The organism is Kibdelosporangium banguiense, assembly GCF_017876405.1.
GTDB classification, from domain to species: domain Bacteria; phylum Actinomycetota; class Actinomycetes; order Mycobacteriales; family Pseudonocardiaceae; genus Kibdelosporangium; species Kibdelosporangium banguiense.
The window spans coordinates 4353706-4411376 of the sequence record NZ_JAGINW010000001.1 but is presented as its reverse complement, the minus strand read 5'-3'; the positions used below and the strand labels follow the sequence as shown (position 1 = coordinate 4411376).

Annotated in this window: 56 protein-coding genes and 1 pseudogene (2 of these 57 only partly in view); 14 read left to right on the top strand and 43 right to left on the bottom strand. The window is 66.0% G+C overall.

All coding sequences use genetic code 11. The annotated features are described in order from the left end of the window. Positions 1-199 carry the 5' end (the start) of a DNA-processing protein DprA gene (gene dprA / locus JOF56_RS20875; protein WP_307855794.1) on the bottom strand. The gene continues 839 nt to the left of window position 1, outside the view, so the window shows 199 of its 1038 coding nt (coding positions 1-199); the start codon lies at positions 197-199; its stop codon lies off the left edge, out of view. Between the two features lie 123 nt (positions 200-322). After that, positions 323-424: pseudogene (locus tag JOF56_RS20870) on the bottom strand (magnesium chelatase subunit ChlI family protein); the annotation flags it as partial. Positions 425-481: 57 nt separating this feature from the next. Here JOF56_RS20870 and JOF56_RS20865 point away from each other — a divergent pair. From JOF56_RS20865 to JOF56_RS20830, 8 genes are all read left to right on the top strand, one after another. After that, positions 482-994 carry a hypothetical protein gene (locus JOF56_RS20865; RefSeq protein WP_209640738.1) on the top strand — a complete coding sequence of 171 codons (513 nt, stop codon included), beginning with the start codon at positions 482-484 and terminating at the stop codon, positions 992-994. A gap of 59 nt (positions 995-1053) precedes the next feature. Then, positions 1054-1284, top strand: coding sequence for a hypothetical protein (locus JOF56_RS20860; RefSeq protein ID WP_209640736.1), 231 nt, complete (start codon positions 1054-1056; stop codon positions 1282-1284). Further along, positions 1281-1946 carry a helix-turn-helix domain-containing protein gene (locus JOF56_RS20855; RefSeq protein ID WP_209640733.1) on the top strand — a complete coding sequence of 222 codons (666 nt, stop codon included), beginning with the start codon at positions 1281-1283 and terminating at the stop codon, positions 1944-1946. The genes JOF56_RS20860 and JOF56_RS20855 overlap by 4 nt, the downstream gene beginning before the upstream one ends. Further along, entirely contained in the window at positions 1943-2824 is an 882-nt protein-coding gene (locus JOF56_RS20850) for a DUF2637 domain-containing protein (protein ID WP_209640730.1), read from the top strand. Before JOF56_RS20855 ends, JOF56_RS20850 begins: the two co-directional genes overlap by 4 nt. Before the next feature lie 193 nt (positions 2825-3017). Beyond that, on the top strand, positions 3018-3206 hold the full coding sequence (locus tag JOF56_RS20845; RefSeq protein ID WP_209640728.1) for a hypothetical protein: 189 nt from the start codon (positions 3018-3020) through the stop codon (positions 3204-3206). Positions 3207-3412: 206 nt separating this feature from the next. Continuing rightward, complete coding sequence (locus tag JOF56_RS20840) at positions 3413-5629, top strand: FtsK/SpoIIIE domain-containing protein (RefSeq protein ID WP_209640726.1); 2217 nt, start codon at positions 3413-3415, stop codon at positions 5627-5629. Between the two features lie 645 nt (positions 5630-6274). Next, positions 6275-7450, top strand: coding sequence for a hypothetical protein (locus tag JOF56_RS20835; protein WP_209640724.1), 1176 nt, complete (start codon positions 6275-6277; stop codon positions 7448-7450). Between the two features lie 165 nt (positions 7451-7615). Beyond that, positions 7616-8107: a hypothetical protein gene (locus JOF56_RS20830; RefSeq protein WP_209640723.1), complete on the top strand. Its 492-nt coding sequence runs from the start codon at positions 7616-7618 to the stop codon at positions 8105-8107. Between the two features lie 77 nt (positions 8108-8184). Here the strand turns inward: JOF56_RS20830 and JOF56_RS20825 are convergent, their stop codons facing one another. From JOF56_RS20825 to JOF56_RS20770, 13 genes are all read right to left on the bottom strand, one after another. Further along, on the bottom strand, positions 8185-9288 hold the full coding sequence (locus tag JOF56_RS20825; protein WP_209640721.1) for a hypothetical protein: 1104 nt from the start codon (positions 9286-9288) through the stop codon (positions 8185-8187). 294 nt (positions 9289-9582) lie between these two features. Further along, the gene (locus JOF56_RS20820) at positions 9583-10728 is read right to left on the bottom strand and encodes a hypothetical protein (protein WP_209640719.1); all 1146 of its coding nucleotides are present in this window, start codon (positions 10726-10728) and stop codon (positions 9583-9585) included. A 2-nt stretch (positions 10729-10730) separates the two neighbouring features. Further along, entirely contained in the window at positions 10731-11711 is a 981-nt protein-coding gene (locus JOF56_RS20815; RefSeq protein WP_209640717.1) for a thiopeptide-type bacteriocin biosynthesis protein, read from the bottom strand. After that, positions 11693-12907 (bottom strand): lanthionine synthetase C family protein, encoded by a 1215-nt coding sequence (locus JOF56_RS20810; RefSeq protein ID WP_209640715.1) that lies wholly within the window; start codon positions 12905-12907, stop codon positions 11693-11695. The genes JOF56_RS20815 and JOF56_RS20810 overlap by 19 nt, the downstream gene beginning before the upstream one ends. Next, positions 12907-16056 (bottom strand): lantibiotic dehydratase, encoded by a 3150-nt coding sequence (locus tag JOF56_RS20805; protein ID WP_209640713.1) that lies wholly within the window; start codon positions 16054-16056, stop codon positions 12907-12909. The genes JOF56_RS20810 and JOF56_RS20805 overlap by 1 nt, the downstream gene beginning before the upstream one ends. Before the next feature lie 94 nt (positions 16057-16150). Beyond that, a complete protein-coding gene (locus JOF56_RS20800) occupies positions 16151-16351 on the bottom strand; it encodes an FxLD family lanthipeptide (protein WP_209640711.1) in 201 nt (66 codons plus the stop codon). A 12-nt stretch (positions 16352-16363) separates the two neighbouring features. Continuing rightward, positions 16364-17641: a methyltransferase, FxLD system gene (gene fxlM, locus JOF56_RS20795; RefSeq protein WP_209640708.1), complete on the bottom strand. Its 1278-nt coding sequence runs from the start codon at positions 17639-17641 to the stop codon at positions 16364-16366. A 4-nt stretch (positions 17642-17645) separates the two neighbouring features. Continuing rightward, the gene (locus JOF56_RS20790) at positions 17646-17822 is read right to left on the bottom strand and encodes a hypothetical protein (protein ID WP_209640706.1); all 177 of its coding nucleotides are present in this window, start codon (positions 17820-17822) and stop codon (positions 17646-17648) included. A gap of 590 nt (positions 17823-18412) precedes the next feature. Continuing rightward, a complete protein-coding gene (locus tag JOF56_RS20785; RefSeq protein WP_307855178.1) occupies positions 18413-19351 on the bottom strand; it encodes a S1 family peptidase in 939 nt (312 codons plus the stop codon). Between the two features lie 78 nt (positions 19352-19429). Continuing rightward, positions 19430-19840 (bottom strand): hypothetical protein, encoded by a 411-nt coding sequence (locus JOF56_RS20780; RefSeq protein ID WP_209640704.1) that lies wholly within the window; start codon positions 19838-19840, stop codon positions 19430-19432. Next, positions 19837-20115, bottom strand: a complete 279-nt coding sequence (locus JOF56_RS20775) for a hypothetical protein (RefSeq protein WP_209640702.1) — start codon at positions 20113-20115, stop codon at positions 19837-19839. Before JOF56_RS20775 ends, JOF56_RS20780 begins: the two co-directional genes overlap by 4 nt. Then, on the bottom strand, positions 20112-20243 hold the full coding sequence (locus JOF56_RS59525) for a hypothetical protein (RefSeq protein ID WP_281065460.1): 132 nt from the start codon (positions 20241-20243) through the stop codon (positions 20112-20114). Before JOF56_RS59525 ends, JOF56_RS20775 begins: the two co-directional genes overlap by 4 nt. Then, positions 20240-20791 carry a serine integrase family protein gene (locus JOF56_RS20770; RefSeq protein WP_209640700.1) on the bottom strand — a complete coding sequence of 184 codons (552 nt, stop codon included), beginning with the start codon at positions 20789-20791 and terminating at the stop codon, positions 20240-20242. Before JOF56_RS20770 ends, JOF56_RS59525 begins: the two co-directional genes overlap by 4 nt. Before the next feature lie 210 nt (positions 20792-21001). Between JOF56_RS20770 and JOF56_RS20765 the strand changes: the two genes are divergently transcribed. Beyond that, entirely contained in the window at positions 21002-22456 is a 1455-nt protein-coding gene (locus tag JOF56_RS20765) for a helix-turn-helix domain-containing protein (protein ID WP_307855177.1), read from the top strand. A gap of 2 nt (positions 22457-22458) precedes the next feature. On the opposite strand, the gene JOF56_RS20760 is transcribed toward JOF56_RS20765, so the two are convergent. Beyond that, complete coding sequence (locus JOF56_RS20760; RefSeq protein WP_209640697.1) at positions 22459-23280, bottom strand: alpha/beta hydrolase; 822 nt, start codon at positions 23278-23280, stop codon at positions 22459-22461. Positions 23281-23626: 346 nt separating this feature from the next. Here JOF56_RS20760 and JOF56_RS20755 point away from each other — a divergent pair, with 346 nt between their 5' ends. The 3 genes from JOF56_RS20755 to JOF56_RS20745 all read left to right on the top strand — a co-directional run bounded on the left by JOF56_RS20755 (position 23627) and on the right by JOF56_RS20745 (position 26094). After that, positions 23627-24679 (top strand): ComEC/Rec2 family competence protein, encoded by a 1053-nt coding sequence (locus JOF56_RS20755; RefSeq protein ID WP_209640695.1) that lies wholly within the window; start codon positions 23627-23629, stop codon positions 24677-24679. Continuing rightward, positions 24672-25406, top strand: a complete 735-nt coding sequence (locus JOF56_RS20750; protein WP_209640693.1) for a hypothetical protein — start codon at positions 24672-24674, stop codon at positions 25404-25406. The genes JOF56_RS20755 and JOF56_RS20750 overlap by 8 nt, the downstream gene beginning before the upstream one ends. 73 nt (positions 25407-25479) lie before the next feature. Continuing rightward, on the top strand, positions 25480-26094 hold the full coding sequence (locus JOF56_RS20745) for a hypothetical protein (protein ID WP_209640690.1): 615 nt from the start codon (positions 25480-25482) through the stop codon (positions 26092-26094). Between the two features lie 86 nt (positions 26095-26180). Here the strand turns inward: JOF56_RS20745 and JOF56_RS20740 are convergent, their stop codons facing one another. The 13 genes from JOF56_RS20740 to JOF56_RS20680 all read right to left on the bottom strand — a co-directional run bounded on the left by JOF56_RS20740 (position 26181) and on the right by JOF56_RS20680 (position 44242). After that, on the bottom strand, positions 26181-26726 hold the full coding sequence (locus tag JOF56_RS20740) for a hypothetical protein (protein ID WP_209640688.1): 546 nt from the start codon (positions 26724-26726) through the stop codon (positions 26181-26183). Between the two features lie 17 nt (positions 26727-26743). Next, entirely contained in the window at positions 26744-26908 is a 165-nt protein-coding gene (locus tag JOF56_RS20735; RefSeq protein ID WP_209640686.1) for a hypothetical protein, read from the bottom strand. 938 nt (positions 26909-27846) lie between these two features. Further along, positions 27847-29445 carry a relaxase/mobilization nuclease domain-containing protein gene (locus JOF56_RS20730; protein WP_209640683.1) on the bottom strand — a complete coding sequence of 533 codons (1599 nt, stop codon included), beginning with the start codon at positions 29443-29445 and terminating at the stop codon, positions 27847-27849. Further along, positions 29442-29852, bottom strand: a complete 411-nt coding sequence (gene mobC, locus JOF56_RS20725) for a plasmid mobilization relaxosome protein MobC (RefSeq protein WP_209640681.1) — start codon at positions 29850-29852, stop codon at positions 29442-29444. The genes JOF56_RS20730 and mobC overlap by 4 nt, the downstream gene beginning before the upstream one ends. A gap of 147 nt (positions 29853-29999) precedes the next feature. Then, the gene (locus tag JOF56_RS20720; RefSeq protein WP_209640679.1) at positions 30000-31286 is read right to left on the bottom strand and encodes an AAA family ATPase; all 1287 of its coding nucleotides are present in this window, start codon (positions 31284-31286) and stop codon (positions 30000-30002) included. A gap of 271 nt (positions 31287-31557) precedes the next feature. Beyond that, entirely contained in the window at positions 31558-31770 is a 213-nt protein-coding gene (locus JOF56_RS20715) for a helix-turn-helix domain-containing protein (RefSeq protein ID WP_209640677.1), read from the bottom strand. A gap of 37 nt (positions 31771-31807) precedes the next feature. Further along, entirely contained in the window at positions 31808-32554 is a 747-nt protein-coding gene (locus JOF56_RS20710) for a hypothetical protein (protein WP_209640675.1), read from the bottom strand. A gap of 774 nt (positions 32555-33328) precedes the next feature. Beyond that, positions 33329-36466, bottom strand: coding sequence for a type I restriction endonuclease subunit R (locus tag JOF56_RS20705; RefSeq protein WP_209640673.1), 3138 nt, complete (start codon positions 36464-36466; stop codon positions 33329-33331). Further along, a complete protein-coding gene (locus JOF56_RS60175) occupies positions 36466-37740 on the bottom strand; it encodes a restriction endonuclease subunit S (protein WP_209640672.1) in 1275 nt (424 codons plus the stop codon). Before JOF56_RS60175 ends, JOF56_RS20705 begins: the two co-directional genes overlap by 1 nt. Beyond that, complete coding sequence (locus JOF56_RS20695; RefSeq protein ID WP_209640669.1) at positions 37737-39482, bottom strand: HsdM family class I SAM-dependent methyltransferase; 1746 nt, start codon at positions 39480-39482, stop codon at positions 37737-37739. The genes JOF56_RS60175 and JOF56_RS20695 overlap by 4 nt, the downstream gene beginning before the upstream one ends. A 1360-nt stretch (positions 39483-40842) precedes the next feature. Further along, positions 40843-42279 (bottom strand): recombinase family protein, encoded by a 1437-nt coding sequence (locus tag JOF56_RS20690; RefSeq protein ID WP_209640667.1) that lies wholly within the window; start codon positions 42277-42279, stop codon positions 40843-40845. 113 nt (positions 42280-42392) lie between these two features. Then, entirely contained in the window at positions 42393-43835 is a 1443-nt protein-coding gene (locus JOF56_RS20685; RefSeq protein ID WP_209640666.1) for a YifB family Mg chelatase-like AAA ATPase, read from the bottom strand. Beyond that, on the bottom strand, positions 43835-44242 hold the full coding sequence (locus JOF56_RS20680) for a YraN family protein (protein ID WP_209640664.1): 408 nt from the start codon (positions 44240-44242) through the stop codon (positions 43835-43837). Before JOF56_RS20680 ends, JOF56_RS20685 begins: the two co-directional genes overlap by 1 nt. A 208-nt stretch (positions 44243-44450) precedes the next feature. Between JOF56_RS20680 and pcaD the strand changes: the two genes are divergently transcribed. Continuing rightward, positions 44451-45209 (top strand): 3-oxoadipate enol-lactonase, encoded by a 759-nt coding sequence (gene pcaD / locus JOF56_RS20675; RefSeq protein ID WP_209640662.1) that lies wholly within the window; start codon positions 44451-44453, stop codon positions 45207-45209. Here pcaD and JOF56_RS20670 read toward each other — a convergent pair. The 12 genes from JOF56_RS20670 to ffh all read right to left on the bottom strand — a co-directional run bounded on the left by JOF56_RS20670 (position 45206) and on the right by ffh (position 54198). Continuing rightward, entirely contained in the window at positions 45206-45526 is a 321-nt protein-coding gene (locus JOF56_RS20670) for a DUF2469 domain-containing protein (protein ID WP_033391514.1), read from the bottom strand. The two genes, pcaD and JOF56_RS20670, sit on opposite strands and share 4 nt — an antisense overlap. After that, a complete protein-coding gene (locus JOF56_RS20665) occupies positions 45523-46293 on the bottom strand; it encodes a ribonuclease HII (RefSeq protein WP_209640660.1) in 771 nt (256 codons plus the stop codon). The genes JOF56_RS20670 and JOF56_RS20665 overlap by 4 nt, the downstream gene beginning before the upstream one ends. 17 nt (positions 46294-46310) lie before the next feature. Continuing rightward, positions 46311-47303 carry a signal peptidase I gene (lepB, locus tag JOF56_RS20660; RefSeq protein WP_209640658.1) on the bottom strand — a complete coding sequence of 331 codons (993 nt, stop codon included), beginning with the start codon at positions 47301-47303 and terminating at the stop codon, positions 46311-46313. 33 nt (positions 47304-47336) lie between these two features. Further along, complete coding sequence (gene rplS, locus JOF56_RS20655) at positions 47337-47696, bottom strand: 50S ribosomal protein L19 (RefSeq protein WP_209640656.1); 360 nt, start codon at positions 47694-47696, stop codon at positions 47337-47339. A 145-nt stretch (positions 47697-47841) separates the two neighbouring features. Then, positions 47842-48603, bottom strand: a complete 762-nt coding sequence (gene trmD / locus JOF56_RS20650; protein ID WP_209640654.1) for a tRNA (guanosine(37)-N1)-methyltransferase TrmD — start codon at positions 48601-48603, stop codon at positions 47842-47844. A gap of 2 nt (positions 48604-48605) precedes the next feature. Then, on the bottom strand, positions 48606-49118 hold the full coding sequence (rimM, locus tag JOF56_RS20645; RefSeq protein WP_209640651.1) for a ribosome maturation factor RimM: 513 nt from the start codon (positions 49116-49118) through the stop codon (positions 48606-48608). Positions 49119-49120: 2 nt separating this feature from the next. Then, on the bottom strand, positions 49121-49360 hold the full coding sequence (locus JOF56_RS20640; protein ID WP_033391510.1) for an RNA-binding protein: 240 nt from the start codon (positions 49358-49360) through the stop codon (positions 49121-49123). Beyond that, the gene (gene rpsP, locus JOF56_RS20635; RefSeq protein ID WP_209640650.1) at positions 49357-49803 is read right to left on the bottom strand and encodes a 30S ribosomal protein S16; all 447 of its coding nucleotides are present in this window, start codon (positions 49801-49803) and stop codon (positions 49357-49359) included. Before rpsP ends, JOF56_RS20640 begins: the two co-directional genes overlap by 4 nt. Positions 49804-49972: 169 nt before the next feature. Beyond that, positions 49973-50719, bottom strand: a complete 747-nt coding sequence (locus tag JOF56_RS20630; RefSeq protein ID WP_209640648.1) for a LamB/YcsF family protein — start codon at positions 50717-50719, stop codon at positions 49973-49975. Continuing rightward, complete coding sequence (locus tag JOF56_RS20625) at positions 50719-51456, bottom strand: type II CAAX endopeptidase family protein (protein WP_209640646.1); 738 nt, start codon at positions 51454-51456, stop codon at positions 50719-50721. The genes JOF56_RS20630 and JOF56_RS20625 overlap by 1 nt, the downstream gene beginning before the upstream one ends. Positions 51457-51586: 130 nt before the next feature. Further along, complete coding sequence (locus tag JOF56_RS20620; protein WP_209640644.1) at positions 51587-52660, bottom strand: amidohydrolase family protein; 1074 nt, start codon at positions 52658-52660, stop codon at positions 51587-51589. Then, positions 52657-54198, bottom strand: a complete 1542-nt coding sequence (ffh, locus tag JOF56_RS20615; protein ID WP_209640642.1) for a signal recognition particle protein — start codon at positions 54196-54198, stop codon at positions 52657-52659. The genes JOF56_RS20620 and ffh overlap by 4 nt, the downstream gene beginning before the upstream one ends. A 72-nt stretch (positions 54199-54270) precedes the next feature. Here ffh and JOF56_RS20610 point away from each other — a divergent pair, with 72 nt between their 5' ends. After that, entirely contained in the window at positions 54271-54840 is a 570-nt protein-coding gene (locus JOF56_RS20610) for a 3'-5' exonuclease (RefSeq protein WP_209640640.1), read from the top strand. Between the two features lie 243 nt (positions 54841-55083). On the opposite strand, the gene JOF56_RS20605 is transcribed toward JOF56_RS20610, so the two are convergent. Then, positions 55084-57447, bottom strand: a complete 2364-nt coding sequence (locus tag JOF56_RS20605; RefSeq protein WP_209640638.1) for a [protein-PII] uridylyltransferase — start codon at positions 57445-57447, stop codon at positions 55084-55086. Then, on the bottom strand, positions 57444-57671 hold the 3' portion of the coding sequence (locus JOF56_RS20600; RefSeq protein WP_033392613.1) for a P-II family nitrogen regulator. Its footprint extends 111 nt past the window's final position; only the last 228 of its 339 coding nucleotides appear in the window; the start codon falls outside the window, past its right edge; its stop codon occupies positions 57444-57446. Before JOF56_RS20600 ends, JOF56_RS20605 begins: the two co-directional genes overlap by 4 nt.

Sequence of the window (57671 nt, the reverse complement as noted above, 5' to 3'; positions counted from 1 at the left end):
CGCGCGCCCCCGCATTCGTCAGAGGCAACAACGACCACGCCGGCCACTGCTCATCTCCCGGAACCACAAGCCTCGCCCCCACTTCCGCCGCCACCGCCAAGTCCTGCTCAGCGCCATCAAAATGCTTCCTCGCCGAGGTCTCATCAGCAACCGCCGAAGGCACATCCCCGGCCTTCACCAACTTCGCAGCGTCAACCATTCCCACCTCCCCTGCAAACCCGACCAACGCCTTCGCCGGCGGCTCCGCCACCTTGAGCAAATAGGCACAGGCAACCCGCTCCTCATCCATCACCAGCTCAATCCCTCCACAATGGATTGCTCGTCACGCAGCCCGGCGATCACGGAACTCGAGCGCAGCGGCAACATGATCGGCTTCTGGACGTTCAGCGCCCGCCAGATCGGACAATGTCCATGCGACCCAAAGTAAAGTGAACTAGCTGAGCTGGGTCGCTGTCCACATAGGACAGCCCCGGCATCGGTGATGGCGTCACCGGCCGGGGCCTGGACGGGAAGAGGCCCCGCCATGAGCGAGAAGTTTGCCAGCCCTGATGGCGCGCAGGAGCGCGAGCCTTTCAGTTTCACCCACTTGGCCGGTGAGAAGATCCGCAGCCCGCACGGCATTCCGAACCAGTCGATGAGTTCGCTGGTAGAGCAGTGGTCGACGGCCCGCCTTCGGACCTTGCTGGCCCAACATTCCGCCACAGTGGAGCTGGATTGCGAGGACTTGTTCGTCGAACTGACCTATGGCGCGCGGATCGCGCAGGAGGCACTTGCAGGGCGGTGGTGCGTGGTGGCCGACTTGTTGCGGGCGGGCGCGGTGGAGTCGTGGATGCAGGTCGGTTTCGCGATGGGTCTGACGGAAACCGAGGCGCGCGACGGGTTCCACGCGTGGATCGCCGGGCAGGTTGATCTTCGACGATGCACCGGCACGATCGGATTCACCGATACCCAGGCCAGTGAGCTGTACGCGCTGGCCGAGGCGGTGGTCTGGTGAACAGCCAGCACCGCGCCCCGCTCCACCACGCACCATGCCGGGTTCGCCCGCCGTTCAATATGGCTGAAGACCCGCGCCCACGGGAGACCGTCCACCACGGCCGCGACGACTGGCGCGAGGATCGCGTCACAGCGTTGCTGGAAGCGTTGGACGGCATCGAGTTGGGCGCTCATGACCGGCGGATCATCGCCTGGCTAGCCGAGTGGGAAATCTCGACTGTGGGCACCGTGGTGTCGCTGCTCTACCGTGCCCGCGCGGCCGGGGCCGACGAATGCGGCGGCGGCCGGTGAGCATCGAAGCCATCCGGTGGGCGCTGAACGCCGCGCCCATCCCCCGCGATCGACGGGATGCGTCCAGCCTGGCGGTGGTACTGCTCGGGCTGGCCAACCACGCCGACCCGGACGGCCGTAACGCCTTCCCGTCGCTGGCGACGTTGGCGCGGTACACGCGACTGTCCGAGCGCTCCATCCGCTACGCCCTGCGCACACTGCAAGAGCTTGACCTGATCCAGGGATCGGACCCGGACATCGTGGCCGCATACGTGAAGCGGGCCGACCGGCGCCCCAACGGCTACGACCTCGCTGTGCACCGCACCGAAGCGACTGTGGACAACGCGGCTGATGCTGTGGATAACGCGCATCGCGAGGGGCACAGTGTGCCGCCCGTTGACCAGCACGAGGGGCAAACTCGACCGGCGCGGGGGGCAAACAACGACGCTACGGGGGGCAAAGCGTGCCCCCGAACCGTCCTTAACCGTCCAGGGAACCGTCCCGCGCGCGAGCGCGCGCCCCAGGCGCGCTCGCCGCTGTCGCCGCCGTGCGGCCAGTGCGATGCCCGGCTTGACGATCCGGTCTCGGCGCGGGTGCTGTGGCTCAACGCCGAACGCACGCAGTCGGCTAAATGCCCGCGCTGCCATCCGTCCATCGTCGACGCAGCGGGAGGCCGCCAGTGAGTATCCCGGACTTGGAGTTGACGGCCCAGGTGCGCCAGGCGATCGAGGATGCGCGGCGGGCGGGCCAGTCGGCGCCGGGGCGGCCGACGCTGGTGCGGTTGACCGGAGCCACCGATCACGCGGTACGCAAGGCGCTGGCGGAACTGGCGACGCAGACCACCAGCGCTGGTGAACCCGACGCCCAGCACGCCGACGACATCGGCCGGTGGCCCAGGGACCAGTCAGGCGCGACCGACTGGCAGTCGGCCGGTGACGCCCCGGTGAACGGGGCGGCCGCCAGGGCTGGTGGCCACAGCGACGTGACCCAGCCAGCAGCAGACCAGGCGACCGCCCCTGGTGACAGATCGGTCGCCAAGGCGCCAGCGCCGGTTCCGCCGGGTGGGCGGTTGGTCGCGTGGGTGGGGTTCGTGTTCGGCTCGGTGATGTCCATCGCGGCGAACGTGCTGCACGCTTGGCTGCCCGCCGGACACGAACCGGCTGGATGGTCGCCGGGGATCGCGCCGCAGGTCGGGGCGGCGGTGTGGCCGGTCGGGCTGATGCTTGCGGTGGAGGCTCTCTCGCGGATTCGCTGGCCCAAGGGCCTGGGCTGGGGACTGGCCCGCTTCGGCGGCGCGGGCGCGGTGGCAGTCGGGTCGGCGGTCATCTCCTACGGGCACCTGCGGGACGTGCTGCTGGCGTGGCACTACGGCCCGATGGCCGCCGCAGTCGGGCCGCTGGTGCTTGATGGGCTGATGGTGGTGTGCGGCTTCGCGCTGCTGGCGAACAGCCACACCAGCGCTGGCGAGCCTGGTGGCGATCGGCGCCACCATCACCGCCGACTCACTGCCTTGGCGCATGGACAGAGACCGGCAGCGCCGCCAGGTCCGTCACCCCGGTGACCTGTGCCCAGCGGGTGTTCGCCGGGCCAGGCGGGGTGTGCGGCACCTGACACCGCGTGCCCGCACGTCGATCTGCGGGGCCAGTGCGCGGCGACCATCAACCCCGTTACCTGTGCTGGTCACCCGGCCAGCAATCCCTATCCGATGCTGTTGGCCTCCCGGTCACGGCTGATGACCAGAAGGGGGCACCGTCATGGGTTCGCCCACCTCGCGCCGTTGGGATGGCGCACCGGAAACCGAGTTCGACAGGAAGTTCTTCGCCCTGCGCGAGTCCGGGTATCGCGGCCCCATCGACCAGAACGGCAACGCCGTCACCACCGGCCCGGCTGCCGACATCTTGCGCCATCTGGCCGAACAGCGTGGCGACACCATCGATTGGTGAGTTCGCCCCGAACCGGCGGCACAGCCTGCAAGCAACGACCGCCGGTTCGGGTCTGCCACTACCCACTCCACTCAGTGAGCACTGGAGACATTCATCATGCCTGAGCAGGTCACCGACCTCCTCATCACCCCGCTCCCGACCACACGATGCCGCTCAATAGCCGTGGGGAGCATCCGCCCATGCGCCGATCGCACCGAGGTGTCGTCATGAACGCCTCTCCGCGCGACGACCGAACTGGTGACGACATGGGTGAACTGGTGCCCTTCCCGTGCCCGAGCACCGCGCCGGCATCTTCGACCGGGACAACCTTGATCGCCAGTGCCAACGAGTTCGACACGAGCGGGCCTGTGGTCGGTGCTGAACTGCTCACCGATGTCGAGCAGCATCAGCGCGTCAACGCACATCGGTGGACCGAGCTGGTGGCGGCCATCGTGCCCGCTCGTTGGCAGAACCGCGACCACCACAACCATGTGCGCGCCGAGCTGGTCCTGCGCGCAGTGCGGGTGCCGTTGCGGTATCCAGTCGCCGTCGCCAGGGGCTCGGTGACCGCTGCGCGGGCGTGGTGGGCGTGGGTGTCCGTGCGGGACTTCTATGACGCGGCCAAGCAGGCCCAGCAGCTGGCCCAGCGTTTCCAGGACATCCAGCGTTACCGGGTTCGTCGCCGCTGGTCGACCCTGGGCGTGCTCGTGGTGGGCGGCGCCGGGCTGCTGGTCACCGGCATGGTCGTCGGTCCGATCGTGTGGTGGGCCACTGCCGCCCCGGTCTCGGTGGCGCTGGCGGTTGCCGGGCGACGCAAGGACGGATCACCCGGCCGTAAGAACGTCTTCCCCGGCACCCGCACCTTGGCGTGGACCATCAACGGTGACGTGCTCGTGGAGGCGTTCCAGGCAGCGAAGGTCATCGGCCCGAAGGACGGGCTGGCGTTCTTCCTGCGGCCACGCCGTGACGGCGACGGGTGGGCAGTCATCATCGACCTTCCCGCCGGGCGCAAGGCGTCCTCGGCGATCGCGGCCCGCGAATCGCTAGCCAGTGCGCTGGGTGTCGACGAGACGCAACTGATCCTGGAACGCGTTCGGGGCACGGGCGGACATGCGGGGCGGGTGGCGGTCTGGGTCGCCGACACCGACCCGCTGGCACAGCCGCCGTTGCGGTCCTATCTGGAAGACCTCCCCGGACTGTCCATCTGGGACGGAGTGACCATCGGCGCCACCGCACGCGGCAAGGTGGTGACTGTCGCGTTCTGCTGGACGGCGTGGCTGATCGCCGGGCTGCCCCGCTACGGCAAGTCCAACCTGCTGCGGTTGTTCCTGGTCGCCGCGTGCCTGGACCCTCACACCCGCATCTACGCGGTGGACCTCAAGGACGGCGCGGACTTCAACCCGCTGCGCCCGGTCGCGCACCGGCTGCTGATCGCCTCCGCCGAGGGCGCGGAGACCGAAGAGACCTTGCTGCGGCTGCTGGCGCTGCTGATCGAGCTGGAATCCGAGGTACTCGACCGGTACAAGCGGTTCAAGGACATGCCGGAAGCCGACGTGCCCGAAGGCAAAATCACCCGCGACCTGGTGGCGGCCGGCATGCCGTGGCTGGTGCTGGCCATCGACGAATGCCAGCTCGCGTTCGAGGAGTTGGGCAGCGACACCAAACAGGTCAAGGACCTGCGGCGGGTGATCGTGGACAAGGTGTCCTGGCTGGTGCGTAAAGGCCCCGCGGCCGGGGCGACGGTGCTGCTGGCCACACAGAAGCCCGACCGTGGGGCGATCCCGACCCGGTTGCGAGACAACATCTCCAGCCGCGCGGCGCTGCGGTTGCCGACCCAGCAGTCCAACGACATGGCGCTGGGCACCGGCAAAGGAGCAGCCGGGGTTGACGCGACCAAGTTCACCGAGCGGCACCGTGGCGCGGCCTGGCTATTGGCCGATGACCTGTCCGGCGTCGGTGCGTCCGAGGGCGTGATCATCCGGGCGGCGAAGCTGGATCTCGCCCCGACCCGCGCCGCTGCGGAAGCCGGACGGGAGCGCCGTGTCGCGCTCGGACTGCTCACCGGCGACGCCGCCGGGCATCACCCGCCGGCCCCGGTCGAGGGCGCCACACTGACCGAATTGGTCGCCGCCAGCGGCGCGGGCGCCGAACCGGTCGACGCCGAGAGCGTCGAGAGCGTCGAGAGCGAGGCGGCCAGGCCGATGCCGGAAGTGCTGGAACTGCTGGCAGATGTGCTCGGCGAGGACGAGACCGGCATCGTGGCTACCGCCGACCTGGCACAACGTATCGGATGGGATCCGAAGGCGCTCGGCGAAGCCTTGCGACGCCTGGACATTCCCGCGCCCCGACCACCCCGGCAACGCATCGGCGGTAGCAAACATCCAGTCTCGGCGCAAAGCATCGACGCGATCATCGCCGCCATCGTCGAGCACGACGGCAAGTAGGTCCGCACAAGGTGTGTCGACCCGCCATGCGGGTCGACACATCCGGCCGAAGGCTCGTGAGCAGCCGGAATACCAGCGGTGCGGACCTGGATCGTGTGCAGGCGCGTCCGCACACGATCAGCACAGCCCAACCACGAAGAGCCGGTGCTTAACAGGCGTACGCCAACTCGACGCACTCCAGCAAGCGCGTGAACTCACGATTGATGATTGCGCGCTGCAACCGCGAGCGCACCGGGAACCACCAAGGTGGCTCATTCACTAGCGATTCCAACAGTTCCAGCGCCGTCTTGCGCTGTTCGGCACCGCCGGAGCGGATCAACCTGAAGATGCTTTCAGCACCCAGTTGAACTCGCGCATGTGACGTTTCTCCTCGGCGGAGGCTCCGAGCCGGATAAACCAACTGGCCGCGAGCACTACCCGCAGACTTTTAATCCGCTGCTCTGCCAATTGAGCTAGAGGCCCTGCTGGTACAGCGTACCGGGCTGGCGCGAGCATTTTCACGAGCGGTGAGCAGATCGCACGCTGTACGTCTTTCCGGCGACGCACGCGTGGTGCCACGAGATGTACTCGATCGAGCGATCCCGTGGACACTCCGGGACCGGGCACGCTCTACACGCCGACACACCCCGAACCAGGAGACGCGTTGTGGCGATATCAACCGGTGGCCCGGCCGTGGCCAGCGGCGGTGACCGGCCGCTAGAACACGGTGGCTTGCTGTGGAAGCCCCGACCGGGTGCGACAGCGACAGCTGAGGAATTCATCGCGGCGCGTAATCTGGTTATCGAGCTGCACGACAGCGTGTTCTGGAATCCGTGGGTCAAGGAAGATCGCGCACGCGAATACGACGATGCCGTGGCCGTCATGGGCCAGTGGACCCGAGCCGAACCAGGGTTCCGTCAGATCACCGAAGCCGAGCTGGACGCACAGATCCTCCGGATGGAGGAAGACTCCGTCGCCAGGGCCGAGGAGAAGGAACGACAACGGCAGGCACGGGTCTCCGAGTTCGACGAAGCTCGGTACGAGGCGCGGCTTGAGCTGTTGGAATGTGACGCGCAGGTACGGCACATGCACGACGAACGAGCTGGTTTGGCCAGCGGCGAGCGGTTTCCCTTGATGCCCGAGTCACGACGCGCGGAGCAGATAGTGGACCTGGACCGGTCGATCGCATCGGTCCGCGCCACACAGGACCGGCTGCGCCTGCAGGTGGGTGACCCTGACACCGTGGTTGACCGGTGCGGAAACCTGCCCAGCGATCGTCGGGAGATCAGCCTTCTCCGTTTTCGGATCTGGCGAGAGGGCGAGGTGCGGAAGCTCAGGGCCCATGTCGACGACACCGACGCCAAGCTCGCCGTGAAAGGACTCGAAAGAATCGAACGCGGGCGCCTGCGCACAGAACTGGACCGAGCCCGTTACCGGCTCAACGAACTACTCGCGTTGCCTCGCCAAAGCCCAGACGACATGTGCTCCGAATGCGTGACACCCATGATCTGGCATGGATACACGTCACGCGGATGGCTGGTCGAGGTCGGCCCGTGTCCCGCGTGGCCGGACTGGGCGCGCCGCGTCAAGAACGCCCGAGAGATCCTCCTCGCGTCCGCCACGTCACGACCAGCCGGGCCCGCATCGCCGGCACCGCAGCCCATCGCAGTCATCCCCTCCGGTCTTCCCATCACCGATGTCATGAAACGCCTCGCGGAGATTCAAGCCGAGCACCCCAACGCTGAAGTCCGGCGCGGCTCACGGAACAAATGGGAGATCTGGCCCGCACGCTCAACCAGCGACACGACCACCACCGCACCACGACACCGGCCCACCACATGAACCGGGCTGGAGCCAGCGAGAACCGTCGGCGCGTCGCCAAGATTTCACTACGATTGGACCGATTCAGCCATTGAACGTGAAGGCGTGGACGTAGGAACTTCACACATTTGGCCGCGCCCAGTTGGTGGATGGCATCACCAGACATAGCCGAGGCACGATGGTCTTATGGCCCGCGACGATGTGCAGGCGGCTCGGTTGCTCGCTCGTCAGACTCACCAGGTGGGCCGCGTGTCCGGTCGGAAACCTTGGCGCGCAGCCCTGCAGTGGATCAGTCGGGGCAAACTCGGCCAACTGCAGGGTTGGCCGATGGTCCCCCAGTTGAACACTCCTTGGCAGGATACGATCTCCGCTGAACGCTTCAGCTGGCGCCAGCGCGCCGCCAACCTCGACGGCGAGATCGTGTTCGCCGTCGACTACCAGACCTGTCGCCAGTGCCGACTGGGTTGGGTCGAACAACCCCACACCGACCCGCAATACCAACGGTGCGGTCTGGCCAGCGCGGGATTAGCAGCTCTGCGTGCCGAACACCCCGGCCTCAGCTGGCACACCCTCGGCGGCCACTTCCCCGACTCCCGTGCATTCTGGACAACCGTCGGCACCAACGTGCCCGGCGGTTACCAACAACGTGAACTCTGCCCGCATATCACCCCAGATTGACGAAGCAACTGTCCAATGTGGCCACTTGACATCTTTGAGGTGTGGCGATCGCGGTCGACGTTGTATGGCTGATCGGTTCACGCGGACGGAGATGGGTGTCCGAGCGTTCTAGCGTGGTCGGGGTGGGCGTGGCGCCAGGCCACGAGTGCAGTCTGGAACTCGTCGCGGAAGCTGTTGGGCTGTCGGGCCAGCTCCTGTTGGGCGTGCTCATCGAGGTTGAGATAGGGGTGGAAGCGGGTCGGCATGCCCGCCAGCAGCTGCTCGATTGCGTTCAGTATCGCCAACTGCTGACGCAAAGCGGTACGCCATTCGTCGTTGGCCAGGATGAGCATGAGCGGGATGAGCGCAGCAGAGGACGGGTCGTCGGAGCTGACATCGGCGAGGCCGGGAAGTTGCAGGTCCTCCGGCAGGAGATGCGCCGCCACCCGACAGTAGCTACTGGCGAACCGCAACAGATCGTGAAGGTCCTGGCGGGCAGTGATCCAGTCGGCTGGTAGGGCGGTTGTGATGGCCCGGATCAGTGCATCAATGTTGATCGCGGCGAGGCTCTCGGCAACCGTGTCGGGGTTTTGTCCGTTGTTGAGGCCGGCGACGGTCAACGCCTCGCGGACACCTTCCGTTGACGCTTTCTCCCCGCTGATCAGTCCGGTCAAGGCCGCACTGACTGCTGCGTTCATGAGTATGTGGACGTTCGCCGCGTCGATGATGCCGTGCCGTCGTGCGTGCCGGGCTCGCTGTTCCCAGCGGTGCACGCGTGTACCAGGGCGAGCTTTGGCGACCATTGCAACGGCGACCGCGTCCGCCCGGTCGTCAGGCTCCACAGGGCCGATGTTGGGGTCGGTCGTAATGACGTCGATCTCCTGCGATAGCCGGCTGAACAGGCCCAAGTACGCGGCCTGCAATGCATCAGGTTCGACGGCGTAGCCGCGAGCGAACAGCACCATGGGCGCTTCCCGCAGCGAAACGCCCTCGGCGAGAAGGTCATGGACAGCGATGACCTGATCCACATAGCCAGGCGGGTTGACCGTGCGGGACCCACGGACACCACGAGCGTGCACAACCCGCCGACGGGGCAAACAGTGCCGCCACCGTTCCAGTTGGCGGGGCGTCATGGTCACGCCGCGGGTACGGCATTCCTCGATGACCTCGTCATCGGCCGAATACACGCGTCTGGTCGGCATCTGCCCAGGTTAGATCACGTACCCGCGAAATGTGTCCTGGTAGGTGGAGGGTACTGAGGAGGCTTGCGGAGTGCGCGACGGCCGCGCACTCGCCTACCCACGGAAGGAGGTGAACATGATGGACGATCAGGTGAAGAACCTCGTGATGCTGGCCATCTCCATTGCCGGACTGGTCACGTCCTGGGCCCGGGTCCTCACATACGCCCGGCGGCTTGGACTGTTCTGACCCACGTGGGGCGCCGGCAGGCCAGGGACCAACCCACCCGCCGGCACCCCACGAGTGCTCTGGTGCGGTCACATGGTCGGCCGCTCGGACCGCCGTAACGACGCGCGCAGCGCCTGGGCTGCGACCCGCGTCGAGTCGAGCAAGCTCTGCCGGAGAGGTTCCGGCAATGTTCCGGCTCCCAGGCCGGAGGCGTCCAGTAGGTCGGTGAGCGCTGCGCACTGCCGACCGGTCACAGCGGCTTGCGTGTCGTGGTATCGCAGTATTTCCCGAGCGGCGTAGCCGTCTCCCGACTCGATCACCTCGTCGGTCACCTGGGCGAGCACTCGGCCAGCCGCATCGGGGTCGATGGTGTCGGCGAGGGTGGTGACGGTGAGTCCGAGCTGGGCGCGGAAGAACGCGTAGCCGGGCATCGGTTGGTGCTCGACGAACCGCGTGATCATCGCGGTGACATCCCGCCGCCTCGACGTGCTGTCTGTGTTGGTGCACATCACCGTCAGGCAGGCGGCGACCTGGAGTTCCCACGGCTGCTGCGGGGTGCTGTCCGCCAGGGCTGCCCGTGCCCCCGTCAGGTCTCCGTTCACGCAGCGGGCCACGATCGTGGCCTGCCGGCCCTCCATAAGGTGCAGGCCGATCCCGCGGTGAGCATGGGCGTGGGCGACCGCGTCGTCCCACCGTCCCGCGAGTGCCAAGGCCCGGATGCCGTCCCCGACCAGGTGCAGCCACACCCATTCGTGCATCTTGTGGTGTTCGGCGCGGGTACCCGAGAGATCGGCCAGCGGCAAGGTGCTTTCGTCGACGAGTAGGTCGGTGTTGGACCTGATGGCCTGGAACATTGCCGTGAGCAGCCGGAGCGCCTGGTCGCCGTCGCGGACGCGGAGCTGGAGCCGGGCGAGGTTAAGGACGGGTTCGAGCATGTGGCGGGCTTGGAGCACGGTGAGCGGGCGGGTGGCGGCGCGGTAGAGGTCGATGTGCTGCCAACACAGGTCGCGGGCCAGGTCCGGCAGACCACAGTCGCTGGCGATCAGCGCGGCCTTGTTCAAGGCGTGCGCGCCTTCGGCCAACTCGTCTGTGTCGTCTTGTCCGGCGGCATAGGCGATGTCGGCGATCTCCTGGACTCGCTCGGGCAGCGACGGGCAGGAGGGCCGGGGGCGGCCCAGCAGCGGAAAGCGGCGGATCACGGCGGTCGACGTGGACGAGTTCGGCGTGGGAGTCACGGTCAACTCCGGGGCAGCAGAGCGGCGGTCGCGGCGCGGACGAGGATGCCCTGGCTCGTGGCCGCGAGGCCGAATCGGTTCCAGTGGAAGATCACCACGTGGGTGAGGATCGCCCGCAGGCCCCGGTCCAAGTGCCCGTCCGCGGCGTCGTGACCGAGCCGTTCGCCAGAAGCACGCAACGCCGCGAGCCACGGCGCGGCGTGCGCAACCGGCCCACCCGACGTGAACAGCTCGCTGTCGGCCAAGTCGGGGATCGACAGGAGCACGCGCACGTTGTCGGCCAACTTGCTGATGCGTGCTGTGTCGGCGTCGGTGGGCGCGGGTCGCAACCGGCCGACCCGGTCGAACACGTCACCGCACTCGAACGTGTCGAGCCCGGCGGCGCGCATCAGCCCGCTCAGCAGCAGGATGGACAGTTCCCGGCGGCCGAGGCCGGGGGCCTCCTGGCACAGGTAGTCGAGCACGCCCGCGCTGTCAGCGCAGAACAGGTCGTGGACGGTGTCCATTCCAGTCAGGCCGCCGAAGGCGGCGGTCTCCGGTTCGTACACCGTCGGCCACCAGCGCTCGATGACTCCGGTGTCGCTCAGCTCGTCGAGCACGCGGCTGACGGCTTCGGTGTCCGCGCCCAGCAGACGCAGCCGCCAGCAGGGGTGTTTGCGCAGGAACCACCATCCGGCCACCGCCCCGTCAGCGCGGAGCCGGTCCAGCGACGGTCCGAGCATCGTGGCGCCAACCGCCTCGGCGGCCGACCAGTCGGGGAATCGGACACGCACCTGGTACCAGGTGCGTTCGGCGCGTAGTTCCAGCGCCGCGAGCCCGGCGGCCTGGTAGGTCTGCACGGCGTCATCGAGGTCGGCCGGATCCAGGGCGTGGTTGACCGAGACGGTGCCAGGGTCGGCGCCCGCGAGCACCGCCAGCACGCCGACGGCGAGTTCGGAGGGCGCGGTGGGAGGGCGAGTGGTGGTCAGGTGATCAGCAGGCATGCGTCCCATCCTGTGTGAGTCGGCGTGCTGTGCCGCGCGGTTTCCAGCGCCAGGCCCACTCCGGCGCGTCCGGTCAGCAGCCCGGCCGCGTCTGCCTCGTCGCCGTCCTTGTCGTCGCCGAACGAACGCGCGTGCAGGGCGAGCCGGTCGGCCAGCGCCGGGAGTCGGTGGGCGAGGGCGGGTCCACGGGCGTCGCGGGAGGCCCGGTAGGCGGTCTGGTACACACCGGCGATGCCGTGGCACAGGCCCGGCTCGGTGATCCGGTCGAGCTGGGTGCCGGTCAGGCTCGCGGCCAGGGCGTGCTCGGCGGCGAGTTGGCGTCGCGGGTCCTCGGCGGCCAGTGCGGCGAGTTGCTGGGCGCGGGCGATGCCGACCGTCCCGTAGCACCACGAGGCCCGGCCAGGGTGAGCGTGGGCAGGGCGGCCTTCGCGCAGCTCCTCGCGGGTGATCCACTGCGGCCACCACGGGCCGTCCGGGCCGTCCTGCCGCCACCGGTCGAACCACCCGGTGAGCACGGCGATCGCCTCGTGCTGGTCCTCAACTACGCAGCCGCGCAGCTTGGCCAGGGCGATCAAGGACAGCAACCCGGCCGCGCCGTGGGCCATGCCGAAGTTCGCGTGCCCACCAGAGGTCAGCAGGATCTCGTCCGGGTCGTGCGCCACCCACCAGCCTGGCAGCTCGACGCCGTCCTCGTGGCGCGGCCGGATCGCCAGCGTGACCACGTACCGCAGAATCCCGGCCAGCTCGTCGCTGTCGGGGTGGAGGCGCAGCAGCAGCGCGCCGATGCCGCTCAACCCGTAGAACAGGTCGTACTCGGCGAAGGTGGCGAACTCCCCGCGGTCGGTCCGGGCGGCGGCGCTGGCCAGACGCCGACGGGCCAGGCGCAGCACGTGCTCGTCCAGCGTCTGGCCAGCGGCGCGGTAGCGGGGATGACGGTCGGCGGCGGCGTGCAGCAAGAACGCGACCGCGGGCGCCCCGTAGTAGAGGCCGGCGTGGTCGGCGGCGTCAACCTGCCCCGCCACTACCCGCCGGATGTGGGCCTGTGCGGTATCCCAACTGCCGGAGCCGGTCCAGGCGCGTTCGACGTGCAGCAGCGCGATCCCGACCGCACCTCGGGCCAGGGACTGGCTGGCCACCTCGTTGAGGGTCAGTGTCACCTCGCCGCTGTCCGGGCTGGGGTTCGTGGCGGGGGTCATCAGGCACCGGCCAGGGCGAGGCGGCGCAGCGCGACAGCGCGGGCGAGTCGTCCGGTCTCCTTCTCGAACGTCGGATCAACGCCGACGGCGCGGATGTGGTGCTCGTGCAGAAGCGTGCGAAGCACCACGCCCGGCTCTCGCCCCTGCTGGAGAAGGGCGCGGTAGTAGGTGTTCAGCGCGGTGTCGCGGGCACGCCAGGCGGCGACGACCGCCTCTCCGCCCGGTAGTGCGCGGACGGCGCGGTACTGCTGGTCAGGGTCGGCCACGGCGAGAGCGTGGTCGCGCAGCGCCCGGTCCATCGGCCCGTGCTCCTGCCGCAGGCACCCCTGCAGCGCTCGGTATCCGGTCTGCGGATCGGGCGCGAAGGACGCGGCCAGGTGACCCATCGACGCCGCGGCCAGGGCCTGGGCGGGAATCCCGGACGCCTGCGCCGCCGCGAGCTGGGCGATGGCGGCCGTGGTGTCCGTGGCGAACACCTGCTCGGCCGCCGTCAGTGCGGGGCCGTCGCCGTAGCGGGCGGGGTGCTGCGGCGACGGGGCGAGGGTGAGCTGGCCGGGAAGTCTGCGGGAGTCCAGGTCGGCCGCGAACGCGGCCAGGCGGGCGGCGACCGGTCCGTAGTGCCGGGGGCTGGTCAGGCGCAGGAACACGGCGAGGTGTTGATCGGTCTCGGGTCGGATCATGTCGCGGTGCCGCCGCACCCACCACGACTCGACCGGGCCATCCGCATCGCGCGGGTCGTGGAGTTCGGCGACGAATCGGGGCAGGTGCGCGGTGAGGATCTCGTCGAACCGCGCCGGGTTGCCGGCCAGTTGCGCGTGCACCACAGCGGAGTCACCGGGGCGAAGGACGGCACCGGGCACCGCAGTCGCGGGCAGCGGCCGTGCGGCCGGGGTGATCGCGGTCATCGGGATCAGCAGCTCCGCCGGCCGCCCGATCCAGCCCTGTCCATCAGGGTGGCCATCCTCGTGCAGCTCGACCCGGTCGGCTCGCTCCAGGTGGGCGCGCAGCAGGGCGCGGTCCAGCTCTTGGTCGAGGTCCACGGGCAGGCGCAGCTCTCCGTGGACGAGCACCACCCGTGCCGGTACGTGCCACCGTTGCCGCCACGACCGCAACGCCTCCTCACCGTCGTGGGTTCCGGGGCGGACGGCGAGGTCGGTGCCGGAGAGGACCCAGCGGGCGGCGGACAGCACCGTGCGCCGGTAGCGGATGCCCGGCACGTAGGGCAGGACACGGGCGACGCCGAGATCGAATCCGCGGAAGATCGCGCTGCGGGCGTCGGCGACCTCGGCGAGGAACCGGGCCAGCGGCGGGCTCTGCACGGCGGTGTCCAGGGCGTGCGGAATCCGGGGAATCACCCGCCGACCGGTGGAGACCTGCACCAGGTACATCTGCTCAGCGTCGGCGGTGACCGCCAGGTCGTCCACCCCGATGACGGTGAGGTCCGGGCGCACCGAATCAGGATGCTCGGGGTGCTCCGACAGCGACACGACGTCGCAGAGCAGCGGCGGCACGCGCACCACGTTCTCGTTGTGGGGGCGGCGTGGCGGAAAGGACAACTGCACCGCTATCGCCGTGCCCGGTCCGTCCTGGTTCGACGGCGGCTGCGCTGGTCCCGCGGTGTAGGTCGCGGCCAGTCGGGCGTGGTCGTCCTCGTCAAGCAGGTAGGCGAACCGTCCGGCCATGCTGGTGTGCGCGTGCGGCGCGGCGGTAACCCGCAGCCTGAACTCGCCGCGGTCGATCGCCGCGGTCGACGCGGCGTACATCTCGACGCCCAGTTCGATCCGCTGGGGTGGGACGGCGTCAGCGTGCTCCCCGACGGTCAGCGCCTCCACGTCGGCGTCGGTCAGCTCGATCTCCCGCGCCCCGGTCAGGGTGGCCTGCTGGATCAACGCCAAGAGGGCGGCGTCGCGATCGGTCAGCACCCGCCACGCGGGCCGGGCGCGTGGCGCGCCGAGGTAGCCGGCGGGGTAGCCAAGCCCGGAGTCGGCGACCAGGTCCCGTACCGGCACCAGCGCGCCGGGGCCATAGCGGGCACGGAACCGGGCGTGGTAGTCCAGCCACGCGGCCGACCCGAAGGGTTGTGTGGTCGTCCGCAGCAGCACGCTGGCGGCACGCGCGGCCTCGTCGAGCACCCGCTCGGGGAGGGCGATCGTCGCGTCGATGCGCACGTCGGCGGCCAGCTTATGGCTTGCTCCGGGAACCAGGGCGGCCATCCGTGTGGCGAGGGCCGCGCGGATTTCCCTGGCCTGTTCGGGGTCGCTGGTGTGGTTGTGCCGGGCCAGATCGGCGCTGATCGCGTCGAGGTCGTGCAGGTGGGCGGCAACGTCGTCCAGGGCGTCCGCTCCGGCCGCACGCAGGGCACGGATCAGGTGGGACAAGGCGTCGACGCTGGTCATCGGAGGCCGCAGGCTCGTGATCAGCACACCGGCGTCGACCAAGCCGTGGAGCAGTGCGTGGATCTTGTCTGGGGACGCGGAGGGGAACCGGGCGGTCATCTGGTCGGCGAGCGTGTCGAAGCGAATCGGCGAACCGGCCGCGGTCAACACGAACCGCACGGGACGGGTGAGCCGGACCGATGATTCCCGCAGCGGGCCTGGAGTGGAGGCACCGACCTCGGCCCGCCGGTGCACGATGACGCGCCCATCGCGCACGGTCCGCGCGTCGTCGACCACGACCGTCAGGCGCGGGCGCAGGTCAGGGTGCCGTTCGAGCTGGTCGATCAGCGTGGTGAGCCATTCGGCGTCCGCACGCGCCACGGCCCGGTGTCGTGTGCCCACGTCGGCCATCGCGGGTCCGATAGCGGCGACCCCGACCCCGGCGAACAGGCCGAACGGCGTCGTCCGCCGCTGCCAGCGCAGCACATAGGACGCCACGGAGACCACAGCGCGGCGTAACTCCTTCGCCGTGTACGGAGCGGTGCCGTCATTGAGAATCTGGTCGAGGCGAGCGCCCAGGACGGGGCTGGCCAGCACCAGTGCGTCACGCACCTCCGAGCGCGCCCACACTTTCGCCAGCCACGCACGACCTTCCCGCTCGACCACGGCCGGGTCGGCCGGGTTCAGATGCGTCGGCGGAACGAGGTCACCGGGGTCGGTGGTGACGCGGGCCAAGACAAGGCCGGTGTGCTGGTAGCGCGGGGACACGGTCATGGCGATTCGCTCTCCTCACCCGGTCATGGTCGATCGCAGCGGCTGCCGTCGGCGCCCAACGGAAACTCGGGCGCCGACGGCAGGAGGGGTTGGATCAGAACGGGTCGTTGGAGCCGGTGCTGCACGCGCTAGTGCTGCACGTGCTGCCGCACCCGTCACTCGTGTCGCACATCATGATCACGAGCTTGGTAGCGGACTCCACCACGCGCATGTCCAGCTCGAACTCCGCGTCATCAACGGTGTCGACCGCGGCGTCCGGGGACTCCGCGTGCTCAACGGCCAGTGCTGCCGACATTCGGTTCACTCCTCACTTCTCGGGGTTGTGCAGGGCACCTTGACCAGCCGCGGCGTCCGCCGCCGATGGCCAGGCGATCGTGGTCAGGCCATGCGTCTTGACCAGCACGGCCGTGTCCTTGCCGAACTCGGGACGCTGCGAGCCGGTCGGCCAATAGGCGAAGGTGGGCTCGACGTCGCGGCCCTGGCGGTCCCACGCCTGGATCTGTTCGACCATCGCGGCGGCCGCGGCCTCGCCGTGCACGCCGTAAGCACGCGCACCGAACTCCACTCCGCCGCCTTCGGGAACCGGGCGGACAGCCAGGTAGGCGAACGAGTCGCCGCGCACCACGCCGAAGGGGAACCAACCCTTGCGTTCGGCGGCCATGTCGGTGCCCTCGTCCACGGCCAGCTTGCAGAAACCGGGGAGCAACGCGGCGAACCACAAGTGCAGGTCGGCGAAGGACACACCGTGCTTGATCGTGACGCCGGACCACACTTCGGTGCGCTCGGTCGCCAGCACCCCGTCCAACAGGCTCACGTCCGCCGACACGTCCTCCTCGAAGCGCAGCTTGACGTGGTGACCGTTCCGGTCGGGCAGCAGGAAGACCCGCTCGTCACGGGCACCCCTGCCCTGCATCGGGACGAACCCGGCCACCTCGGCCGAGGTACTCACTAGGTGATCGCCCTCGCGGCGGAAGCAGATGACGCGAGTGATCCCGTTCATCCGCAACGGAACGACGATCCTGCCGCCCTCGGACAGGTGCTCCAGCCAGGCCGGCGCGAGGTCCCAGGCCCCGACCGTCACCAGGATCGCGTCCACCGGCTCGTCCAGCCCCGGCAGCGGGTTCTCGGCGTCGGCCTGCACCACAGTGACCCGGCTGCCGTATCCAGTCGCGTCCAGCAGTTCGCTGGCGCGGTCGGTCACCTCCGGGTCGATGTCGACGCTGACCACCTGGCCATCTGGGCCGACGACCTCGGCCAGCAGGGCGGCGTTGAACCCGCCGGACCCGATCTCCAGCACGCTCATGCCCGGACCGAGCTCGGCCTGCTCGATCATCCGGGCCTGGATGTACGCCGCACTGGTGGAGGAGATGATCACCCCGTCCGGGTCCCGCTTGATCGCGACCGACTGATCGACGTTGTAGGTGACGTCGAGCGGAGTGCCCTCGGCGACGAACAGGTGCCGGGGCACCGTGCGGAAGGCCCGCTCCACCACCGGCGAGGTGATCATCTTGTTAGCGAGAAGCGTGTCCACCAAGGCATCGCGGAACTCTGCGGCGCTGGCGTCGTCATGTCGGAGTGTGTTCACCTGGCTACTCTTTCAGGGGGCTGTTCTCGACTACATGCCGTTCAAGGTCGATGGACGAGGGGACGCGTCGCGGTCGGGCACGCGCCGCGGCCAGCAGGGTCCGCCACGCCGAGGTGAGCCTGGCGATCTCGGTGTCGGCCAACGCGGCGCGGGATCGCAGATCGCCGTCGGTGGCCAGCATGTCCAGGTGGTCCAACCGGTGGTGAACGCACGGCACAGGGTGACGGCCAGGATTTCATCCATCGTGCTGCTCCTCGTCGGTCAGAATGTGAGGGCGCGGGGCTTGCGGACGGGGTTTCAGAACAGCGACTTCCTGGGGAACAGCCCGGCGAGCGGGGGCACTCGGGGATCGGATGTCCGCGCCCCGGTCCGCACCGACCGTGTGCGACCCCCTGTGGTGCTAGCCCCATTGGGGCTTGACATCGCGGGCTCGACACGACCGACTGGTATCCAGCAGGGATCGACGCTGGGAACCTGCGCGAACACCAAGCAACACAATGACAGGCAGCAGTACGCCACCCCTGCTTTTGGTTCCCAACCCCGAAACCTCCACCCTTATGCAGTTCTCGCACCTGTATTTGCGTAGCTATCCCTCGATCTTTGGCAGCACGGTGTTCGGAAAGTCGCCTGGATCGTGGCCGCGAACAAGCCAGGGTGTGCCGTCGCGTCTAAATGACCGGCACACCCTGGCTGCCTCGCCTCGGGAAGGGCTGGCCCGCACAGGAGGGAACGGGCCAGGCATCGAGGCGAGGATTTCCCCTTTCAGGGTGGCTACTTCACGCCGCCCAGCCGCTCAAACGGCAGCCCATACCCCGGATCTTTCGACGGAACCGGCAAGGCCGGAATCGGCACCGGCACCCCACGCGCCGTGTCGTACATCCACTGCCGGTATTCCGGCGAACTGGTGTAGACGCCGGTATCGGTGCCGCACCACTCACTGCCCCGGCTGGTACCACCGACCAGCTTCCAGCGCCCGTCTTCCTTCTTGAGGGCCGGGCCGCCGGAGTCACCAGCACAGGGGCCATCCGTGCCGTTCGGGTTGGTGCAGATTTCCCCGCCCGAGATCGCCCAGGCGGCGCACTTCGCGGCTGGTACGACGGTGGTATCCAGCTCTTGCAGCATGGAGGGCAGCGGCCCGGAACCGTCCGGCTCGGTGACGCCCCAGCCAAGGAGGCGCACCTTGTCACCAGGCCGGGCTGGTTTGGCGGCCAACTCGATGGTTTGCAGGTCGAGCTTGCGGTCAAGCTTCAGCAGCGCAAGATCGGCTACCCGCTTTTCTGGCGCGCCTGCACCCCAGGCCCATTCCGGGTGCACGGTGATCTTGCTGACGCCGGCTGTTTGGCCGCCCGAGTTCCGGTTGTGCGAGCCGACGCGCACATGCCAGCCCAGTTCCGGAACGGTTTGGCCGGGCGGATTGGTGACACAGTGGGCGTTGGTCACCACCTGATCGCGGAACAGCAGTACGCCACCGCACGTATGGAAGTCCGGATCGCCCTTCCAGTTGATCTGCAATGACACCATCCACGGATACGGTTCCGAGGCCGCATGCCCGCCAATGATGTTTGGCTGCACATCGCCAGCGGCAGCGCTCGACGGTGCAACTGCCACCGTTGCCAAGGCAGTCACCAGCGTGCCGCCAGCTAAGGCCAGCCGATGCAGCGTCTTGCGACTGCTCCGAGGTGATCCCACCTCGGACAGAACAGTTTTCACGGTTAGCGTTCTTCCTTTCCTTTTGTGCCAACAAATCCCTGAACAGCTACGCGGCGCTGTTCGCGGGACAATCTGGGGTTACGGTTCGTCGCTCGGGACTACGGGCAGCACGGCCGTCGGGAAGTCGCCCGGATCGATGCCGCAGTCGCCGCGTCTGGCGCGCTGTTCGTCCTCGTGCCGCCAGTTGAGACGCAGCGCAGAACCTTCGTCTTGCAAGCGAGCCAACAAGTCCTGCACGGGTACGTGACGCGAACGCCTCGGTGGTTCCTCGCCAATGGGCAACAGGGTCAACGCCTCAGCAAACGTCGGCTCGGTTCGTTCTTCCGATTCCGGCAAGTTGTGACGGCCCATCTCAGCAATGGCGGCTTGGGCGGTGCGGCCTACGGCCTTGGCTCCACGAACATCCCGCCGCCAGTCGGCAACCAACCACCACGACACCCAGACCAATGCAACAGCGAGGAAAACGACCAGCAACAACGCGCCGCTCATGGCTCGATCCGGTCCTCTATGTCCACTGCGAACGCACCATCTACGACGGTCGGCTCGGCTTCGTCGGCCATGCCCTGCAGCTGTTTGGCGTGGATTTCGAGCTGCCCGGCCAGTTCGACCATGCGCAGCGCGATGGCGGCTTCGTCTTCGGCGCTGTGCGGCCAATGGGTTCCGGTGTGGTCGGCTTCAATGGCCTTGAGGACGTAGCGCGACAGATCGGCGTTCAGACCGCCAAGGCCCGCAACAAGCACCCGTTCGGCGTGTGTGCGCATCACGGCCGCTCTTTCTTGGTCGGGATACGAGCACGCCTGTCGAATAGCCATGGCAAGCACGCGCGAGCCAGCAACAGCGCGCTGGCCGCCGGATAAGCCACGGCCTCGATGACTTGCACCAGGAGGTTCACGCTTCCTCCCTGTGTGCGATGGACTCCATCCCAGACGGCCCCGCCGCCGTAACCTCGTCCACCGCCAGCAGCTTGGTTCCGGTGCGCCGTAGCTGGCGTGTCAGAACGTCCAGCGTCGGTGCGAACGACGACAAGTGCGTTCGAGCAGGCACCACCACGCCGTAGGAGCCGACCAACCGGCAGACATCCAGCAATGAAGCGAACCCCGGCCGGGCGACGGCCGTGTCATCCACACCGAAGTCAGTAAAGACGGTCGAGTGCATGAAGCCGTTGGCACAGCAGAAGACCAAGAGGTCTGCTTTCAGGATGGTGGCCCGAACCTCGTCCCCAGCAACCACTCGGATGTAGCCGTAGACCACCGGAGGCAATGGCTGACATGCGTCTTGCGCTTCGGCCGACAAAACCACTCCATCCGTTGATCTGGTGAACCTGTTGGCCTGCAAGGGAAGGACGTTGCCACCGATAGCCTTTTCCACTATCCGTACGCCCATACCCGGCCCCTGTTGTTGCTGGTTGCTGGCGGCACCCAGCGTCTGGGCGACGGCCACAGAACAGCGACCCTTGTGCCAAGCTGGCCGCTCTAATCGTTCGTCGGGGGTGTGGCCTGCTCCCGGCGCTGGATGCCTACAAAAAGCCTGGTCAAGACCCAGGCCAACCGGAATGGTCGGCTGTTGCCGTGGCGATGGCGTGGTGTTGCCTCGATCACAGAGGCGTTACGCTCCCAAACAGCGTCCGCAACCGAGGGATCGTGGTGCAATGTGGCGACAGTGCAGCGCTGGACTGGCCTGGAGACGAAAGCGCTCCGTCAGGCCATGCGCCTGAGCATCCGCGACTTTGCCACGCACCTCGATGTCGGTGTCCGAACGGTGGCCCGCTGGGAGTCACGTGGTGCGGGCATCGAACTTGCACCCGACAGCCAAGGACTGCTCGATACCGCTTTCGCCCGTGTTTCGGAGGACGTCAAGCAGCGCTTTGCGGCTGCCCTGGCAGCTGACGAATCAGCCGTCGACGCGGTAGTTGTCCAACCCAGCGCCGCGTTGCCGCCTGCGGATGTCACGGTGCAGCTTCCGGTGGTCATGGACGGCCGCCCGGTGCTGGTACCGCTTGACGCCACCGACCTGGCCGCGTGTGGCCTCGGGGGTTTTCTTAGCAGCGCTACGGGTATGAGATCGGCAGAACGTTCTATCGCTGCTGAATCGGATGCCATGAGTCCACTGGATCGTCGCGCCTTCTTGAAGGCTGGCGTTGGTACGACCATCTGGTCAACGCTGAACCCTGACGAACAGGCGCACGTTGTCGCCGCGCTCGATGAACCTCGCCGCCACCTGGATAGCTCGGTGGTCGGCTACTTCAGCCGCCAGCTCGGCTCCTACATGGCAGACGATGGGAAGCAAGGACCGGCGAAGACGTTGCCTGCAGTGCTTGGGCTAGTGACCACCATTGAACAGAGCGCACGTGACGTGCAGCCGGATGTCCGGCGGCAGCTCCTGGCGATCGGTGCTCGCGTTGCTGAGTTCGTGGCATGGTTGTACCGGGACGCGCATGATCCGCTCCGGGCAAGCTTCTGGCGTGACCGGGCGACTGAATGGGCGCAAGAAGCCGTTGATCCGGCCATGCAGGGCTATGTCCTGCTCAAGAAAGCCCAGGCCGCCTACGACGAGCGCGACGCCCTGCGCATGCTCACCTTGTCCGAAGCTGTCCGAACTGGACCGTGGCAGTTGCCAATCAGGGTGAGGGCTGAGGCTGCCCAGCAGGAAGCCCGCGGCCATGCCATGCTCGGCCACGATCAGGTGCTCGTTGAACGCAACTTGGAGGAAGCACAGCAGCTGCTTGGCGAAACGCAAGCCACCACGAACGAATCTAGCCAGCTCGGTGCGCACTACAACGCCACGCTGCTGCGCATGCAGACAGCTATCTGCTACACCGAAGCGGGTCAACCCCGCCGGGCTGCCGAGCTGTACCGGCAGTGGCTGCAGACCGAGCAGTTCTCACTGCGCGACTACGGTTACTTCTGTTCCCTGATGGCCTCGGCCCTCGCCTTGGCCGGCGAGCCGGACGAGGCCGCCCAGGTCGGCCTGATCTCCTGGCCGCTGGCCGTGGAGACCAACTCCGGCCGCACCAAGGCCGAACTCAAGAAGGTGCTGACAACACTCCAACCGTGGCAGGCGCGGGCGGCGGTGCGGGAGCTGCGGGACGCGGTGCTGACGCAATAGCTTCAGGCCGTGGTCAGCCATTCGGCGACCGTGCGGATGACGAACGCCTGCCACTCCTGGCTCTGCGGGTTGGCGTAGGTCGGATCGTCATGGACGGCGAAGCCGTGCTGCGCTCCCTTGATCTCCACCAGTTGGTGTTCGCACCGCAGCTCACGGACTGCGGTGCGGGATGACTCCACGGGGATGAAGGTGTCTTTGGTGCCGTGGATGATGAGCGTCGGCGTTTTGATCTCACCGAGCACCGTATGCGGCTGGAGCCAGAAGACCTCGTTGAGCAATGCCCGGCCGAGCTTGAAGGTCGGCGAGTGCGCCACGAAACCCTGCTCCGCCAGCTCTTTGCCTGTTTCCTCGTTGATCTGGTCGTCGTGCCAGTACGGCTTGTCGTCGATGAAGCGCTTCTTGTAGTTCAGCAGCGGGTTGCCCAACACCAGGCGGTCGACCAGCTCCGGCCGCTTGGCGGTGAAGTAGCCGCAGATGCCACCGGCGAAGCTGACACCGAGCAGGCTCACCGAAGTTGCACTGATCTCGTTCCGCACGTGCGCGATGGCGGCTTGGATGTCGTTGAGGATCGCCGAGAGCGTGAGGTCTTCCTGACGACCTTCGCTTTCGCCGTGTCCACGGAGATCGAAGCGCAGCGACGCCACGCCTGCCTCAGCCACGCCCTCGGCCAACCGACGGAAGAAGCCGCCCTCCTCACGGGTGACACCGCCACCGTGGATGAGGACCAAAGCTTGATCCGTCTCGACGTCCGGCGCAACGAGCGTTCCGGCGAGTTGCAGGCCGTCGAACGTGCGGAACGTTGTGCTGGTGGCGCGTAGGGGCACCGGTCCCTCCTGAAGGTTGGTTTGGAACTGTGTACCAATCCTGGCAGTAGGTACGTGGGCCGACACCAGTCCACGTTGTTGTCTCTAGTTCCGGCGTGGTGCCTCTCAGGCAGCGCCGCGCACACTCAAGTTCACTCGCTGTCAAACAAGCACAGCGTATCGCGTAGGACGTTCACACTAATGGATGTAATTGCCTGTCTTCATGCGGCCCCAGTGACTCCACTGCGTAACATCCGTCGTGATCGGATCGATGCGCTGAACATAAATTGCAAGCTGTAGAACGGCTAGCCGCAACCGGCTAGTCCATGGTTGGAGCTGCGCAGGGTTCTACCACAAGAAGGTGGCCATGTACGAGGTCGATTTCCTGCCGGTCGAGAGTGGCAAGGGCGAAGGTTCAAAGAGCGGCGACGCTATCGCCATGCGCTTCGACTGCCAGAGTGAAGGCCGACGCGTCGTCGTAGTTATCGACGGAGGGTTCTCGCCTATCGGTGACGAACTGGCCGACCACATAGAAAAATACTACCAGACATCGCAGGTCGACCTCGTCATCTCTACACACCCTGACCAAGATCATATGAATGGACTCGTCACGTTGGTTGAACGGCTCGATGTCCTTGAGCTGATGGTCCACCAGCCGCGGAAACACGTACAAGATGTGTCGGAATTCAGTAACCTTGAGGCAGTCGACAATCTTTTGGACGCTGCCAGAAGTCAAAACGCGCTGATCTCTGAACCGTTTGTAGGTGAGGAACGATTTGGTGGACAGTTGGCGATTCTTGGGCCATCTGAAAGCTACTACACAAGCCTGATCAAACAACACCTGGAGGAGGTGCGGGAAGGAGCGGCGAAGTCGACTGAAAGCGCCCTTTCGTTGAGCTTCGCGCAACTTAAGAAGTATCTGCGCTCCGCTCTGGACCACGTACCCTTCCTTGAAACTCTTAGCGACGACGTCGTGACTGGACCGCGTAATAGTACATCGGCCATAACGCTACTCAAGGTGGACGGCGAACGCATGCTGTTTACCGGGGATGCTGGAATTGAGGCGCTTGAGCGGGCGGCTACTTACTACGAAATGCGGTTCGGAAGTTTCCAGGCCAACCCACTCGACTTCTTTCAAGCGCCACATCATGGCAGTAGAAGGAATCTAGGACCGACGATTCTCAATCGCATCCTGGGTCCTAGAGAAGCGCCATATCTGTCGGAGCGAACGGCCTTTATTAGTTCGGCAAAGTTGTCAGAAAAGCATCCATCACCCAAAGTGGTTAACGCTCTGAAGCGTCGTGGATGTAAAGTCTTTGCTACCGAAAGAAAAACGATACTCCACCACAACGGACTAGCTCGCCCGGGTTGGATTCCGATTGTGCCACTTTCAGCTATGTCTGAAGACTACGATGACTGACTGGTCTGATAAGTTTTCCAGCTACTCTTTGCACGCTCGGATGTATCCAGCTATCCTCACGGTGCTTCCTGTTGCGATTGCTGTCACCGTATTGTGGCCGCAAAAGCCGCTTGAAGCCCTCTTACCAGCTGGAGTTTCCCTCGGCGTAGTCTACTTCCTGATCAATGTTATCCGGGCAAGAGGCCAGCGGCTTGAAAAGCGGCTTGTAGTTGAGTGGGATGGCATGCCCACTACTCGCCTTCTCCGATTTCGAAATACGGAGAATAGCACGCTACTGAAGCGACGCCGGGCACAGATTGAGCAGCTATTCGCGATCTCGCTACCGAGTCGCGAGAAGGAACGTCGAAATCCAACGCAAGCTGACGAGGAGTACGTTGCAGCCACCCGTCTGCTCATCGCTAGAGTGCGAGAACGAACTTCCGAGTTCCCTCGCGTGTATCAGGAGAGCACGCAGTACGGCTTCAGACGCAATTTACTGGCGATGAAGCCTGTAGGCATCGTGATGGTAGCTCTATCAGTTGGTGTCGAGACGATTTATTTCCTGCTGTCCAGCTTCAACGGCCGACTGATAACTTCAGTGTCGACTTCGGTAGTCGTGTTGCTCGCGTGGTTGCTAGCGGTACGTTCTGATTGGGTACGTCAAGCTGGTCAGGCATATGCAGAGCGCCTGTTCGAGACGCTAGAGAGTCTTACACTATCTCAGACATCGGAGCCGCCCAGTTCATAGGCCGCTTCGGGTCTCGGGAGGACCTCGTAGTCGAAGTTGAAGTTCCGATAGTAGTGCATAGGAGAGGTAGCTTATGGCCAACTCGGTTAAAGCATCTGAAAGTAAAACACATCCCGATGCCGAGTTACCTACGCTGATGAGCACTGAAGACATTCGTCGAAATCCAAGATTGGCACTCGTATTCAAGCTGATTGCGTGGACGTTTGGCCTTGTCGCAGTTTCGTTCCCTATTTTAATAACAAAAATCTATCAGACTAACGTCATGCCCGAATGGGGTGGCGCCGCGCTTACCGGTCTTATTGCTCTTGTAGTCGTGACTGGTATCTACAGCTCCTACTACAATAAGTCGCCGCGCGAGATCCAGTTTCAGGCAGAGCTGAGGCAGGCGAAGAAGAACCTAGAGACTGCCAGCGGATTGATATCGCGCCTAAGTGAACAGATCAACGACCGGATAGCCTTGTTTGAGACTGTGAAGAGGAAGGTTGAGGATCAAAAGCGTGTGGAAAAGGAGCTGACGTCTGAGGGTACGCTATCAGTGGCACGTATTGTTGTAGATGAGCTTAGTCAAGGTAAGCGACGAGAAGAGCGACGTAGATTGCTTAGAGACATGCTGCTGCTCGTCGCTGGCTTCGCTCTTGGAGTGGTGGGAAACTGGGTGGCATCCCCACTACTGGCGTGGATCTTCTAGTCATCTGAGACTTTGAACGGCCTGCATGTTGCAATCGAAAGACGAGCTGCCCACGAGATAATCGTTTCGAGTTATCCGTCAGTCGACTAGCCGGCCGCAATGAACACAATGATCGACAAAGTAACGAATGTAATGCCGGCTATTTCAAGCGCGATCGCGACTTGCAAGAGGCGGGCCATCTTCATATTTCGACGGCGCTCGGCTTCTGCAACGGTCAATAGTGTTTTCGCGATTTCCTTCTGAGCATTAGCTGCGGGCGTTGCCCAGAGATTGTCCTCAAGAAGAGGCCGCAACCTGTGGAGGGCAACTGCATCGCTTTGTCGTGGCGCGTTGGTCGTTATACCGACGAATGCCGCGAGAACGAGAAAGATCGCCGCCAAGAACAGCGGAAGTTTGGTGGCAGTCGGTAGCGTGAAGTTCTGCGCCTTGGTCGCTATGGCTGAGAGTCCGAACAGGAGCACGACGAGCGTGCCACATGAGCTAATTACCGCCAGGCCGCGAGCCTGCAACGATGATGTCTTATTTTGCGCGGTTTCGACCTGTTTTGCGATGAACTCGGCGATGACCGGCCCGGCCAGCTCCGTTTCGGGCCGCTGGCCGGGCGGTGGCACACTTGAGCCTTCCTGGGTCATGAACGCGACCGACCGCCTTACCGGCCAGTTTCGCGAGTGAAGGTGTTACCACCCGGCTTTTTGCCGTTCTCGGTGACCTTCTCGGTCCCGATAGTTGGGTAGACGACCGTTTGCTTGGCCGGCTCGGACGTTGTTGGCGGCTGCGCGGGCGTGGCAGCTCCGGCTCCGGCGTCGTCACTCATGTTGGTCTCCTGGCTTGAACTCCGATCTGCATATCACAGACAGGCAGCCGCTCAGCGGCGGCACGACGACTGGCAGGTTCGTGTCGCCTGCTCTCACACATGCTGTAGTCCGCCATGACGCGGAGTCGCAGGTGATGGGTCTGCGACCTTAACACTGTCGCATGTGGACAATTGTCCCTATGTATGTCAAGATGGTTAGCGTACCTAAAAGATTGGTTCGCTAACCATCTTGAGGTGTCGGAGTATCCGTAAGGCAGAACCGGACGGGCCTACGCTCGCCTGCTCCACTCACCCCCAAGCCGCAGCAGCCGCTCGACCTGGGGCGATGGGTGTGAAAGCCCTCCGATGAGGTCCGCCAGCTACCGGTAGAAACGCCGGTCACCCGTGATAGGTCCGCACGGCCAGGTTGAGTGGTGTCGACCAACTGGGGCCATGACGGACAAGTTTGCCCCTCGGCTTGGGCCACGGGAAAACGGCCGCCAGAATCGCCGTAGACGCCCTGAACGCACACCCTTGGTGGATTTTGGACGTTGGAAGTACAAGCAGGAACATGACCGCAGGCTTGCTCGATCGTGGACCGAGAGTCATGCTTCCCGTTGATTGTTCGGGAAGGATAAGTGGGGTGAGAGCCTGTCTTGACCAGCCACACCTGGCCATCAACCTGGCCACACCGGACTTCACACCAAGATCACAGACTTTGACGTTCCCCTGACCGGCTACGTGAGCAGATCTCATCCGGACGTTGGGATTTGCTCGACGATTCGACCGTCTTTCCAGCGTTCTTCTGGCCACTGCTCGATTCCTAACCGAATCGTGTCAGCGCGTTTGCAAACCAGTTCGGGTTCCGTGCTCAAGGTGGACAGGGAACCCTTCTGGCATTACTTCTTTGCCCTTGCCAGCGCGGGCCGCCTCGATCGCCCCCGGGCACGTTGGCGATGTCAGCGTGACCGGTTGGCACTCTGCGGATCTCGCGAGAGCTGATACCCGCTGGTGCGAGCACGCTCCTGCGTCGCGCTCCGTCGACCCCTTCGGCTGTCGAGCCCCGTTGTCTCGGTCATGGGCTTGTCTGCGCGAACGCGACGGTTACTCAGCCCTTGGTCGCCGATGTCGTTGTCCGACTTGAGAAGAGCGATCGTGTGGCGTGCTGCTGCGGCTTGCTGGAGCTGTCCGGTCTGCTGTCGCCATGCCGCGATCTCGGCGAGCAGGGAGACTAGAGCCGCCAGCAACGCAGCCACGGCGATGCCGGTGTTGCCGCGTCGGGACACCACGCCTACTCTCGCCAGGCGTCGCGCCGCGGTACGCAACTCGGCGGCCACCGGTGCCCACTGGATCGGCTGGACTCGGTGCGGCGTGGCGGCAGCTCTCTCGTACGCGACCGCTGCGGCTGTGAGCGGCCCCCTGTCATGGCCCTCAATGACCGCGGCGGTCGCGACCATCATGTCCAGGGTCGCGTGCGCAATGCTGTCGGCTTGTTCGGCGTCTACCAGGCTGGCGTCGGCGTTGCCGGTAGTTGTGTCCAGGGTGCTGCTGGTAGCCAGGGTGAGCACACTGTGGGCTTGGGTGGTTGCGCTGGCGGCGTCCTTGATTGCGGCGGCGTGTTCGGCCCGGCCGATGGCCGTGCGGTCGCGCTCGTCGCGAGGCAGTGGTGGCGGGGCTGCTGGTGCGCTGGCCCACCGGGCCGTCAACTTCGGCGCGGACAGGTCCCGGGCGAGTTTGCTGCCGCTGAACCACACCAGCCCGTCTGGCGAGGAACGGCTTCGATCGATCGGCAGAGCCAGCTTGTAACCGGCGAGCTGACCATCCTCGCTCCACCGCGGCTCGATCCGCACGCCCTCCTGCCTGACCAAGGCCAGGAACTCTCCCGCAGTGCTGGCCTGAGCCGCCGCTGCGCGGACGACCTGTCGCAGGTATTCCCGGCTGGACTGGTCCCGGCCCTGGCGGGTGGCCTTCTCGGTCTCTGCCCGGGTCGGGCGCAACGGTGCGGTCTTATTGGCCGGGGATGTCGGGGTCAACCCGTACCGTCGTTCGACGTCCAGGCACCAGGCTCGCCAGCGGGGCCAGTCCCGGTAGGTGTCAACGATCGAGCCGTCACCCCGAACCAGGTTCAGGGCGAGGTGAACGTGGTCGTTGCCGTCCTTGCTGGGTCCGTGGTGTACGGCGACCCATCGGCATCCGGCGCGGCCTTCACTGTCGGGGCCGAACCCCATGCGGTCGATTGCTTCCTCGATGAGTTCGCGCCATCGGGCGTCACCGAGGTTGCCGTCCTGGCGAGGAACCGACAGCACCAAGTGGTAGACGTGGCCACGCGGCGCCTCAACGTTGTGGCCGGTCATGGGCGCGTCGATCTCGCGTGCCAGGCGTGCCATCCAACCGCGATACCGGGTGGCGAAGGCCCCGCCGGCCAGCCACTCTGGATTCCACGCCGCGACAAGATGTTGGTCGCGATGTTCGTTCGACCTGCCGGGGCCGAACAGGTATCTCAGCAGGCCGTAGGTGTCCGAACCGTACTTGCCCTTCTCTGGCGCCTTGGCGATCACGGCTTTGCCTGGCGTGTCCGGTCGGCCGGGTCGATGGCGGCGAGGATGGTCCTGTGCTGTTCGAGTGTCGCGGTGAAGTACGCCAGCGCGGCGGTGAGTGCTTGCGGCGGTGGTGGTTCTCCGGTCGCGTTGAACGCCGCCGAGATCTGGTTGATGTTGGTTCCGATGCGGATCAGTTGCGTCTCGATGGAGTCGAGTCGTTCTGCCCACCAGTGTTGCTCGCGCTGGCTCCAGCCGTGTGTGGACTCGCGTAGTGCGGACGCGATGAGGTAGTGCGGAACCGACAGTCCTGCGTCTGCTGACAGGACGATCAGACGGTAGTAGCTCGTCATGGTGGTGCGGACGTGGATGCTGACGGGCGAGCCGCCCTTGACGCGACGTTGCCGCCGCACCTTGTTGTGTGCCATTAGGTCCCCCTGTGTTCGTCCGGCGTGCCCCCGCACGCCCCGTGGTGTTCGCCATGGCTTCTTGCCGTGGCACGGGATCCGGTAACCGGATCCCCTAACTTGCTGACCCGTGGTTGGGTTTTCCTGTTCACCCCTGACCGTGGCTGGTCAGCCGTCGTGGTGGCTTGCGTTCGGATCACCATTCAGGTCATTCGGATCAGGCTGCGAGGTGTGATCTGAATGAGCTGAATGTGATCCGAATGGCTCCCACGACCACACCGAGCCTTGCCCGAACCCGGCCCGTGTGGAGGTCACCCCGGCCCGCCGCCGGGCACGCTTGAGGGTCGCCTCAGCGATCCCGTCCGCCCTGGCCGCCTTGAGGATGTGGGCTGCCTTCGCTGCCCCGCCCTGCTCTAGCAGATAGCCCCGCAACCATTCCTCGGCTTCGTTGCGTTCGGCGCGCGACTCCAGGTCGCCAGTACGGGACTCGTGCAGGATGTCTTGCACCGACCGTTCGGACTGGCCGGTGAACACCAGCCGGCCGGTGTGGGCGATCCCCTTGGCCGTGGGTACCTGGACCTCCTCGATGACATACGACAACGACGGCAGGCTGTCGCGCCCCAGGCTGTTCTTCACCTGTGTCATGACCCGGCTACCGCGCTCGTCGACGTCGTCGCGGGCGAAGGCGAGCACCGAGCGCGGCACGTTCTTGAACGCGCCCGAGCCGGTGATCATTGACGCGGCGTCCCCGGAGTTGCCCTTGCTGAAGTGGGCGATGCCGAGCACGACCGCGCCGGTGCGGTCCGCGATGCGTGCCAGCGGGTCCAGAGCGCGCCGAACCTCGCGCTCCCGGTGGGTGTCCAGCCCGGCCGCGATGGTCGACATCAGCGGGTCGATCACCACCAGGACGGCCTGGTGGTCGAGGATGGTGTCCTCCAGCAGTTGGTTGTCCACCGGCAGCGACAGGGTGACCTCGATGCCGGCATCGACCAGCACGTCGAACCGGCCGACCTTGGTCAGGTCGGCACCCGCGGCGATAAGCCTGGGCACCAGGGTGTGTTTCCAGGAGTCCTCTACCGCGACGTACAACACGTTGCGCGGCTCGCCGTAGTAGCAGCCCGGCAGAGTGCCCTGAGACAGCTGCGCGCTCATCCACAAACCGAAGGAGGACTTCCCGGTACCTTCCCGGCCAGCCGCCGTCGACTGTGAACCGACCGGGATACGGCCCTGCCCCTCGTGCTCCCACAACCACACCGCCGGCTCGGGCTCGATCTGGGACGCCCAGGTCACTCTGGCGCGGCGGGTGGGCACCGCGATGGGCTCGGCGGTGGGTTCATGGCCCACCTGGTCGGCGGTGTGCCGTCGCGGAGCCTGGCTACCCGCGGATGTGGCTGCTGTGGCCATGTGAGCGGCGATCCCGTGCCGGGGATCGCCGCTTCCTCGTGGTGTGCTCACCGCGCCTGCCTCCGGTGAGTACCGGACGGCGCGTGCCGCAGTGAGTCTCCCGACCGGGCCGCACGTCGCACGTTAGTGACGTCGCGCACGGTGGCGCAGGGAGCGAACAAGCTCGCCAGTCGGGCTTTCTGGCCCGCTGAGAACGGCGGCGCGGCGTCCACGAGCCGTTGGATGTCGGGATCGAGGTCAGACCCGATCGGTGCCTGGACAGCGTCCTGGGGACCGGTGGTGCACCGCGTGCGGGGCGCCCCCGGTGGTCTCTTGCGTTGCGTCACCGTTGGTCACCGCCCTGGGCGGCTATCCGGTGGGCTGCGGCAAAGTCGTCGAGATCGGTCAGCGCGAGGCGGATCGCCCGACCGAACCGGAGATAGGGCAGGGTGCCCTCCCGGATGGCCCGGCGGACGGAAACCTCGGAGAGATTGAGATATCTGGCCGCCTCACTGATCTTCAGCAACGAGGCGGGAATGGTCTTGTCGTCTGCCACGGTGTGGCCCTTCCACAACGGGAAGACCGACGACGGGCTATGGGACTACAGCGTTCCCTCTGGTACGCGCACAGCCCGCCCCGGCCCTCGCTGCGATCGACAACGAGGGACCACCCACGCCAGGAGCGCGAGCGACACGGGGGCTGGCCACGACCACGCGCCCCGGTGGCCGGGTCACACGCACCGGTGTGCTCGCCGGGACCGGCCAGCACACCACGTGCATGGCGATCGCCATGCCGCTGAGCACTTGAAGCAGAAGCAGGAGCAGGGTGGTGGGGTACCGGCGATGATCGGCCAGGGACAGCAGGATCAGCAAGCGCAGAAGACGCAGGGTATCAGCGGCCAGACGCGCCAAAGCCTCGCGCTGTTGGCGCTGATCGCTCTCGTAGGTCACCCAATAGGAGGCGACGTCAGGCGGCGTTGCACTGAAGATGGTGTCCGCCGTGTGATAGATCAGGTCCTCGAACTCGGAGAACGGCAGCCCCTCGGCGCGATCGAGCATCCGCAGTCGTCGAGGATGGCTGCCGGCCAAGCGGTTGCGCTCTCGGCGGTACTGATCATCCTTGCCAACGAAGCCCTCGGCGTAGCCCTTCGGAATCTCGCCCAGTACGGCCTCGTACTGCTCCGGCGTGAGTTCTGCGCGCAGCCTGCGAACCAGGGCAGCCCGCTGACGAATTTCACGGGACGAGTAGCTGAAACCCAGCCCTGCTGGACCCGCTAACCGATCAACATAGTCACTTACCGTGACAGCTCGATTCCTGTCATCCCCCATGCTGACCAGCATAGACGAAGCCAGAGCACGTGACGTACATCAGAGAGCACCACGGAGTGTTACAGACGAGACGTGTCACCGCAGACCGCGTCCTGATACTGGCGGCGCACGACACGGAGGAATACTTCAGGCCCGACGTCTTGGTAGAGGTGTACAAGAACGCATGGGCGACTGACCTGGTCAAGCGGGCACCGGGACGATTTGGAAATCGTCTAGATCCAGCCAGCGCCAGCCGTAACCCAGGTCGAAGCTCGCTGCGTCAAACCATGGACACTGGACACACACCGCTCAAACTCGGACAACGCCCGCTCACTGTCCCCATCGATCCAGGCAACAAACATCGCCGTCACAACATCCGCAGGGGTAACAACCTCCAGTCGATGCTGATGATCGTAGCTATCACCGGAACATACGCTCTGCACGCGCAACGCACCCTCGATCACGACCAACGCCGACTCGCCACGCCGAACCGTCGTTGCCGCAAGCGCGTTGCTGACCATGCCCTGACGCCTTGCTCGTACAATCCCGAAATTGGGTGGCCTCGAAGGCCGACGCTGTGGCATGACACAGATGGTCTCACCGACCACCGACAACCGCGCGAATGACACTCTTCGGCAAACGCACGAGCAACTCTGGCGGGAAGGCTGAGCCGACCGCATAGATCCCCTCGGGCACCTCGTCCCTTAGACATGTCGTCTGCCACGGCCAAAGGACCACCGTGCTGCTCAAGGGACGAAGCGTGTTCCGTTAGAGCGACGAGTGGTTCCCTTTCCGGGGCCGGGCCGCTCACACGTCCGTCTGCTGATCGATCGCTGCCTCGTAGAAGGCGTCCGCGAGGGCCAAGACGACAGCGCTGATGCCAGGTCCGTCGCTGAAGAAGTAGTCGGCCATGGTGTTGTGGGCCTCTTGGTTGTCGACGACCGCTTCGGTGACCGCCGCTTGGAAGTCCTGCGATTCCATGAACTGCTTTTTCGAGTTCACCTTGGTCTGGTTGATCAGGTCCGGGTAGGCGAGCAGCCGTTGCACCAGTGCCTGCACGAACTCACGGACCTGAGACTCGGTGAACGACTCGGCACCGAAGAGGTCGTTCATTTTGTCGATGACGACCTGGAGTGCGACGTACTTTGGTTCCTTCCGGGTGCCGGTGCCGGCGGCGCTGATCCCCTTCAGCTCACCGTCGCCGGTCAGCGAGATGTCGACCGCGGTCCGCTTGTTGTGCTTGACGCCGACCAGGACCACGTCGGAGAGGTCGACCTCCGCGGCCCAGGATGAGTCTGCGATGACCTTCTCGAGGAGCCGCAAGAAGATCGACAGCATCTCCATGTACGGGTCGCCGTAGTCGACGATCTGACTCATGAAGTCGTAGAGCCGGACGAGGGTCGAGACGTCCTTGCGGAACAGGTCGAGGGTATTGAGGGTGACCTTGTCCTCGGCCTCGATCGCAGCCGCGTAGCGGCGGGCGAACTCGTTCTTGGCAGGGCTAATCGCAGCCGAGAGCGCGTTGTTGCCCTTCCGGGTCACCCACAGTTCAGCGACCTCGCGCACCTGCTCTGGCGTGTAGATCCCAGCCTGGGCGAGCTTGGTAGCGAGGTGGAAGACGACATACGGGTCGGTCTCGGTCTCCAGGGTGGCGTTGGTGAAGTACGGCTCGAACGCAGCCCGGATGCCCTCGGGCTTGTTCACGAAGTCGATGACGAACGTCTTGCGCTTCTGCTCCCCGCCCGCGGTGCGATGGGTGCGGTTGAGCCGCGACAGCGTCTGAACCGCAGCGACCCCGGAGAGCTTCTTGTCGATGTACATCGCCGAGAGCAGCGGCTGGTCGAACCCAGTCTGAAACTTGTTGGCGACCAGCATGATCTTGTACGTCGCGCCCTTGAAGGCGGCGGCCAGGTCCGAACCGGCACCGGGGTTCAGGTTGGCCTCGGTGAACTCGTCGTCCTTGCTCGGCTGCGGCCCCCAGTCCGACACCCACTCCTCGTCCTCTGCCATCGTCACCGAACCGGAGAAGGCGACCAGAGTGCGGTAGTTGTACGAGGCGTCCATTGCGGCCCGCTTGGCGATGTAGGCGTCGATCGCCTTCTTGTACTTCACCGCGGCCTTGCGCGAGTCGGTCACGACCATCGCCTTCGCCTTGCCCTCCAGCAGGTGAGCGACGTTGGCGTGGAAATGCTCGACGATGATCTGCACCTTCTGGCTGATGTTGGTCGGGTGCAGCTTCACCCACCGCATCAGCCCCTTCCGCGCTGCGGCCTCCTCCACCACCTCGTCACCATCGCCGCTCTCGGCCTGACCGGCGATCTTCAGCGCGGTGTCGTAGGACTGGTAGCCCCTGAGCACGTCGAGGATGTAGCCCTCCTCGATCGCCTGCCGCATCGAGTAGAGGTGGAACTCGACCGGCTTGCCGTCAGGGCCCTTGCGGCCGAAGAGCTCCAGAGTCTTGTTCTTCGGCGTCGCGGTGAACGCGAAGTAGGAGATGTTCTTCGACTCGGCCCGCTCGGTCATCTCCGAGGCCAGGATCGACTCGACGTCGACGGAGCCGCCTTCCTCGATCTCCTTGACCTCTTCGGCGGTCAGCACGGCCTTGAGCTTGGAGGAGATCTGCCCGGACTGCGAGGAGTGTGCCTCGTCCGCGATCACCGCGAACCGCTTGCCCTTCAGGCCCTTGTCGGCCCGGATCTCGTCGAGTGCGAACGGGAAGGTCTGCACCGTCACCGCGATGATCAGCTCACCGTTTTTCAACGCGGTCGCCAGCAGCCCGGACTTCGACTTCGCCCCCGCCTTGCGGACGTCCTCGGGGCTGATCGTGGCCACGATCTTCCCCGACCCGTCGATCTGCCCGATCGCCTCCTGGAGCTGCCCGTCGAGCACCGTGCGGTCCACGACCACGATCACCGAGTCGAAGACCTTCTCGTCGTTCACGTGCAGCCGCGCCAGCCGGTGCGCGGTCCAGGCGATGGTGTTCGTCTTCCCCGAGCCCGCCGAGTGCTCGATCAGGTAGCGCTGTCCCACCCCCTCCTCACTCACCGCGGCCACCGTGTTCGTCACGGCCTCCCACTGGTGGAACCGCGGGAAGAGCGTGCTCGTACGCCGCGCAGAGGTGCCGGTGGCGACGTCCCACTCCTCCTTGGTCTCCACGATCATCAGTCGGCCGATGATGTTGAGCCAGGCGTGCTTCTCCCAGACCCGCTCCCACAGGTACGCCGTCGCCGACCGCCCGCCCGCGCCGGGCGGGTTCCCCGCACCACTGTCGTGGCCCATGTTGAACGGCAGGAAATGCGTCTTCTCGCCCTCCAACTTGGTGGTCATCGCGGCCAGATCGTTGGATACCGCGAAATGCACCAGCGCCCGGTGCCCGAACGACAGCAGCGGCTCCGGCCGACCGTTGGTCAGCGGATACCGGTTCTTGCGGTACTGGTTGACCGCCTCATCCAGCGACTGGGTGAAGTCGGTCTTCAACTCCACAGTGGCCACCGGGAGCCCGTTGACGAAGAACACCAGGTCGATGCTTCGCTGGTCAGCGGTGGAGAAGTGCACCTGCCGCATCACCCGCACCCGCATCGCCGCGTACTGCTCGTTAGTGGTCACGTTCAAGCTGGTCTCGGGCCGGAACTGCGCCATCTTCAACCGGCCACCACCGATGTACTGCACCCCGTTACGCAGGATGTTCAGCGTCCCGCCACCATGTTCGAGAGGCTTGTCGAGCGCCGTGGCCAGCACATCAAGGAACTTCGCCTTCGACCCCGCTGCCCTCAGGGCTTTCTCGTACGCCGCCTGCTGAGTTTCCTCCAGCCAAGCGAACAGGTCGTCGGGAAAGAGCGCCCGCTCCCGGTCATAGCCTTTGTCGTCCGGCGAGTACAGCCACCCGTGGGCCTCCAAGTACGCACAGATCTCGGACTCGAAGATGACCTCGTGGTGATCGGCCATCACGCCATCTCCCGTACGTCGATCTGACCCGTCACCGCCGCCGTGATCAGCGCCGCCCGCCGCTCACGAGCGAGTTCGATGAACCGCTCGGTCTCTTCGATCAGCGTGTCGATCTTCGCGGTCTGCTCGTCGAGGTACGCGGCAATGCTCGTCTGCTCATCAAGTGGCGGGAATGGCATCTTGAACTTCCGGACCTGCCACTCGCTCACATGGGGCACGCTGACGCCCGTGAACAGTGGCTCCAAGTAGTTGAAGAACGCATCGGTCGACATCACGTAACGCATGTACCCACGTCCAGCCTCATCGTTGGGCCGGATACGCATGACCCGCTGAAGCAGCAGAGCCGGAAGATCGTTACCCGAGATCGCTGCGACGCGCACGCCGCCTCCCACAAACGGGCGATCCATGCCGAATACGAGATCGCCAACTTCGAGATCGAACTCGCTCGGAACAGCCGCAACCTCAACGTCCCAGTAGACGGTGTCGGTCCAGTTGATCCTCCCGGGCTTCACGTTCACTCCACGAAGTAGACGGACGTGATCCCCATCGGCACTGAACCCGTCGCTGGGGAACGCGTAGCCAGCCACGGTGTCACTCACGAACCCAAGTTGCACGACCCGCCAGTGGGATGGTGTCGGAGGAAGCCACGGCTCGGCGTTGCTATTCGTGGGAGTGCCCTTAAGCCCGGAGAAAACGGCCTGCTCAACGACAGCCTTACGGCGCCCTCGCAGCATCTCGATCAGGCGCTGCTGCTCCTCGATGAGCGTGTCGATGCGAGCGGTCTCGCGGTCGAGGTAGTCGGCGATGGCGCGCTGCTGTTCAACTGCAGGCAGGGAGATCTCGATCGTCTTCATCTCGTCCCAGTACAGGCGCCACTGGGACGGGCGGATGCCCGTGGAACGGAGGGCGTACTGGTCGATCAGGGCGCGCGAGCGGAGCAGACTATGGAGAAAGCTGTGGTCGTACTCGGGAACAGTTGGCCGAAGTACCTCGTAATCAGGGCTGACGATGCCCTGGTACTCGGAGATACCAAGCGACCCCTGCCACGCTTTCATCCGGTTCACGACGAGGTCGCCAGGATGCACGAGTTGGTAATTGCTCAGATTTTCAGGCGTCCGGTTGAAGTTGTCAGTGCGGCTGTCCTTCGGGATCACGCCGTGGTCACGGTAGACGCTGAGGACCCTCTCGTCCTCGTGGCCGCGATCGGAGACCGGCTGGAACAGCCAGCCGAGTCGGGTCGTCGTCCACGGCTCAGACACGACCGTCGTACTCACTTCTCGACCTCCCGCAGCAGGTCGAGGATCTTGATGACCTGCTTCTCCAGGTCGGCGTCGATCTCGGCGAGGGGGCGGGGTGGGACGTACTTGTAGAAGTGGCGGGTGAAGGGGATTTCGTAGCCGGTTTTGACCTTGGCCCAGTCGATCCAGGCATTGGGGACGTGCGGCTTCACCTCGGCGTCGAAGTACGCTTGGATGACCTCGGCCTTGCCCGCGGTGCCGGCGGTCGAGCCGCCGTAGGTGAACGGGACGTTCTCGGTGTCACGCTTCCTGGTGTCCGGTTTGGGCTTGCCCTTGCGGTCGACGACCGACTTGCCGGACTCGTCGAGGAGGGGGCGCTCGACGGTGATGGTCCAGTAGCCGAACTCGTCGTTGCGCAGCACCTTGGAGTAGTCGGGGTCGGCGTCGGTAAAGTCGGCGTACAAGCGGACGACCTTGGCGCGATCGGCGTCGCTGATCTCGCGGCCCTTGGAGCCGAGGTTCTTGCGCATCTTGGCCCAGAACGACGTGCCGTCGATGAGCTGGACCTTGCCCATGCGGTCGGGGTGCTTGGTGTTGTCGAGGATCCAGATGTAGGTGGCGATGCTGGTGTTGAAGAACATGTTGGTCGGCAGCGCGACGATCGCATCGACCAGGTCGTTCTCCAGGAGCCACTTGCGAATGTTGGAGGGGCCGGACTCGGCGGCGCCGTTGAAGAGCGGCGAGCCGTTCATCACGATCCCGGCCCGGCCGCCACCGTCCTCCGGGGCGCGCATCTTGTGGGCGAGGTGGAGCAGGAAGAGCATCTGCCCGTCCGAGGTCGACGGGAGGCCCGGGGCGAACCGGCCGTAGGGGCCCGCTTCGTCGCGCTCTCTGGTGACCGCCTTGGCGTACTGCTTCCAGTCGACGCCGTACGGCGGGTTGGACATGCAGAAGTCGAACTGGCGGCCCTTGAACGCGTCATCGGTCAGGGTGTTGCCGAAGGCGATGTTGGACGCGTCGTGGCCCTTGGCGAGCAGGTCGGACATGCAGATCGCGTACGACTGCGGGTTGTACTCCTGGCCGAACAGGCTCAGGTTCGCGTCGGGGTTGTGCGCGAGCAGGTGCTCCTCGGCCAAGGCGAGCATGCCGCCGGTGCCCGCCGTGGGGTCGTACAGCGTGCGGACGATGCCGGCCTCGGTCAGGTCGGCGTCCTTTTCGGCGAAGAGCAGGTCGACCAGCAGCCGGATCGCGTCCCGCGGTGTGTAGTGGTCACCGGAGGTCTCGTTCGCGGCCTCGTTGAACTTGCGGATGATGTACTCGAACGCGTCGCCCATGTCGGCGTTGGATACGACGTCCGGATGTAGGTCGACGGCCTTGAAGGACAAGATGACCTCGCGCAGGAGCCCCGCCTTCTCCAGGTTGAGGATCTCCTTCTTGAAGTCGAAGTACTCGAACACGTCGACATCGGACGAGAACCGGTCGATGTAGTCGGCCAGGTTGTCCGCCAGCCCGTCGGCGTCAGCCAGCAGGTTGGCGAAGGAGTAGTGCGAGGTGTTGTAGAACGGTCGGCCGGTCGCCTTCTTGATCTCGATCCTGAGCCGGTTCGGGTTGTCGTACTTCGCCGCCAACTCCCGGACCGTCTTCAGGTCGGGTTCGAGGATGCAGTCGAGGCGGCGCAGGATCGTGAGCGGGAGGATCACGTTGCCGTACTGGTTGGGGCGGTAGGGACCCCGAAGCTGGTCGGCGATCGACCAGATGAAACTACCGAGGGTGCTCACAAGACTCCTTACAGCGCTCACTCGACTACAAATGTTGGACGCCCAGCGCGAGCCCGTGCGCGCCGTCCGAACAGGCGGCGCACAGTCTGCAGCAGCCGGTGCGTCACCGGAGCATCATTGCGTATCACGACACTGCGCGTGCCGCCAACCACATCCACGCAGGTCAAGCGCGGCATGCCACTACGCATGGACGGCTTCCTCGGTGCCGGTCGGTACGCCGTGCGTCGGCAGGCTCGGTGTAAAGATCAGCGCCGACTGGAAGTGACTTCCGCCGGTTAGGGAGTGGCGCGGGGAATAAATGGGGAGCAGACAGGCGCGCTCGACGGCCGGCTCCAAACAGGACACGCCGACCTGCGGAAGTCTCGTTTCCGCAGGTCGGCGCACTATTGCGTCCTTGGTTCACACTGAAAGGGGTCAAGTCCAACAGAGCCCGCGGCGCGCGCTGCCCCCTGACGACCACCCACACGCTGTCCAAGACCCAGAGTGCGCGGTCAGGCCCCCTCATGGGCAAGCATCTGGGCGAAGCACCATTCCACCCATGGTTGGCAAGCGTCACCCTGCTCCAGGCAACCCGAAAGACGACTCGATGACCAAGCTGCCGGTACGAATCCCCTGGTCAGCCCTGTTCCCATCCTTTGGTAATCCCGCCGGGGGCACTCATCTGATCAAGAGTTTCTGCAGGTCAGCCCTGTTCCCCTCGTGAGGTCGGCATGACCGCAGAAACACAGATCCCCAGGTCAGTCCAGACCCGGTTGGTGCCCCACGCCGCCCTCGTCTTGGAGACCGGCCACACTGATCAGAAGTCACGCCTATTGATGCGCGCACCGGTGGCGCGGGCGAAGCGGTCGTTTCCTGCACGCGCGCGGCTGCTTCCACGCCCCAGACTGCCAGCTGGTTCTCGCCGACCGCCCAGGCCGTTCGCGCACGCGCAGGACTGGGCTGGTCAAGCCGCCGCCATCGACCACGACTACTGCTCATCGGCAATAGCGGACGTTCTCGGCAGGAGCCGGTTTACGCGCGGACGCCGCTCAACGAGAACGTGTTCACACGACGCCATAGAGCTGAAGGTCGTCCCATCGCTCGCAACACGGTGGTCCCACGATCCTGGCAAATGACACTTAGACACGGCGACAGCGATCCCTGATCGATGACACCGTCGAGGCACCTCAAACTTCCTGGCCGGGAACAGCCAAGCATCTGGGACTGGGACGAGGGCACCGGCAGCTTCTATGCTCAGCTCTGGCGCAACGACGCCGTACCCGGAGCCAGCCGGCATCGCCCTGGCAATCGTTAAGCGCACCGAGGCGTGTCGACCGCAGATCTCGTCCTGGTACTGACGGCGCACTCCATGTCGTCAACCTCACCGCTCTCCGACTATCACGAGTTCGTCGTCCAACTTGTGCTTCCATTCGATCTCCACGGTCTCCGATCGGAACGTACGCACGCCGCGACCGACCTTGTGGAGCTTGATGACCATCAGGGTGTCTATTACGAGACGCTGTTTGGCGCGGCTCATCGCCTTCCAGGTGGCCGCGACGTTCTTGGACCGAACGAGCGGGCCGAGGACGTCAACCCGGCCGGCATCGGCCAACTCAGCCTCGATCTCGGTAATCCTCTCCCGCAGGCGACCCGTCATCGCACGCAACTGAGCCGGAGTCACCGTCTCGTCGTCGGCAAACTCGACCGCAATCTGTTCCAGCCGTGTCCTTTTCGTCACCAACTCCTTCCGTAGAGCAGGCGCATCCAGTCTCTTGGTGTCCATCAACAGCTCAACAGCGTCCTTACGCGACATGCGGGCCACCACCAGCTTGCCGATGAACTCCTCCACCGGCTTGGCCAAGCGGTTAACGTGTCGCATCGACTGGCACCGGTAGACCGGTTTCCCGTGCCGCGCGCCACCGCCATGCACCGTCAACCCACACCCCGGCGCCCCGCACAGTGCCACCCCGGTCAGCAACTGCTGCTCAGCCTTCGCCCCCGAGTAGCGCGAAGGATCCTTCAAGAAGTCTTGTACGGCACGGAAAGTCTCCTCAGGCACGATCGGCGGCCACTGTGCGATCGCGACCTCTTCCTTCTTGTATCGGCGAATCCCTGCGTTGCGAGGATTGAGCAACACCAAGCGAACCGTGTCATGTTTCCACTTCGCCGGCGTTCCCCTGGCGCCATGGCGATTGTCCGCCCACTTGGCCTGGCCGCTGTGCAAGCCAGCGTCGTTCCAGTCGCGGGCGATCTGCGCCAGCGGCACTCCGGTCAGCACATCGTTGTACGCCTGATGGACGGCAACCGCCTCTGCGGGGATGATCGTCATCCCGTCCTGTTCGTAACCGAACGGCTTACGTCCGCCGTACCGGCGGCCCTGCTTGGCCGCCTGCTCGGCAGCTCGCTGGTGACGCTCGCCCTTGATCTTGATCTCCCCGCGGGCGATCGCCGCGAGAATGTCGGCCACGATCTGCCCCGCCGCCGAACCCATGTCGATGTCCGAGCCGCGTGCGAAAGCAAGCAGCATCTTGGCCCGCTCACACGATTCATACAGCCACACCTGGTCGGACCGGTTCCGCAGAAGCCTGTCCAGCATCCAAGCAGTCAGGACCCCTAACTCACCCCGCTCCACGCTTTGAAGCATCCGGATGAAGTCAGGACGGTCGCGCTTGCCCGCAGCGGACAGATCGTTGTCCACGAAGACATGCCGACGATCAAGCGCCCAACCACGAGCCCTGAACAGCCCAATCAGGTCCTCGAAGTGGCGATCTATACCAAGCTCGTCACCCTCACGATCCTCGGAGATACGCAGGTACATCCCGCCTTGCAAGGGACCGCGTACCGGGATGCTGGCAAGCACGTCTCGATGACGCTCCAGCAGGCCACGGACCAGGCCGGAATTGTCTGTCTCCCGTTTGCTCCTCACATCAGCTAGACTACGTTTCTAGCGACTCGGAGACAGCGGTCGGCACCACGCCCGGTCACCGCACCCGTATCCAGCCCACGGTCGAGCAGGGCTGTCACTTTGCGGGGCAGAGCGAACTCACGCCGCAGCGACGGCCCCGGCACTTCTGCGTTTGTCGCCCATCCTTGCTCCGCCCATCGCCTTCTGGCACGTTCCCTCGCTTGCCAGACACGAGCACGCACTTGCTCCGTTCGCTCAGGCTCGGAACCATCTACTGTAGACATCGCAGTGAGCGGGCGCATGCGAACTCGAAGATCGACCCGATCCATGAAAGGGCCGGACAACCTCGAGAAGTAGCGACGGCGTGTGTTCGGCGGGCACGAACAGTCCACGTCACGTGGTGGTGCGCACGGACATGGATTGGTTGCAAGCACAAGTTGGAAGCGCGCGGGGTATCGGACCACACCATCCCGCCGAGCCAGCCGAATCTCGCCTTCCTCCATGGCAGTACGCAACGACTCCAGGCGGTCGGGCGCGAACTCACAAGCTTCATCGAGGAAGACCACCCCGCAGTGGGCTCTGCTTATCCCGCCGGGCTTGGCCAGTCCGACACCGCCACCAACAAGGGCAGGCACCGAAGTCGAGTGATGCGGTGCGAAGAATGGTGGAGTTTTGATCAGCGGAGCTTCTGGCTTCAGTAGTCCGGCAATCGAATGAACCGCTGTGACCTCCAGCGACTGCTCGTGCGTCAGCGGGGGAAGAAGTCCGGGCAAGCGCTTGGCGAGCATCGTCTTTCCTGTCCCCGGAGGCCCGACGAGCAGTAGGTGGTGACCTCCGGCTGCGGCGACTTCCAGGGCCCAGCGAGCCTCCGGCTGACCGACAACATCGAACATGTCCGGTGGTTCGTCTTCGGGAAAACATTCCGTTGTCTGCTCTGGCATCCTAAGAGCGTCTTCCTGGCCTCTGAGCCAGTGCAGCACCTCCTTCAGCGTGTTGGCACCGAGCACATCCATGCCGGTCACCAGTGCCGCCTCTGGCAAAGTCGCCGCTGGTACAACGGCCCGTTTCAAGCCTGCGCGACGCGCGGCCAGCAGGCAGGGCAACACACCGCGCACTTCACGGACACGCCCATCGAGCGCAAGCTCGCCGATCAACACCGTCTCGCGAAGCAGCTCCGCAGGAACGGTCTTGGCTGCCGCCAAGATCACGCACGCCATGGCGAGGTCGTAATCCGCACCCCGCTTGGGGATAGCAGCCGGTGAGAGGCCGATGGTGATCTGCTGCTTGGGCCAGTCTTCGCCGCTGTTGCGAACGGCGGCGTGGACTCGGTCCTTGGCTTCGGTGAGGGCGGCGTCGGGCAGGCCGACGAGGACTGTCTTGGGGGTGCCTGCGCCGATGTAGGCTTCCATTTCGATCATTCGGCCCTCCATGCCGAAGAGGGCGACCGACCAGGCTTGAGCCAGGGCCATCAGAATGCGTCCTTCAGGTGCTGGATGCGGGGTTGCCCACCTGGTGGCCAGACGATCGCGATGATGTCGAATCTCAGTTCGCACCACGGGATGCGGTACTGGGAGAGCCAGGTGTGGGTGAGCCTTCGGATGCGTTTGGCCTTGGCTTCGTCGACGGCTTCCGCGGGCAGGCCGAAGCCGGTGCCTGCCCGGGTTTTGACCTCGCAGACCACGAGGCGGGCGCCGTCGGTGAGGATGAGGTCGAGTTCGCCGTCGCGGCAGCGCCAGTTGCGGTCGAGCACGACGAGGCCGGTCTGCTGGAGGTATCTGACGGCCAGGTCTTCGCCGCGGCGGCCGAGGGCGTGCGGGCGGTGGGTTCCCACGTCCGCTGAGCGTGCGTTGGTGGCTGGTGGAGCTGTGGTCGTCATCGTGTCTCCCTGGGCGTCGCGTCCGGATTCGAGAGTGCCGGGGAGACAGGGGGTGGGCCAGAGGGGCGGGGCCGGGCTGTGGACAAGTGGCCGGCTGTGGACAAGTCCGCGTAGATGATCTTGAAAGAGGTTTGTGTGTCGGGGGTGTGTGGTAACGGGTGTTTCACTGCCGCGAAGCCACTACTGTGAGGCGACTGAAGGGAGCCCCGTGAAGCCCGTAGAGGTGCACTACACGATCGAAGGCCCGCAGGACGCCCCCGTGCTCATCCTCTCCGGCTCTGTCGGCAGCAACTCGGACATGTGGCTGGCCCAGCGCGAGGCGCTCGCCGACGAGTACCGGGTGATCAGCTACGACCACCGCGGCCACGGCAAGTCACCTGTGCCGCAGGGCCCGTACCAGATCAGCGATCTGGCGGGCGATGTGCTGGCGTTGATGGACCATCTGCGGATCGAGAAGGCCCACTTCTGCGGAGTGTCGCTCGGCGGCGCGGTGGGCATGTGGCTCGGCCGGTATCACCCGCATCGGGTCGACCAGCTCGTCCTGGCGTGCACCTCGGCGTGGTTCGCGCCCAAGGAGGCGTGGGGCGAGAGGGCCGAGCGGGTACGCGCCGAAGGCATGGAATGGATCGCCGATCTCTCGCTGACCCGGTGGCTGACCAAGGACTTCGACCGGCATGAGGCCGCGGGCCTGCGCGCGATGATCGCCAACACTCCCGCCGACGGCTACGCCAGCTGCTGCGCGGCGCTGGGCGACTGGGATTTCGTCGCCGAACTACCGGGGATCCCCACGCCGACGCTGATCATCGCAGGCGCCGACGACCCCGCCACGCCGCCTGAGCACGCCCGGGAGCTCGCGGCCGGCATTCCGCGCAGCCGTGTGGCCGTGCTGGACGGCGCCGCGCACCTGGCGAACGTGGAACGCCCCATCGAGTTCAACGACCTGCTGCGTGCGCACTTACTCGGCTAGGAACCGAGTCCTTCGTCCGGCAGACGCAGCTCGGGCTTGTCCAGCTCCTCGACGTTCACGTCCTTGAACGTGATCACCCGGACGTTCTTGACGAACCGGGCGGGCCGGTACATGTCCCAGACCCACGCGTCGGACATGCGTACCTCGAAGTACACCTCGCCGTCCGCGTCCCGGATTTGCACGTCGACCGAGTTGGCCAGGTAGAACCGCCGTTCCGTCTCCACCACGTAGGAGAACTGGCCGACGATGTCGCGGTACTCCCGGTAGAGCTGCAGCTCCATCTCGGTCTCGTACTTCTCGAGATCCTCCGCACTCATCCGACCCGAGCTCCTCCTCGTCCTGATTCAGCCCCTTGCCGAGGGGAGCCCCCATTGTGAACCACGTCGGCCGCCGCGACGCTGAGCGCCACCCGGCGCGGCGGGCGCAGGCCATGCTTTATGGCCGCGGACGCCACGTTCGAGTACGACCAACGGTGCACCGTGCTCGGGCCGTGCTCACCTAACGCGGCATGGTGCCGGCCGGTGATGTAGCCCTTGTGCTCGTCGAAACCGTAGACCGGGAGCTCATCGTGCAGCTCACCCATTATCCGGTCCCTGGTCACCTTGGCCAGCACGGACGCGGCTGCGATACACGCCACAGCGAGGTCGCCCTTGATGACCGCCATGGCCGGGGCGGTGAAGCCGCTGACCCGGAACCCGTCGGTCAGCACGTAGCCGGGGTGCAGTTTGAGCCGTGCCACCGACCGGCGCATGCCTTCGAGGTTCGCGTAGCCCACTCCGCGGGAATCCACCTCATCGGGCGGGATCACTACGACCGCATAGTCCAGCGCACGCTTGCGCACCAGGTCGTACATCCGGTCACGGGCGACCGGGGTCATCAGCTTCGAGTCGGTGAGCTCCTCGAACTTCGCGGAGTCGCCGGGCTTCAGCACGCATGACGCGACCACGAGCGGCCCCGCGCACGCGCCCCGGCCGGCTTCGTCGACTCCGACGACCGGTCCGAGGCCGCGACGCTCCAGCGCGCCCTGCATCGCCCAAGTCCCGCCGTCACGCCGAATGGGAACGCGCGGCGGGCGCAGGCTCATGGTGACGGGCACAGTTGTTAAGTCCGATCGGATCCCCGCGCGTTGCGGACGCGCACTGTCACCATCCGGGTTACCCGGCGACCGGCCCACAGCGCCGGCCAGGCCAGCAGCACGCCCGCGCCGAGCGGGATGCCCTGCTGCCACCCAGGAGCGCCGATCGCCTGCGGGTTCGGGTCGCTGATGCCGCCCCAGCGGCCCGGCGGCAGCACGATGACCTGTGCCTTGCCGATCACGTCCGAGATGGGCACGGTGCCTTCGAGCCGGGTGTTGCCCTGCTTACGGGAGTCCGACGAGTTGTTGCGGTTGTCGCCCATCACCCACAGCGCGCCCGGCGGAACCGTCACCGGCTCGAATGCCTGGTCGTTGTTGGGCGCGCCGCCCTCCCAGTACACGTACGGCTCGTTCAGCAACTTGTCGTTGACGTACACACGGCCGTCGGCGTCACCGCGCACGGTCTGCCCAGGAGTCGCGATGACCCGCTTGACGAAGTCCTTCTCGTCAGGCGGGGCAAGGCCGATCACCGAACCCAGCTGCTCGAAAAACCGGACAAAAGCGTTGTCCGAGCGCTCGGTCTGGAATTCGTTCTGCACCCACGGACCCGGGCCCTTGAAGACGATGACGTCGCCGGGGGCCGGGTCGGTGAAGTAATAGGTGACCTTCTCGACCAGGATGCGGTCGCCGTTGCAGCTGGGACACCCGTGCAGCGTCTGCTCCATCGACCCCGATGGGATGACGTACACCCGGGCGAGGAACTGCTGGATCACGAAGACCAGGACAAGAGCGACACCGATGAGGATCGGCAGCTCTTTCCAGAAGGACATCTTCTTCTTTTTGGACTTCTTCGCTGATTCCGACTCCGCTGAGTCACTCTTGTCGCTGGGCCGTCCGCGCCGAGACTCGTAAATACCGGGTTCGGGCTGTTCGGACTTTTGGGATTCCAGCGGACCAGTGACTTCTTCCGGACGTTCGGGATCATCCTCGGGTGCGTTCGAGTGCACGGGATTAACCACGTCGCCAGGTTACGGCAGAAGTGCCTACGAGCGTCACGCGCCCGACGGGGTTTCGCGCTTCTCCTTGATCTTGGCTGCCTTGCCGCGCAGTTCGCGCAGGTAGTACAGCTTCGCCCGGCGGACGTCACCGCGCTTGGCGACCTCGATCTTGGCGACGTTCGGCGAGTGGACCGGGAAAGTCCGCTCCACACCGACACCGTAGGAGATCTTGCGAACGGTGAAGGTCTCGCGGATGCCACCGCCCTGGCGGCGGATCACGACGCCCTGGAACTCCTGGACACGCGAGCGCGAGCCCTCGATGACGCGGACCTGGACCTTCAGCGTGTCGCCCGGCCGGAAGTCCGGGATGTCGGAACGCAGCGACTGGGCGTCCAGTGCATCCAGGGTGTTCATCGGTTTGTCCGTCCTCGTCATCGGGTGCGTTCTTCGTGTCTCCCGGCGGGCACGGCGAAAACCTCGAGCCAGCCTGGGAGGGGGCTTTGCGGCGCGCGTCGGGAACAGAGCCCGACGGCAGCAACCAAGGAAGTATGACAGGTCGTCACGGCGGAGGCGAAATCGCCCCCGCGCGCAACTGATCGAGCAGTGCGCGGTCATGCTTGTCCAGCGCCCCCTCGGGCAGCTGTTCCAGCAGGTCAGGGCGCCGATGGAAGGTCCGCTCCAGCGCCCGGTCGCGGCGCCAGCGGTCGATCGCAGCGTGGTTTCCCGACCGCAGGACGTCCGGCACCGCGAACTCCCGCCACACCTCCGGACGCGTGTAGCTGGGGCCTTCCAGCAGGCCGTCGGAGAACGAGTCCTGCTGGGCGGAGGCCGGATTGCCCAGCACACCCGGCAGCAGCCGGGCGACGGCCTCGACCATCACCATCACGGCAACCTCACCGCCTACCAGGACATAGTCTCCGATGGAGACCTCGTCCACCGGCATCCGCTGGGCGGCGTCGTCGATCACGCGCTGGTCTATGCCCTCGTAGCGGCCACACGCGAAGACAAGCCTCGACTCGGTCGCGTACTGCCTGGCCATCTCCTGATCGAACGGTCTGCCCGCGGGCGTGGGAACGACCAGGCGAGGCGTATCGCCCGCGCACACAGAGTCCAGGGCGTCGCCCCATATCTGCGGCTTCATGACCATGCCAGGGCCACCGCCGTACGGGCTGTCGTCGACGGCTTTGTGCACGTCGTGCGTCCAGTCGCGCAGGTCGTGGACGCGCACGTCGAGCAGCCCACGGTCGATCGCCTTGCCCAGCAAAGCGGCCCGCAAAGGCGTCAGGTACTCCGGGAAAATGGTGACAACGTCGATGCGCATGGCTAGTCCAGCAGGCCCTCAGGGGGATCAAGGACTACGCGGCGGCCCGCGATGTCCACCTCGGGAACGATCTCGCGCACGAACGGCACGAGTACTTCACGCCCCTCAGCCGTGTCCACGGCGAGCAACTCGCCGGCAGGGCTGTGCACGACCTCACGAACTGTGCCGACGGTCGTGCCGTCGACCAGGAAGGCAGCCAGGCCTTCGAGCTCGTGGTCGTAGAACTCGTCTGGATCCTCGTTCGGCGGCAACGAGTCCGTGTCCGCGAGCAGCAGGGCGCCACGCAGCGACTCGGCGGCCGTCCGGTCCGGTACCTCGTCGAACGTGACGAGGAGACGCTCGCCATGCGGCCGCACGGTCGAGAGCGTCAACGGCTTCGAACTGCCGTCGCGAAGCCGCGCGGCCACGACAGAGCCCACAGCGAAGCGCTGGTCAGGCGAGTCTGTGCGCACGTCCACGGCGAGCTCGCCGCGAATCCCGTGCGCCTTGGCCACGCGGCCGACGACGACGTCCATGGCTAGTGGTCGGTATCCACCACGTCCACACGCACCCCACGGCCTCCGATCCCGGCCATGACCGTGCGCAGAGCGGTCGCAGTCCGCCCGCCCCGGCCGATCACCTTGCCGAGATCGTCGGGGTGGACGTGAACCTCGAGAGTGCGGCCACGGCGGGTGGTCACGAGTTCCACCCGGACCTCGTCCGGGTGGTCCACGATGCCGCGCACCAGGTGCTCGAGCGAGTCCGCGAGGAAACTCACGCTTCGTCCTTGGCGCCCTCGTCCGACTTGGCCTCATCGGCCTTGTCGGCCTTCTTGGCGCTCTTCTTCTTCGGCGTGGTGGCCTCGGTCACCGGCTCCTCGCCCGCGGCGGCCAGCGCGGCGGCGAACAGCTCGGCCTTGTCGGCCTTGGGCTCCTTGACCTTCAGGGTGCCCTCGGTGCCCGGCAGGCCCTTGAACTTCTGCCAGTCACCGGTGATCTCGAACAGGTGCTGCACCGGGTCGGTCGGCTGCGCGCCGACACCCAGCCAGTACTGGGCGCGCTCGGAGTCGACCTCGATCAGGCTCGGCTCGTCCTTCGGGTGGTAGCGCCCGATGGTCTCGATGGCCTTGCCGCTACGGCGGGTGCGCGAGTCGGCGACGATGATGCGGTAGTACGGCGACCGGATCTTTCCCAGACGCTGCAGCTTGATCTTGACTGCCACGGGTTGTGGTACTCCTCGACGTTCTGGATGCTCAGGGTGGAACTCGCTCGGCCCGAGTGGGGACGGGGGCGAGGCCCGAATGGCAGCCATGGCGTGGTGAGAGGGTCCAGCCACAGCGGACAGCCAAGTATTCTGCCAGACACCCGGCCGAGCTCCCAATCGCCCCCACTCAGGCGAAGGGCGTGAGGGTGACGCCAGCCTCTTCCAACGCGGCACGGACCGCCTGAGCGTGGTGTACGGCGCCTGGTGTGTCGCCATGCAGGCAGAGCGAGTCGATACCGGCTTTGATCACGGTGCCGTCCACGGCGACGATCTCACCATCGGACGCCAGCCGCAGTGCACGGTCGACAACGGCGGCCGTGTCCGTGAGCAAGGCGCCAGGTTCGCGGCGGGGTACGAGCGTGCCTTCAGGCGTGTAACCACGGTCGGCAAAAGCCTCGTGGACCGTACGCAGGCCTGCGGCTGAAGCGGCTGACAAGAACGACGAGCCTGGTAAGCCGAGCACAGGCACGTCGCCCCATGCGCGGACTCCGGCGACGACGGCAGCGGCTTGGGCGTCATGGTGGACGATGGCGTTGTACAACGCACCGTGCGGCTTGACATACGCCACACGCGCACCCGCGGCCGTAGCGAAAGCCGAGAGAGCGCCGATTTGGTACAGCACATCGTCGGCCAACTCGACAGGGTCGACGTCGATGAAACGGCGCCCGAACCCGGCCAGGTCGCGGTAGGAAACCTGCGCACCGATGGCCACTCCGTTGGACGCCGCCAGTTCGCACACCGAACGCATGGTGCGGGGGTCACCGGCGTGGAAGCCGCACGCGACGTTGGCCGACGTCACCACGCCCAGTAAGGCCGAGTCGTCGCCGAGCTTCCAGACGCCGAAGCCTTCGCCGAGATCGCTGTTGAGGTCCATCAGGGCGCCATCACTCCGAGCGAGATCAACAGAACCGTCAACGCGGGCAGGAAGTTGTTCACCTGGTGGGCCACCACGCTCGCGCCGAGCCGGCCGCTGTACAGCCTGGCCAGGCCGATCGGGATGCCGATCACGATCAGCAGCGAGGTCCGCAACGGCTCGAGGTGGCTGACCGCGAACACCGCCGTGCTCAGCGCGAAGACCGCCCAGCGGCCCCACTGCAGCCGTTCCAGCGCACCCCAGAGCAGGCCGCGGAAGATGATCTCCTCGCACATCGGGCCGATCAGCCAGGCGTACAGGAACATCACGATCGCCGCCGAGATCGGCAGGGAATGCCCGTCGACCAGCGCGCTGAAGGCCGACGTGGCGTTCTGCTCGCCGACGATCCGCGTCCACGCCATCGCGGCGATGGTGGTCAGCACCAGCCCGATCAGCCCGAACTTCAGGCCGATCTTGAAGTCCGCCCGCGAGTAGGACCAGCGCAGGTCGATTTTCGGGCCGTTGCCCCGGATCCTGGTGATCAGCAGCGCCACGCCGGTCGCGATGAACACCGGCAGGATCGACCCGACCAGGATGGTCGTCACGCCCGCGGGCTGGCCGGAGTCGCTGGGCTGCAGGATCGCGCTGATGAACACCGCCGACAGCAGCAATGCCGCCTCTACCAGCAGGAACGCCCCGATTCCCCATCGATGCGCCGGGGGTGGCGGCGGTTGTTCTGCCTCCGGCTCAACGGCCATGGTCTCCGGCTCCCGTGGTATGGGTGGGATCACGGGCGTCCTCCGGCGGTGCAACCTGGCCGCGCCGGAGTGCGCGACCTGCTTTGGAGACTACGCACTGTGTCGGCGTGTCACCGAGTCATTCGGCGTGTCACCGCACAATTCGCCCACGTAGGATGATCCTTGCCGGTGACCGCAGCGCGCCAAGGTCCTGCCGCGGGTCGGTCTCGTAGGCGATGACGTCTGCCGCCGAGCCGTCCTCGAAGCTGGAATAGCCGAGCCAACTGCGAGCCGCCCATGAGCCCGCGGCCAGCGCTTGCGTCCGTGTCATTCCCGCGCCATGCAAGGCTTCGATCTCGTCCACGAGCCGACCATGCTCGATTCCGCCGCCCGCGTCTGTGCCGGCGTACACAGACACACCGGCTTCGATCGCCATCCGCACGGTGTCCCGCACGCCGGCATGCAGTTTGAGCATGTGCGCGGCGTAGGCGGGGTACTTCGAAGCCTGCGCCGCGAGCCCCGGGAACGTCTCGATGTTGATCAACGTGGGCACCAGTGCGGCGCCCGACGAGGCCATGGTCGCGATCGTGTCCGCGGTCAACCCGGTGCCGTGTTCGATGCAGTCGATACCGGCCGCGAGCAGGCCAGGGATGGCGTCTTCGCCGAAGACGTGCGCGGTGACGCGGGCGCCTGCCTGGTGCGCGACCTTGATCGCCCGGGCGAGCACGTCGTCCGGCCACAGCGGGGCCAGATCGCCGACGCCCCGGTCGATCCAGTCGCCGACCAGCTTCACCCAGCCGTCGCCGTACGCGGCCTGCTCCGCGACAGCGTCGGGCAGCTTCTCCGGGTCCTCGACTTCCACGCCCAGGTAACGGATGTAGCGCTTCGGCGCGCTGATGTGCCTGCCCGCACGGATGATCCGGGGCAGGTCGAGCCTTTCCTGCAACGGCCTGGTGTCGATCGGCACGCCGCAGTCACGCACCAGCAGCGCGCCACTGTCGCGGTCGGTCTCCGCCTGGGTGATCGACTCCTCGAGAGTGGGGTTGCCGGACGGCGAGATGCCGATGTGGCAGTGCGCGTCCACCAGACCCGGCACCAGGAAACCGCCGTCCACCACGGTTTCCGCGTTCGGTACCGGGGTCAGCCGGATCCGTCCGTTGACCACCCACAGGTCGCGGGTCTGCTCGCCGGGGAGCACGACTCCCCGCAGGTGCAGCGAGGTCACTGGCCCTTCTTGGGGAACTTCAGCTTCGACGGGTCGAATCCGGGCGGCAGCTGGTCGAGACCGGCCAGGCCGGGCGGGAGCTGGTTGAGGCCGGGCGGCATCTTCGACAGATCCGGCGCCGCGCCCGCGGGGAAGCCGGGCAGCGCGGGCAGGTTGCCCCTGCCCTTGACCTTGCGGCCCTTCTTGCGCGCGTCCTTCTTGGCTTTGCGGCTCATCCCGCCGCCACCGCCGAGGCCGAACCGGCCCGCCATCTGCTGCATCATCTTGCGGGCGTCGAAGAACCGGTTGACCAGGTCGTTGACCTCCGCGACCCGGACGCCGGAGCCATTGGCGATCCGGGCCCGGCGGGAAGCGTTGATGATCTTGGGATCGGCCCGCTCGGCCGGGGTCATGCCGCGGATGATCGCCTGCAGCCGGTCCAGGTGCTTGTCGTCGATGTTGGCGGCGGCCTCCTTCATCTGCGCGCCACCGGGCAGCATGCCCAGCAGGTTGCCGATCGGGCCCATCTTGCGCACCGCGAGCATCTGGTCGAGGAAGTCCTCCAGGGTCAGCTGGCCCTGGGTGAGCTTCTCCGCAGCCTCCTGGGCCTGCTGCTGGTCGAAGACCTTCTCGGCCGACTCGATCAGCGACAGCACGTCACCCATGCCCAGGATGCGGCTGGCCATCCGGTCGGGGTGGAAGGCGTCGAAGTCCTCGAGCTTCTCGCCGTTGGACGCGAACATGATCGGCTGGCCGGTGACCTGCCGGACCGACAGCGCGGCACCACCACGGGCGTCACCGTCGAGCTTCGTCAGCACGACACCGCTGAAGCCGACGCCGTCACGGAACGCCTCTGCCGTGTTGACCGCGTCCTGACCGATCATCGCGTCGACCACGAACAGGATCTCGTCGGGCTCGACCGCGTCACGGATGTCCGCGGCCTGCTTCATCAGCTCTTCGTCGACACCCAGCCGGCCGGCGGTGTCGACGATGACCACGTCGTGCTGGGCACGCTTGGCCTCGTCGATGGCACGACGGGCCACGTCCACCGGGTCGCCGACGCCGTTACCGGGCTCGGGAGCGAACACCGCGACACCGGCGCGCTCACCGACCACCTGCAGCTGGGTGACCGCGTTGGGCCGCTGGAGGTCACAGGCGACCAGCATCGGCGCGTGGTTCTGGCCCTTGAGCCAGCGCGCGAGCTTGCCCGCGAGCGTGGTCTTACCGGAACCCTGCAGACCGGCGAGCATGATCACCGTCGGCGGCTGCTTGGCGAACTGCAGCCTGCGGGTCTCCCCGCCGAGGATGCCGATGAGCTCCTCGTTGACGATCTTGACGACCTGCTGCGCCGGGTTCAGCGCGCCGGAGACCTCCGCGCCCTTGGCCCGCTCCTTGACCTGGGCGATGAACGCGCGCACCACCGGCAGCGCGACGTCCGCCTCAAGCAGAGCGATACGGATCTCACGCGCGGTCGCGTCGATGTCCGCCTCGGACAGTCGGCCCTTGCCACGCAGGTTCTGCAGGACCGATGTGAGCCGGTCGGAAAGCGTGTCGAACACGGGTACGGCGCTCCAGGCAAGTCGTGGGTATCAGACACCAGGGTAGTCGTCCCGCTCGGGCAGGATGTGGCAGTGGCCAAGGCGAGTGTGTACATCTCGGTGGACATCGAGGCAGACGGCCCCGTACCGGGGCCTTATTCGATGATTTCGCTCGGCGCGTGTGTGGCCGGACGGCACGACGGTGACGTGTTCACGGCCGTCGACCCGGCTGGTCAGACCTTCTACCGGGAGCTCCGGCCGATCAGCGACGACTTCGTGCCCGAGGCGCTCGCGGTGAGCGGGTTGGACCGGGCCAAGCTCGTGGCTGAGGGCGCTGACCCCGCAACGGCGATGGCGGAGTTCACCGCGTGGGTCGACGAGGTCCGCGGCCGGGCTTCGGCGGTCTTCACGGCATACCCGGCGAGCTTCGACTGGATGTTCACCTACTGGTACCTGATCCGGTTCACCGGCTCGAGCCCGTTCGGGCATTCGCGGTGCCTGGACATGAAGACGTACTTCGCGGCCCGCAGCGGACGGCCGATCAGCGGCGTTGCCAAAGGCACGATGCCCAAGCACCTGCTGTCCAAACGACGGCACACGCACCACGCGTTGGACGACGCGATCGAACAAGGCGAGATGTTCGCGAAGCTCATGAGCATGTAGAGAACCGCGCAGTTTAGAGAACCGCCCGGGCAGGCCCCACCCCTCGATGGGCCCGCCGGGCGGTTCACGGTCCGAGCAGGCACCCGAGTCGCGGCATCCGCCCAGCCCCCGCCTGGGCGGTCTCCCACTTACCGCGATCCCCTCTCGTACCCGCCTGTCTCGTGACAAGCACAAGACTGCCGGTCACAGCGTTTTCCCGGCAGCGTGAAGCCCCCTGGATCGCACTGGGTAGAACTACTCAACTCACGCGAGTGCTGCTGCGTGCACGGCTTCGGCGAGCTTGCTGCGGCTCGCGGCGGACAACGGGCCACCATCCGCGGCACGGATACAGAACGAGTCGACGGCCGTGGTCCCGAGGGTAGCCGCGCGAGCCCACTGTACGTCCGCGCCACACCGTTCCAGGGCTTCAGCGACTCGGTACAGCAGTCCGATCCGGTCCACGGCCCGTAGTTCCAGCACGACCGCGCTGGGGTAGTCCTTGCCGGCCTCGTCGTCGAACCAGAGCACACGTGGCTCGGGCGCGTCCTCTGGGCGGCCGCCGTAATCGCGTTCCTTGGCGGCCAGACGGTCGGCTAACGGCAGGTTGTCCGACAGCGCCAGGCCCATTTGCTCACGCAGCAACGAGGCATTGGGCAACGAGCCGAACCGTGGCGACGCCGTGAACACCTCCACGGCGATCCCGGCATGCGTGTCGATGCTCGCCGAGTGCACCTCAAGGGAGTTCAACGCGAGCACCCCGGCCGCCCTGGACAGCAGGCCCGGCCGGTCCGGCGCGAACATCGTGATGGTCGCGACCCGGCCGGACGACTCGATCGTGACGTCGTGTTTTCCGGACGCGGCAACAGCTTCGGCCTGCACCCGGTGGCGGGAGTCGAGCGGGTCCGGCCGGGCGATCGGCTCGCCTGCCATGGCCTGACTGCTGTAGGAGACCAGGTCGCCGATCAGGGCCGCTTTCCACTCCGTCCACACACCCGGTCCGGTGGCCATCGAGTCCGCTTCGGCCAAGGCGTGCAACAACTCCAGCAGAACCGGGTCGCCGCCGAGGGTCTCGGCCACGCGCACGATCGTCGACTCGTCGGTGACGTCCCGGCGGGTCGCGGTGTCCGGCAGCAGCAAGTGGTGACGGACCATCGCGGACAGCGTGTCGACATCCTGTTTGGACAAACCGAGCCGCTCGCCGACCTGGGTCGCCAGTGCCGCACCGACCTCCGAATGATCCGCCTTCCGGCCCTTGCCGATGTCGTGCAGGAGCGCGCCCAGCAGCAGCAGGTCCGGCCGGGCGACCCGGGTGACCATCCGGCTGGCGTGCGCGGTGGTCTGCACGAGGTGCCTGTCGACTGTCCACTTGTGCGCGGCATCGCGAGGAGGGAGATCACGGACAGCGCCCCATTCGGGGAACAGCCGCGCCCACAATCCACTGCGGTCCAAGGCTTCGATCACATCGATGATGCCCTCTCCGGCGCCCAGCAACGCGATCAGCTCGTCGCGAGCCTGCAAAGGCCAGGGGGCACGGGGTTCCGGCGCGGTCTCGGCAAGCCGCTGGAGGGTCGCTGCCGCGATCGGATGCCCCGTACGCGCGGCAGCCGCTGCGACACGCAACAACAGAGCAGGATCCCGGTGCGGTTCGGCGTCACGCGCCAAAGTCACTTCATTGCCATGCAGCACAACGCCTTCGTCAAGAGGGCGCCGCTCAGGGCCACGTCTCAACCGGCTGAGCACACGACGCGGAGCGTCGGACCCGACACTACGGATGGCGACGTCGAGCGCGTACGCGACGGTCCTGCCTGCGCCGGAAAGCAGCCTGGCGAGGTCGAAACGGTCGCCACGATCCAGCGCCACGGCCACCTCGTCGGCGTCCTGAGCACGCAGGACATCGTTTGCCCGGTGGACAAGGCGACGCAGTTCGGTGCGGACGTCCAGCAAAAGCCGATGCGCGTGTTCGAGTTCCTCGCCCGGCCGGTCGACCAGCTGTGCCACGGCCAGCGCCCGGAGGATGCCGACATCCCGCAGGCCACCGCGGCCGTGCTTGAGATCCGGTTCCACCCAGTGCGCGACCTCGCCGCTGCGATGCCACCGCACCCTGGCCGACTCGGCAAGCGCCGAGACCCGTTTGCGGGCACTGGCACGCCACTTGTCGCGAGCCAGGGTCTTGAGCCGGTCGGCGACTTCCTGGTCACCGGCGATATGCCGGATGTCGAGCAGGCCGACCGCGGTACGCAGGTCGCTGGCGGCAACGTCGAGTGCCTCACCGACGGTACGGACCGAATGGTCGAGGCCGATCCCGGAGTTCCACAGCGGGTACCAGAGCCGCTCAGCGAGCTCGTTGATCCCGTTGCCGCGCCCTTCGTGCACCAGCAGCAGATCCAAGTCGGCGTAGGGCACCAGTTCACGGCGGCCCAAGCCGCCGACTGCCACCAGCGCGACCCCCTGGTTCGCACCGATCCCCGCCTGTGCCGCCTGCGCGGTCAGCCAGAACTCGTGCAGGTCGGTCAGTGCTTCCCGAAGCGCGTCAGGGCTGAGCCTGCGCTGGCCCGCGACCGGTCCGAGCAACCGGTCGCGGGCCTGCACGAGGTCAGCCGCTGACGGGGCTTCCCCCGTATTTTTCACAGCGCGTCTGTGCCGCGTTCCCCGGTCCGCACCCGAACAATGGTGTCGACCGGCGTGACCCAGACCTTGCCGTCACCGATCTTGCCTGTCCGCGCCGCCTCGACGACCGCGTCGACGACCTTGTCCACCGCCGCGTCGTCGGTGAGCACCTCGATACGGACCTTCTGCACGAAGTCCACTGCGTACTCGGCGCCCCGGTACACCTCGGTGTGGCCCTTCTGCCG

What these genes read in the sequence shown, in the direction of transcription:
- JOF56_RS20865 (WP_209640738.1), top strand. Translation starts at nt 482, where the DNA reads ATGGCGTCACCGGCCGGGGCCTGGACGGGAAGAGGCCCCGCCATGAGC.
- JOF56_RS20860 (WP_209640736.1), top strand. Translation starts at nt 1,054, where the DNA reads ATGGCTGAAGACCCGCGCCCACGGGAGACCGTCCACCACGGCCGCGAC.
- JOF56_RS20845 (WP_209640728.1), top strand. Translation starts at nt 3,018, where the DNA reads ATGGGTTCGCCCACCTCGCGCCGTTGGGATGGCGCACCGGAAACCGAG.
- JOF56_RS20840 (WP_209640726.1), top strand. Translation starts at nt 3,413, where the DNA reads ATGAACGCCTCTCCGCGCGACGACCGAACTGGTGACGACATGGGTGAA.
- JOF56_RS20830 (WP_209640723.1), top strand. Translation starts at nt 7,616, where the DNA reads ATGGCCCGCGACGATGTGCAGGCGGCTCGGTTGCTCGCTCGTCAGACT.
- JOF56_RS20825 (WP_209640721.1), bottom strand. Translation starts at nt 9,288, where the DNA reads ATGCCGACCAGACGCGTGTATTCGGCCGATGACGAGGTCATCGAGGAA.
- JOF56_RS20815 (WP_209640717.1), bottom strand. Translation starts at nt 11,711, where the DNA reads ATGCCTGCTGATCACCTGACCACCACTCGCCCTCCCACCGCGCCCTCC.
- JOF56_RS20810 (WP_209640715.1), bottom strand. Translation starts at nt 12,907, where the DNA reads ATGACCCCCGCCACGAACCCCAGCCCGGACAGCGGCGAGGTGACACTG.
- JOF56_RS20805 (WP_209640713.1), bottom strand. Translation starts at nt 16,056, where the DNA reads ATGACCGTGTCCCCGCGCTACCAGCACACCGGCCTTGTCTTGGCCCGC.
- JOF56_RS20800 (WP_209640711.1), bottom strand. Translation starts at nt 16,351, where the DNA reads ATGTCGGCAGCACTGGCCGTTGAGCACGCGGAGTCCCCGGACGCCGCG.
- JOF56_RS20790 (WP_209640706.1), bottom strand. Translation starts at nt 17,822, where the DNA reads ATGCTGGCCACCGACGGCGATCTGCGATCCCGCGCCGCGTTGGCCGAC.
- JOF56_RS20780 (WP_209640704.1), bottom strand. Translation starts at nt 19,840, where the DNA reads ATGAGCGGCGCGTTGTTGCTGGTCGTTTTCCTCGCTGTTGCATTGGTC.
- JOF56_RS20755 (WP_209640695.1), top strand. Translation starts at nt 23,627, where the DNA reads ATGTACGAGGTCGATTTCCTGCCGGTCGAGAGTGGCAAGGGCGAAGGT.
- JOF56_RS20750 (WP_209640693.1), top strand. Translation starts at nt 24,672, where the DNA reads ATGACTGACTGGTCTGATAAGTTTTCCAGCTACTCTTTGCACGCTCGG.
- JOF56_RS20745 (WP_209640690.1), top strand. Translation starts at nt 25,480, where the DNA reads ATGGCCAACTCGGTTAAAGCATCTGAAAGTAAAACACATCCCGATGCC.
- JOF56_RS20740 (WP_209640688.1), bottom strand. Translation starts at nt 26,726, where the DNA reads ATGACCCAGGAAGGCTCAAGTGTGCCACCGCCCGGCCAGCGGCCCGAA.
- JOF56_RS20735 (WP_209640686.1), bottom strand. Translation starts at nt 26,908, where the DNA reads ATGAGTGACGACGCCGGAGCCGGAGCTGCCACGCCCGCGCAGCCGCCA.
- mobC (WP_209640681.1), bottom strand. Translation starts at nt 29,852, where the DNA reads ATGGCACACAACAAGGTGCGGCGGCAACGTCGCGTCAAGGGCGGCTCG.
- JOF56_RS20710 (WP_209640675.1), bottom strand. Translation starts at nt 32,554, where the DNA reads ATGCTGGTCAGCATGGGGGATGACAGGAATCGAGCTGTCACGGTAAGT.
- JOF56_RS20705 (WP_209640673.1), bottom strand. Translation starts at nt 36,466, where the DNA reads ATGGCCGATCACCACGAGGTCATCTTCGAGTCCGAGATCTGTGCGTAC.
- JOF56_RS20690 (WP_209640667.1), bottom strand. Translation starts at nt 42,279, where the DNA reads ATGTACCTGCGTATCTCCGAGGATCGTGAGGGTGACGAGCTTGGTATA.
- JOF56_RS20685 (WP_209640666.1), bottom strand. Translation starts at nt 43,835, where the DNA reads ATGGCCCTGGCTCAAGCCTGGTCGGTCGCCCTCTTCGGCATGGAGGGC.
- JOF56_RS20680 (WP_209640664.1), bottom strand. Translation starts at nt 44,242, where the DNA reads ATGACGACCACAGCTCCACCAGCCACCAACGCACGCTCAGCGGACGTG.
- JOF56_RS20670 (WP_033391514.1), bottom strand. Translation starts at nt 45,526, where the DNA reads ATGAGTGCGGAGGATCTCGAGAAGTACGAGACCGAGATGGAGCTGCAG.
- JOF56_RS20665 (WP_209640660.1), bottom strand. Translation starts at nt 46,293, where the DNA reads ATGAGCCTGCGCCCGCCGCGCGTTCCCATTCGGCGTGACGGCGGGACT.
- rplS (WP_209640656.1), bottom strand. Translation starts at nt 47,696, where the DNA reads ATGAACACCCTGGATGCACTGGACGCCCAGTCGCTGCGTTCCGACATC.
- trmD (WP_209640654.1), bottom strand. Translation starts at nt 48,603, where the DNA reads ATGCGCATCGACGTTGTCACCATTTTCCCGGAGTACCTGACGCCTTTG.
- rimM (WP_209640651.1), bottom strand. Translation starts at nt 49,118, where the DNA reads ATGGACGTCGTCGTCGGCCGCGTGGCCAAGGCGCACGGGATTCGCGGC.
- JOF56_RS20630 (WP_209640648.1), bottom strand. Translation starts at nt 50,719, where the DNA reads ATGGACCTCAACAGCGATCTCGGCGAAGGCTTCGGCGTCTGGAAGCTC.
- JOF56_RS20625 (WP_209640646.1), bottom strand. Translation starts at nt 51,456, where the DNA reads ATGGCCGTTGAGCCGGAGGCAGAACAACCGCCGCCACCCCCGGCGCAT.